The 56,115-nt window shown below is 67.2% G+C and carries 59 protein-coding genes (2 of these 59 running past the window's edge); 22 read left to right on the plus strand and 37 right to left on the minus strand.

Features of this window, described 5'->3' with window-relative positions; translation table 11 throughout:
* The 9 genes from EWE75_RS07025 to EWE75_RS07070 form a co-directional block, all read right to left on the minus strand.
* Positions 1-854: the 5' portion of an alpha/beta hydrolase gene (locus EWE75_RS07025; RefSeq protein ID WP_231708257.1), read on the minus strand. The gene continues 184 nt to the left of window position 1, outside the view; the window shows 854 of its 1,038 coding nt (coding positions 1-854); it begins with the start codon at positions 852-854; its stop codon lies off the left edge, out of view.
* Between the two features lie 85 nt (positions 855-939).
* On the minus strand, positions 940-2,148 hold the full coding sequence (locus tag EWE75_RS07030) for a family 1 glycosylhydrolase (RefSeq protein ID WP_206364714.1): 1,209 nt from the start codon (positions 2,146-2,148) through the stop codon (positions 940-942).
* Positions 2,145-3,437 carry a family 1 glycosylhydrolase gene (locus EWE75_RS07035; RefSeq protein WP_165388284.1) on the minus strand — a complete coding sequence of 431 codons (1,293 nt, stop codon included), beginning with the start codon at positions 3,435-3,437 and terminating at the stop codon, positions 2,145-2,147. The genes EWE75_RS07030 and EWE75_RS07035 overlap by 4 nt, the downstream gene beginning before the upstream one ends.
* Positions 3,438-3,447: 10 nt before the next feature.
* Positions 3,448-4,782: an alpha/beta hydrolase family protein gene (locus EWE75_RS07040; RefSeq protein WP_130155956.1), complete on the minus strand. Its 1,335-nt coding sequence runs from the start codon at positions 4,780-4,782 to the stop codon at positions 3,448-3,450.
* Positions 4,782-7,547 (minus strand): TonB-dependent receptor, encoded by a 2,766-nt coding sequence (locus EWE75_RS07045; RefSeq protein ID WP_231708258.1) that lies wholly within the window; start codon positions 7,545-7,547, stop codon positions 4,782-4,784. Before EWE75_RS07045 ends, EWE75_RS07040 begins: the two co-directional genes overlap by 1 nt.
* An 84-nt stretch (positions 7,548-7,631) precedes the next feature.
* On the minus strand, positions 7,632-8,591 hold the full coding sequence (locus tag EWE75_RS07050) for a FecR family protein (RefSeq protein WP_130155957.1): 960 nt from the start codon (positions 8,589-8,591) through the stop codon (positions 7,632-7,634).
* Positions 8,588-9,160, minus strand: coding sequence for an RNA polymerase sigma factor (locus EWE75_RS07055; protein ID WP_206364707.1), 573 nt, complete (start codon positions 9,158-9,160; stop codon positions 8,588-8,590). Before EWE75_RS07055 ends, EWE75_RS07050 begins: the two co-directional genes overlap by 4 nt.
* A 385-nt stretch (positions 9,161-9,545) precedes the next feature.
* Positions 9,546-11,315 carry a methyl-accepting chemotaxis protein gene (locus tag EWE75_RS07065; protein ID WP_130155959.1) on the minus strand — a complete coding sequence of 590 codons (1,770 nt, stop codon included), beginning with the start codon at positions 11,313-11,315 and terminating at the stop codon, positions 9,546-9,548.
* A 21-nt stretch (positions 11,316-11,336) separates the two neighbouring features.
* Positions 11,337-12,545, minus strand: a complete 1,209-nt coding sequence (locus tag EWE75_RS07070) for an OprO/OprP family phosphate-selective porin (protein WP_165388285.1) — start codon at positions 12,543-12,545, stop codon at positions 11,337-11,339.
* A gap of 784 nt (positions 12,546-13,329) precedes the next feature.
* Here EWE75_RS07070 and EWE75_RS07080 point away from each other — a divergent pair.
* From EWE75_RS07080 to EWE75_RS07095, 4 genes are all read left to right on the plus strand, one after another.
* Positions 13,330-13,821 (plus strand): hypothetical protein, encoded by a 492-nt coding sequence (locus EWE75_RS07080; protein ID WP_130155961.1) that lies wholly within the window; start codon positions 13,330-13,332, stop codon positions 13,819-13,821.
* Positions 13,822-14,000: 179 nt separating this feature from the next.
* Positions 14,001-14,573, plus strand: coding sequence for a LemA family protein (locus EWE75_RS07085; RefSeq protein WP_231708259.1), 573 nt, complete (start codon positions 14,001-14,003; stop codon positions 14,571-14,573).
* 2 nt (positions 14,574-14,575) lie between these two features.
* Complete coding sequence (locus EWE75_RS07090; RefSeq protein ID WP_130155962.1) at positions 14,576-16,513, plus strand: DUF2207 domain-containing protein; 1,938 nt, start codon at positions 14,576-14,578, stop codon at positions 16,511-16,513.
* Between the two features lie 167 nt (positions 16,514-16,680).
* The gene (locus EWE75_RS07095; RefSeq protein ID WP_130155963.1) at positions 16,681-17,244 is read left to right on the plus strand and encodes a DUF3617 domain-containing protein; all 564 of its coding nucleotides are present in this window, start codon (positions 16,681-16,683) and stop codon (positions 17,242-17,244) included.
* A gap of 7 nt (positions 17,245-17,251) precedes the next feature.
* Here the strand turns inward: EWE75_RS07095 and EWE75_RS26045 are convergent, their stop codons facing one another.
* The 13 genes from EWE75_RS26045 to EWE75_RS07155 all read right to left on the minus strand — a co-directional run bounded on the left by EWE75_RS26045 (position 17,252) and on the right by EWE75_RS07155 (position 28,073).
* Complete coding sequence (locus EWE75_RS26045) at positions 17,252-17,374, minus strand: hypothetical protein (protein WP_282432671.1); 123 nt, start codon at positions 17,372-17,374, stop codon at positions 17,252-17,254.
* 208 nt (positions 17,375-17,582) lie between these two features.
* The gene (locus EWE75_RS07100; RefSeq protein ID WP_130155964.1) at positions 17,583-18,212 is read right to left on the minus strand and encodes a hypothetical protein; all 630 of its coding nucleotides are present in this window, start codon (positions 18,210-18,212) and stop codon (positions 17,583-17,585) included.
* A complete protein-coding gene (locus EWE75_RS07105; RefSeq protein WP_130155965.1) occupies positions 18,209-18,664 on the minus strand; it encodes a hypothetical protein in 456 nt (151 codons plus the stop codon). Before EWE75_RS07105 ends, EWE75_RS07100 begins: the two co-directional genes overlap by 4 nt.
* Positions 18,661-19,989, minus strand: coding sequence for a FliI/YscN family ATPase (locus tag EWE75_RS07110; RefSeq protein WP_130155966.1), 1,329 nt, complete (start codon positions 19,987-19,989; stop codon positions 18,661-18,663). The genes EWE75_RS07105 and EWE75_RS07110 overlap by 4 nt, the downstream gene beginning before the upstream one ends.
* Positions 19,979-20,584, minus strand: a complete 606-nt coding sequence (locus EWE75_RS07115) for a FliH/SctL family protein (RefSeq protein ID WP_130155967.1) — start codon at positions 20,582-20,584, stop codon at positions 19,979-19,981. Before EWE75_RS07115 ends, EWE75_RS07110 begins: the two co-directional genes overlap by 11 nt.
* Complete coding sequence (locus EWE75_RS07120) at positions 20,581-21,063, minus strand: hypothetical protein (protein ID WP_130155968.1); 483 nt, start codon at positions 21,061-21,063, stop codon at positions 20,581-20,583. The genes EWE75_RS07115 and EWE75_RS07120 overlap by 4 nt, the downstream gene beginning before the upstream one ends.
* Positions 21,060-21,803: a type III secretion system inner membrane ring lipoprotein SctJ gene (sctJ, locus tag EWE75_RS07125; RefSeq protein WP_231708260.1), complete on the minus strand. Its 744-nt coding sequence runs from the start codon at positions 21,801-21,803 to the stop codon at positions 21,060-21,062. Before sctJ ends, EWE75_RS07120 begins: the two co-directional genes overlap by 4 nt.
* Before the next feature lie 21 nt (positions 21,804-21,824).
* A complete protein-coding gene (locus EWE75_RS07130; protein WP_130155969.1) occupies positions 21,825-22,220 on the minus strand; it encodes a hypothetical protein in 396 nt (131 codons plus the stop codon).
* Positions 22,220-22,531, minus strand: a complete 312-nt coding sequence (locus tag EWE75_RS07135; protein ID WP_130155970.1) for a hypothetical protein — start codon at positions 22,529-22,531, stop codon at positions 22,220-22,222. Before EWE75_RS07135 ends, EWE75_RS07130 begins: the two co-directional genes overlap by 1 nt.
* A gap of 22 nt (positions 22,532-22,553) precedes the next feature.
* The gene (locus EWE75_RS07140; RefSeq protein WP_130155971.1) at positions 22,554-23,675 is read right to left on the minus strand and encodes a hypothetical protein; all 1,122 of its coding nucleotides are present in this window, start codon (positions 23,673-23,675) and stop codon (positions 22,554-22,556) included.
* Positions 23,672-25,468 carry a type III secretion system outer membrane ring subunit SctC gene (gene sctC / locus EWE75_RS07145; RefSeq protein WP_130155972.1) on the minus strand — a complete coding sequence of 599 codons (1,797 nt, stop codon included), beginning with the start codon at positions 25,466-25,468 and terminating at the stop codon, positions 23,672-23,674. The genes EWE75_RS07140 and sctC overlap by 4 nt, the downstream gene beginning before the upstream one ends.
* The gene (locus EWE75_RS07150; RefSeq protein WP_130155973.1) at positions 25,465-27,438 is read right to left on the minus strand and encodes a flagellar biosynthesis protein FlhA; all 1,974 of its coding nucleotides are present in this window, start codon (positions 27,436-27,438) and stop codon (positions 25,465-25,467) included. The genes sctC and EWE75_RS07150 overlap by 4 nt, the downstream gene beginning before the upstream one ends.
* Positions 27,435-28,073 (minus strand): lytic transglycosylase domain-containing protein, encoded by a 639-nt coding sequence (locus tag EWE75_RS07155; RefSeq protein WP_165388286.1) that lies wholly within the window; start codon positions 28,071-28,073, stop codon positions 27,435-27,437. The genes EWE75_RS07150 and EWE75_RS07155 overlap by 4 nt, the downstream gene beginning before the upstream one ends.
* Before the next feature lie 631 nt (positions 28,074-28,704).
* Between EWE75_RS07155 and EWE75_RS07160 the strand changes: the two genes are divergently transcribed.
* From EWE75_RS07160 to EWE75_RS07225, 15 genes are all read left to right on the plus strand, one after another.
* Entirely contained in the window at positions 28,705-29,844 is a 1,140-nt protein-coding gene (locus EWE75_RS07160) for an EscU/YscU/HrcU family type III secretion system export apparatus switch protein (RefSeq protein ID WP_130155975.1), read from the plus strand.
* A complete protein-coding gene (locus EWE75_RS07165) occupies positions 29,841-30,149 on the plus strand; it encodes a FliO/MopB family protein (RefSeq protein ID WP_130155976.1) in 309 nt (102 codons plus the stop codon). Before EWE75_RS07160 ends, EWE75_RS07165 begins: the two co-directional genes overlap by 4 nt.
* The gene (locus tag EWE75_RS07170) at positions 30,146-30,805 is read left to right on the plus strand and encodes a hypothetical protein (protein ID WP_130155977.1); all 660 of its coding nucleotides are present in this window, start codon (positions 30,146-30,148) and stop codon (positions 30,803-30,805) included. The genes EWE75_RS07165 and EWE75_RS07170 overlap by 4 nt, the downstream gene beginning before the upstream one ends.
* On the plus strand, positions 30,805-31,071 hold the full coding sequence (locus EWE75_RS07175; protein WP_130155978.1) for a FliM/FliN family flagellar motor switch protein: 267 nt from the start codon (positions 30,805-30,807) through the stop codon (positions 31,069-31,071). Before EWE75_RS07170 ends, EWE75_RS07175 begins: the two co-directional genes overlap by 1 nt.
* Positions 31,071-31,721 carry a type III secretion system export apparatus subunit SctR gene (gene sctR, locus EWE75_RS07180; protein WP_130155979.1) on the plus strand — a complete coding sequence of 217 codons (651 nt, stop codon included), beginning with the start codon at positions 31,071-31,073 and terminating at the stop codon, positions 31,719-31,721. Before EWE75_RS07175 ends, sctR begins: the two co-directional genes overlap by 1 nt.
* 45 nt (positions 31,722-31,766) lie before the next feature.
* Positions 31,767-32,036: a type III secretion system export apparatus subunit SctS gene (gene sctS, locus EWE75_RS07185; RefSeq protein WP_130155980.1), complete on the plus strand. Its 270-nt coding sequence runs from the start codon at positions 31,767-31,769 to the stop codon at positions 32,034-32,036.
* Positions 32,033-32,821 carry a type III secretion system export apparatus subunit SctT gene (gene sctT / locus EWE75_RS07190; RefSeq protein WP_130155981.1) on the plus strand — a complete coding sequence of 263 codons (789 nt, stop codon included), beginning with the start codon at positions 32,033-32,035 and terminating at the stop codon, positions 32,819-32,821. Before sctS ends, sctT begins: the two co-directional genes overlap by 4 nt.
* Entirely contained in the window at positions 32,818-33,180 is a 363-nt protein-coding gene (locus EWE75_RS07195; protein ID WP_231708261.1) for a helix-turn-helix domain-containing protein, read from the plus strand. Before sctT ends, EWE75_RS07195 begins: the two co-directional genes overlap by 4 nt.
* 150 nt (positions 33,181-33,330) lie before the next feature.
* Entirely contained in the window at positions 33,331-33,924 is a 594-nt protein-coding gene (locus EWE75_RS07200) for a hypothetical protein (protein WP_130155982.1), read from the plus strand.
* Positions 33,925-34,027: 103 nt separating this feature from the next.
* Positions 34,028-34,771, plus strand: coding sequence for a DUF6683 family protein (locus EWE75_RS07205; RefSeq protein ID WP_130155983.1), 744 nt, complete (start codon positions 34,028-34,030; stop codon positions 34,769-34,771).
* Between the two features lie 8 nt (positions 34,772-34,779).
* Complete coding sequence (locus tag EWE75_RS07210) at positions 34,780-35,070, plus strand: hypothetical protein (RefSeq protein WP_130155984.1); 291 nt, start codon at positions 34,780-34,782, stop codon at positions 35,068-35,070.
* 105 nt (positions 35,071-35,175) lie between these two features.
* On the plus strand, positions 35,176-35,610 hold the full coding sequence (locus tag EWE75_RS24925; RefSeq protein WP_165388287.1) for a hypothetical protein: 435 nt from the start codon (positions 35,176-35,178) through the stop codon (positions 35,608-35,610).
* Positions 35,611-35,662: 52 nt separating this feature from the next.
* Positions 35,663-36,553: a DUF1521 domain-containing protein gene (locus tag EWE75_RS07215; protein ID WP_165388288.1), complete on the plus strand. Its 891-nt coding sequence runs from the start codon at positions 35,663-35,665 to the stop codon at positions 36,551-36,553.
* 27 nt (positions 36,554-36,580) lie between these two features.
* A complete protein-coding gene (locus EWE75_RS07220; protein WP_130155986.1) occupies positions 36,581-37,711 on the plus strand; it encodes a DNA/RNA non-specific endonuclease in 1,131 nt (376 codons plus the stop codon).
* Between the two features lie 8 nt (positions 37,712-37,719).
* Positions 37,720-38,130: a hypothetical protein gene (locus tag EWE75_RS07225; protein WP_130155987.1), complete on the plus strand. Its 411-nt coding sequence runs from the start codon at positions 37,720-37,722 to the stop codon at positions 38,128-38,130.
* On the opposite strand, the gene EWE75_RS07230 is transcribed toward EWE75_RS07225, so the two are convergent.
* Positions 38,103-38,732: a hypothetical protein gene (locus EWE75_RS07230; RefSeq protein ID WP_130155988.1), complete on the minus strand. Its 630-nt coding sequence runs from the start codon at positions 38,730-38,732 to the stop codon at positions 38,103-38,105. The two genes, EWE75_RS07225 and EWE75_RS07230, sit on opposite strands and share 28 nt — an antisense overlap.
* Before the next feature lie 68 nt (positions 38,733-38,800).
* A complete protein-coding gene (locus EWE75_RS07235; protein ID WP_130155989.1) occupies positions 38,801-40,000 on the minus strand; it encodes a hypothetical protein in 1,200 nt (399 codons plus the stop codon).
* 167 nt (positions 40,001-40,167) lie between these two features.
* Between EWE75_RS07235 and EWE75_RS07240 the strand changes: the two genes are divergently transcribed.
* From EWE75_RS07240 to EWE75_RS07250, 3 genes are all read left to right on the plus strand, one after another.
* A complete protein-coding gene (locus EWE75_RS07240) occupies positions 40,168-41,607 on the plus strand; it encodes a hypothetical protein (RefSeq protein ID WP_130155990.1) in 1,440 nt (479 codons plus the stop codon).
* Positions 41,604-42,032, plus strand: coding sequence for a hypothetical protein (locus tag EWE75_RS07245; protein ID WP_130155991.1), 429 nt, complete (start codon positions 41,604-41,606; stop codon positions 42,030-42,032). Before EWE75_RS07240 ends, EWE75_RS07245 begins: the two co-directional genes overlap by 4 nt.
* 292 nt (positions 42,033-42,324) lie before the next feature.
* A complete protein-coding gene (locus EWE75_RS07250; RefSeq protein WP_231708262.1) occupies positions 42,325-43,164 on the plus strand; it encodes an alpha/beta hydrolase in 840 nt (279 codons plus the stop codon).
* Between the two features lie 162 nt (positions 43,165-43,326).
* On the opposite strand, the gene EWE75_RS07255 is transcribed toward EWE75_RS07250, so the two are convergent.
* From EWE75_RS07255 to EWE75_RS07315, 13 genes are all read right to left on the minus strand, one after another.
* A complete protein-coding gene (locus EWE75_RS07255; RefSeq protein WP_130156072.1) occupies positions 43,327-44,283 on the minus strand; it encodes an alpha/beta hydrolase in 957 nt (318 codons plus the stop codon).
* Between the two features lie 78 nt (positions 44,284-44,361).
* Entirely contained in the window at positions 44,362-45,411 is a 1,050-nt protein-coding gene (locus tag EWE75_RS07260) for a DUF1176 domain-containing protein (RefSeq protein WP_165388290.1), read from the minus strand.
* Between the two features lie 84 nt (positions 45,412-45,495).
* A complete protein-coding gene (locus tag EWE75_RS07265) occupies positions 45,496-46,962 on the minus strand; it encodes an efflux transporter outer membrane subunit (protein ID WP_165388291.1) in 1,467 nt (488 codons plus the stop codon).
* Positions 46,962-48,554, minus strand: coding sequence for an MDR family MFS transporter (locus tag EWE75_RS07270; RefSeq protein ID WP_130155993.1), 1,593 nt, complete (start codon positions 48,552-48,554; stop codon positions 46,962-46,964). Before EWE75_RS07270 ends, EWE75_RS07265 begins: the two co-directional genes overlap by 1 nt.
* On the minus strand, positions 48,547-49,719 hold the full coding sequence (locus EWE75_RS07275; protein ID WP_130155994.1) for an HlyD family secretion protein: 1,173 nt from the start codon (positions 49,717-49,719) through the stop codon (positions 48,547-48,549). The genes EWE75_RS07270 and EWE75_RS07275 overlap by 8 nt, the downstream gene beginning before the upstream one ends.
* 119 nt (positions 49,720-49,838) lie before the next feature.
* Positions 49,839-50,405: a TetR/AcrR family transcriptional regulator gene (locus EWE75_RS07280; protein ID WP_130155995.1), complete on the minus strand. Its 567-nt coding sequence runs from the start codon at positions 50,403-50,405 to the stop codon at positions 49,839-49,841.
* Between the two features lie 92 nt (positions 50,406-50,497).
* Entirely contained in the window at positions 50,498-50,686 is a 189-nt protein-coding gene (locus EWE75_RS07285) for a hypothetical protein (RefSeq protein ID WP_130155996.1), read from the minus strand.
* Between the two features lie 45 nt (positions 50,687-50,731).
* A complete protein-coding gene (gene fghA / locus EWE75_RS07290) occupies positions 50,732-51,562 on the minus strand; it encodes an S-formylglutathione hydrolase (protein WP_130155997.1) in 831 nt (276 codons plus the stop codon).
* A gap of 5 nt (positions 51,563-51,567) precedes the next feature.
* On the minus strand, positions 51,568-51,945 hold the full coding sequence (locus EWE75_RS07295; protein ID WP_130155998.1) for a VOC family protein: 378 nt from the start codon (positions 51,943-51,945) through the stop codon (positions 51,568-51,570).
* Positions 51,946-51,967: 22 nt separating this feature from the next.
* On the minus strand, positions 51,968-53,080 hold the full coding sequence (locus EWE75_RS07300) for an S-(hydroxymethyl)glutathione dehydrogenase/class III alcohol dehydrogenase (protein ID WP_130155999.1): 1,113 nt from the start codon (positions 53,078-53,080) through the stop codon (positions 51,968-51,970).
* A gap of 48 nt (positions 53,081-53,128) precedes the next feature.
* Positions 53,129-53,818: a pentapeptide repeat-containing protein gene (locus EWE75_RS07305; protein WP_130156000.1), complete on the minus strand. Its 690-nt coding sequence runs from the start codon at positions 53,816-53,818 to the stop codon at positions 53,129-53,131.
* On the minus strand, positions 53,815-55,914 hold the full coding sequence (locus EWE75_RS07310) for a family 20 glycosylhydrolase (RefSeq protein WP_130156001.1): 2,100 nt from the start codon (positions 55,912-55,914) through the stop codon (positions 53,815-53,817). The genes EWE75_RS07305 and EWE75_RS07310 overlap by 4 nt, the downstream gene beginning before the upstream one ends.
* Positions 55,915-55,971: 57 nt before the next feature.
* Positions 55,972-56,115: the end of a GntR family transcriptional regulator gene (locus EWE75_RS07315; protein WP_130156002.1), read on the minus strand. 213 nt of this gene lie beyond the right edge of the window; 144 of the gene's 357 nt are visible here — the last part of the coding sequence; its start codon lies beyond the right edge, outside the window — the gene reads right to left on this strand; the stop codon is at positions 55,972-55,974.

A 56,115-nucleotide genomic window follows, 5' to 3' on the forward strand; every position in this document is an offset into this window, starting at 1 on the left:
AAATCGCGGCCGCCGGCGAGCAGCAGCGTCGGCGGCATGGCCTTGGTCTGCGCATCGGACGACAAGGGATAGGCGATCGGATCGTTCGCCGGCACGCCCTCCATATAGCTGACCGGCAACGTCGCGGGCAGAACCGGGATCGCGGGTGGTGCGTCGCCGGCGAGCGCGGGCGCGAGATACGGGCTGTCACCGCTGTACGCAGCGCCGGTGCCGCAGAAGGTGCCGATCGCGCCGGGCCGGGGCAGCCCCTGCTTGCCGATCCACGCGGTCGCCTGCGCGGTGATGATCCCGCCCGCCGAACAGCCGTAGATGCCGATATTCTCCGGGCGATAGCGTTTGAGGAGTTCGCGATAGACTGCGGTCACGTCCTCCGACGCGGCGGGATAATGATGTTCGGGCGCGAGCCGATAATCGACCGTGACGACGCGGACGCGCATCGTTGCGGCGATCGGAATCGCCTCGACCAGCGCGCCGCTGCCAGCGCCCCACAGGAATGCGCCGCCGTGAACGTTGATGAGCACCCGGGCGGCATTGCCCGGCGCGACTCCGCCCTCGGGCTCGACAGTGTCCACCCCTACCCCGCTCAGGATTTCGTGGCGGATGCTGGTGCGGAAGCGCCGCTGCATTTCGGCGAGGCGATCATCGTTCCATTTGCCGTAGAAAGCACGCTGCCTGGCGATGTCCCCTTTAACGGTATCGGGCGCGGTCGCCGCGTCCATGCGCGCCAGCACCCGACGCGCCGCATCGCTGAGCTGGTTGGACGGCGGCAGGGTGAAACCCGCCACCTGTTGCACCGGACCTTGCGCCATCGCCGGCCCGGTGAGCAGGGCGAGCGGGATCAGCCAGCGGATCATTGTGTCGTCTCCAGAGATACGTGTGCGGGCCACGCCATCGGCCCTCCATCGCGGTTCGCATGCCGCACGCGCCCGCGCGCTCCGATCATCGCCGTGCCGCCACGATATCGGCATAGACACGCGCGCTCGGCTTGACCGTCCGACGGAACGTCCGTCGATCGACCGCGTGCAACCCGAACTGCTGCGTGTAGCCGCGCCGCCACTCGAAATTGTCGAGCAGCGACCAGTGGCAATAGCCTAGTACCGGGACGCCCTGCCCGCGTACCGTATCCAGCGATGCGATCGCGGCAGGGATGAAGCGAGCGCGTTGCGCATCGTCGGCAGCGGCAACGCCGTTCTCGGTCACAAGCACCGGGCGTCCGGTTGCGGCGGAGGCATATGCAACGGCTGCACCCAGCGATTGCGGGCGGTATTCGTCGCCCGACTGGGTTCGCTCGGCGGTGTCCGGCGGCGGCGCGACGCCATCCGGGCCGAGCACCATCCGACCATAATTCTGCACGCCAACGAAATCGTCGTCGCGCGCTACGGCAAGGAAAGGATGTTCCGCGTGATCCCGGTACGCCGCCACGGCGCGCGCATCGCCCGTCGTCTCGGGTATGGCGAGACTCATGCCGACGAGGCTGGCCGGCGCCACGGCCTTCCACGCCGCACGCGCAGCACGGTGCCCGGCGAGCAGGCGCGGCAGATCGTCCCCGCGCGAATAGACCCAGACGGCGAACCGATCCGATCCGCAGGCGCGCGCCGCACCCGACATCATCGCGTCGAGTGATCGCCGTGCCGGATCGGCGATCGGCGTCGCGATCCATCTGCCCATCAAGGGGAGATTGGGTTCGTTGAACGTGACGACATGGTCGACAAATTCGCCCATCCGAGCGGCTACCCGCCCGGCGAAACGCGCGAACTGCCTGGGCGCGTTGTCATTGCCCCACCCGCCTGCCGCGGAAAACCAACGTGGCGAGGTGAAGTGGCTGAGCGTCAGAACGGGTGCGATCCCCTGCGCACGACATGCTGCGGCGATCCGTGCATAATGGTCCAGCCATGCCGCGCTGAACTGTCCCTCGGCAGGCTCGATCCGCGACCATTCGACCGAGAAACGGTACGCGTTGAGGCCGAGAGCGCTGACCAGCGCAACGTCCTCACGCCAGCGGTTTAGGCTGTCGCACGCATCGCCCGACGGCGCCACGAACGACGTGCCCGACACCTGCTCCAGCAGCCAGATGTCGGCGTTGATATTGTTGCCCTCCACCTGATGCCCGGCAGTCGCCGCACCCCACAGGAACGTGCCATCGTTCACCGGCCGGTGCCGCCAGCCTGCGCGATCTGGCCGAGCACATGCGCGCTGGGTTTCACCGTCCGCCTGAAAGTGACGCGATCGACCGCGACCAGCCCGTACCGAGGCTTGTAGCCGCTCAGCCATTCGAAATTGTCGAGCAGCGACCAGTGGATATAGCCCAACACCGGCACGCCGTCGCGCCGGGCGGCCTCGACCGCCGCGATGGCGGCGGGAATGAACCGTGCGCGTTCGGCATCGTCGGTCGCGTCGATCCCGTTTTCGGTCACGAGGATCGGCTTGCCGGTCGCCCGATGCGCGTAGCGGATCGATCCGCCGATCGCGTCGGGCTCATACGGTTTGCCGTTCGGGCGGCGCGGGGTGGCGGCGGGCGCATCGGCCGGGCCATTGCGGCCGATATAGGTCCGCTCATAGGTTTGCACCCCGACGAAATCGTCGTCGCGTCCCGCCTCGAAGAAAGGTTCGTAATAGGCGCGGCGCTTGGCCGCGAGCAGGGCGTCGCCACCGACGCTCATATCGTCCGAGATCGCGAGGCTCATGCCCACCGGCAGATCACCCCGCACCGCCTTGATCGCCTCGCGTCCCAACCGGTGTGCGCGTAGCACGCCCGGGATCATCGGGGTCGGGTCACCGGCATTCAGCACCGAGAAACGATCTGAGCCGGACGCCTTTGCCGCGGCGGCGATCATCGCCTGGGTCGCCGCCAGCGCCTTGGCATCAGGCCGAAAGCGCGACCACGACCCGTTGATCGAGAGGTTGGGTTCGTTGAAGGTGAGCGCATGGCTGATCCCGCGCGCCATCGCGCGCGCCACCCGATCGCAAAAGCGTGCGTAGAGGACCGGGGCGTCCCCAGCCTCCCAGCCGCCACGCGCGGCGAACCAGCGCGGCGTGGTGAAATGGTTGAAGGTGACGATGGGGGCGAGGCCCGACGCGCGGCAGCGGTCGACGATCCGCGCATAATGATCGAGATACGCCTGGCTGAACTGTCCCTCGACCGGCTCGATCCGCGCCCATTCGACCGAGAAGCGATAGGCGTTGAGGCCCAGCGCCTTGACGATCGCGACATCCTCGTCCCAGCGATGCAGGCTGTCGCAGGCATCGCCCGATGGTTCGGCGAACAGCGTCGGCTTCATCTGCTCAAGCAGCCAGATATCGGCGTTGACGTTGTTGCCCTCGACCTGATGCCCTGCCGTCGCCACGCCCCATAGAAACGCGTCGCGGCGGCTGCGCGCCAGCGACGGAGTCGCCATCGCGCCCGCGCCGAGCGCCAGCACCTGTCGGCGGTCGATCACGCCCGGCATCTCAATACGCTCCCGTGGCGGGTTTGCGGCCGCTCTCGACCCAGCCGTGCAGCGTGTCCCACAGCACCGCCGCCTGACGCGGCGTGAAACCGCAATGCGCCCAGCCCTTGAGGCCGGTGCCCGGAATGTCCTTTTGCAGCGATGGCGCCCAGAGCTGGAACAGATGCGCCTGGTTGCCTGCGGCCTTTACGCGCGCGCGCAGCAACGTCGCCTGTTCGGCGAAGACGAGACCGTCGTGACGATTGTGGACCGCAACCAGCGGCGTCCCGAACCGACCGGTCGATTGATGCCATCGGACCGCGAAAGCGCGTGCCGGTGCGTCGGAAGCGACACGCTGGATGCCGGCGTTCAACGCGGCCTTCTCGGTCGCGCTCAGCAGTGGACTGTCATAGACCCTGCCGACATTGCCGTACACCACGCCGCCGAAGCTCGCGCGCATGTCCTCCATGCTGACCATCGCGGTCATGATCGGAAAAATGAAGCTGGCGGGATCGGCATCCGCCTTCGCGACCGAGGCGATGTGGGCGACCATCCGCGCCTCGGGTCCGTTGGGGTCGGCGCGCGCGGCTTTGAACAGCTCGGCGATCACGCCGCTCATCCGCTTCAACTGCCAGAACAGCCAGGGCGTCCGCGCGAAGCCCAGGCCCGCCGGTGGTGTCGGCGACACGCCGTTGACGGCGATATCGTGGTTGCCGGGCAGTGCGTATTTCGTGCCCCGCGTGTAGAAAGTATAAGCGGCGCGCAGGTCGACGAGGGCGCCGACCTCGCTGTCCCAGTCCCCCGTCACTCCGCACGCGCTCATCGCTCCGGCGAAAGCGCCCGGATGCTGCTCGATCAGCGCCATGACGATATTGCCGCCCATCGAGGCGCCGCCGAGATAGAAACGGCGTGCGCCGATCCGTTCGAACCAGCCGCGCAGTCGCAGTGTGTTGGCGACGCCGCTCTTCACCGCCATCGCCGGCTTGTCATACGCGCTCTGCCCGACCGCGAAGCCCTGTCGATAGGCGGCGGTCAGGAACCCGCCTGAAGGATCTTTCGCGACCGGATCGGCAGGGACCGACACCGGCGTGCCGGGGATCGAATAGCCGTTGGCGAACAGCACCGCCTGCCCGTTCCACCGGGCGGGGACGGCGATCCCAAAGGCGCGGCCAGCGAGCGTGCCCGCGACGCTCATCCCGCCGTCGGCGCGACCGTTGGCATCGATCGCGGCGGCGCCGGCCCTGCTCATCCGATCGACCAAATGCTGCTGCACCGGCGTGATCGCACGCCGTTCGGGCGACGATCCGCACGACGCAAGCAGGACCGCGACGAGCGCGGTTGAAAATGCCCGCAGCATCAGAAGCGATACCGCAGCGACAGGCCATATTGCGCTGGCTCGCCGTAGATCGAGTTGCTGAACCCCGAATTGTTGTAGCCGGTGTTGGCGGTGATCCGATACGGCGTATCGAGGACATTGGTGCCGTAGATCGCAAGATCGAGCGGCGCGCCGCGCACCTGATTCCACTCCAGCCGCAGGTTGAGCAGCCCGTAGGGCGCGATCGTGTCGAACGGCTGCGCATCGGCCGCGACGCGCTGGCGGGACTGCCACGAATAGGTCGCGCGGATCGCCATATCACCTTCTGCGGCGGGGATCGGCAATGCGAGGCGGCCGTCGAGGCTGAACTTGTGCCGGGCGACGAAGGTGAACGGCGTGCTCGATAGATTACGCGACGGCTGCGCCGCAGTCAGCGCCGAGGGGATCGCCGGGATCGGGATGGTGACGTAGTCAAGGAATTTAGCGTCGTTGTACGAATAGGTGCCGCTGATCGTCAGCGGCTTGAACGGCACGATGAGTCCTTCGAATTCCAGACCGATGACCCGCGCCCTCTTGGCATTGGCGAGGATGTCCGACCCGGCGATTGCGGCGCGCTGGATCACCTGCACGTCGTTGAACCAGGTGTAGAAGGCCGCGAGGTTGGTCCGTGCCTTGACCCCGCCGATCGTCCAGTCGCGCTTCAACCCGACCTCGGCATCGGTCACGCGCTCGGGCTTGACGGGCGCGAGCGGGTAGTCGCTGCCCAGAAACAACGTGACGATGGGATTGTTCGCGCCAGACTTATAGCCACGCCGTGAAACCGCATAGACGAGCGTCTGCGGATCAGCCTGCCAGTCGAGCCCCAGGTGCCAGGTCGGCCCGTCGCTCTCGCCGCTGAAGGCCGGCTTCGTGCAGTTCGGATATTTCCGGGTCGGAAAGCCGCCCGCCGCCACCGCAAGGAAGGCATCGTAGACGCAGAGGTTGGCGTTGAGGCCGATCACCTGTGCCGCCTGCGCCTGCGAGACGAATCCAAGCGCGGCGAGACGATTGAAGACCTGGTAGCTCTGCGCGTCCTGATAACTCTGGATGTCGCCGTCGAACGTGTCCCACGTCCAGCGGAAACCGGCGGTCGCGGTCAGCGTCGGCGCGATCTTATACTGTGCCTGCGCGTAGAGCGCCTTGCTGCGGCCGCGCACCGATGCATCGGGCTGGATGTTGAGGGCGGGCAACAACGGGCCGTTCACGCCGAGCAGCGTTTGCGCGAACCCGGGTAAAACGATCGGCCCGCCACCCAGAATGCCGGCCTGCAAGGGATTGACGGTCAGGAATGTCAGCGGCGACGGGCTTTTCTCATCAAGATAAAAGCCCCCGCCCTGCAGGCTGAAACGCCCATCGTCGTAGCGCGCCTGCAATTCCTCGGTGATCGTCCGCAGATTGTTGTTGTAGCCGCCGGGAAAGGCGCCGAGCAGGTCCGCAATCGGCAGCGGCGTGGAGTCGCGATCGGTCGCGCTGGTCGAGCGGGTGCGGCCATAGCTGAAAACATTCTTGATCGTCAGTTCGGGCGTCGGGCTCCAGGTCGTATTGTTGAGCACGAGCAGGTTCTTCGCCTTCTCGAACGTGTTGACGCCGCTCGACGTCTGGCGGACCCCGTGCGCCTGTCGCTGCGCCAGATACGGCTGGAGCAGCGCGGCATAAGGACTGCCTGGACGCACCGCGAGCAGGATGCTGCCGCCACCGTGCTCATCGACGTCGACGTAATTCACTGCGGTGTAGCTGTTGATCGTGTCGGTCGGGTTGAACTGGACGCCGAGCCGAAGCGAAAAATTGTTGCGGTTGAGATAGTCGCGCCCGGTGAGGACGTCTCGGACATAGCCGTCGCGCTTGTCGAACTGGCCCGCGACGCGGATCGCGAGCAGGTTGTCGATGATCGGCAGGTTGAGCGCGCCCTGCGCGCTGCGGCGGCGCAGGTTGCCAAGCGTCCCTTCGACATAGCCTTCGACGGTGTTCATCTTGGGCCGCACCGGTTCGAGCAGCACCGCGCCACCCGTGGTATTGCGTCCGAACAACGTGCCCTGCGGGCCTTTCAGCACTTGCAGCGAAGCAAGGTCGTAGAAACTGCCCGGCCCGCTCGCCGAGGACGGTACTTCGGCGAAATAGCCGACGACGCCGGGGCCGCTGCCGGTGCCAGCACCGCCGCCGCCACCCATGCCGCGGATCGTATAGGTTTCCTGGTTGCGCGCGACGTTGCCGAGCACGGTCAACGAGGGCGTGAAATTCTGCAGGTCCGTCGCGGTGTTGATGCCTTTCTCGCGTATCGTGTTCTGCGTGAACGCGGTCAGCGAGACCGGGACTTTCTGGGCGCGCTCTTCCGTGCGGCGCGCGGTGACGATGATGTCCTGAAGATCGCTCGTCTCCTGCGGCGCGGTCGAGTCCGGCTCGGCCGCAGCCGGTACATCCTGCATCGCTGTACTGGAGAAGGCGGCAGGACGGGTGATGGCTACCGCGCCCGATGAATCGCGGTGCATCCTGAGGCCAGAGCCCGAAAGGATGCGATCGAGCGCCTGGATATCGCCCAGCCGGCCACGCACGCCCGGCGAGCGCAAGGCCCGCACGTCGTCAGTGCGATAGAGGATTTGCTGGTTCGACTGGCGCGCCCACGCGTCGAGCGCGGATTTCATGCTGCCGGCGCCGATGTCATAGGCGCGAAGCGATGTGGCGCTGCGCGTTTCGGCTTGAGCCGCAGCCGGCATCGCACCGACGATCGCGCTGGTCGCCATAAAGATCATCAGCGTATGAGATGTACGCATATCCCCCCCTTTGTGTTTATCCTGCCGGCCTCTTCGTGCCGCCGCTGTTTCAGACGAATGGCTCGTCGGAAGTCGTAACGCGCTTCAGGATTTTATCGTGACGCCGTCGGAATCGTTTGCAACGCGCAGGCCGAAGGCGTCGTGCAGCAGCCGCGTGAACGCATCGATGTTGGTCGCCTCGAACGAGCCGCCGATCCGCAGCCGCGCGACCTGCGCGTCGCCCAGCCGGATCTGGCGCCGGTTATAGCGATTGAACTCGTGCGCCGCCTGTTCCAGCGTCACCTGATCGAACGTCAGCACGCCGCGCCGCCACGCCAGCGCGTCCTGCACGCGCTGTTCGGATCGGTCCGCGAGCAGCATCGACTGGCCGCGCGCGATTGCGACATCGCCGGCGGTGATGATCGCGGCGCGTCCGGCGGTGGCGGGGTCCGAAGCCTCGACCCGAACCCGTCCCTCGACGACCGCGACCGTGACCGTGTCGCCATCGCGGCGGACCGAGAATTTGGTGCCCAGCACTGTGACCTTCCGTCCGCCCGCGAAGACGACGAAGGGATGGCGCTTGTCATGCGCAACCTCGAAATAGGCTTCGCCGCGATCGAGCCAGACTTGCCGCTGTCCACTGGTGAAGGCGGCGCGCAGCGTGCTCGCGGTATTGACCGTAACCGCGCTGCCATCCGCCAGTGCAACCTGACGGTGGACGCCGACTGCGGTCGCGACGCGGATGGCGGGTGCGTCGACCTCGTTCGCGGTGAAATGCCAAAGTGCCAGCACAGCCATGCAGACCATCACCAGCGACGCGGCGAGCGCCCAGATCGGGGCCTTGGTCCAATGCGGCGCGGGCGCGATCGGCACACCACCGCGTGTCGCGGCGAGGCGATCCGCCGCGCCCCAGCCCGCTTCCAGCCGCCAGAATGCGGCTTTGTGCGCGACGCTATCGTCCAGCCAGCCTTCGAGCGCACGCGCATCTTCGGCGGACCAGCCGGGCTGCTCGCGCGCCACGAGCCAATGCGCCGCTTGCTGTTCGATATCCCGCGCCGGGCTCATCGCTCGGCTTTCTGCGTGACGCCAGTCGCGTCCGTCGATCGGTTGATGCGAGCCTCACCGCCGAGCATGAAGTTGGTGAGCGCCCGCAGCCCCAACGTAAGCTGCCGTTCGATCGTGTGATGGCTGACCCCCATCCGGTCTGCCGTTTCGCGAATACTCAGCCCCTCGACCTTGCGCAGGCGGACGACTTCGCGGCAGCGTGGCGGCAATTGTTCCAGCCCCAGCATCGCGCGGCGGAGTTCGTCGCGCGCCGTCATGTGACGATCCTCGGCGGACAGGTCCATGTCGTAGCCCACCATATCGATGTCGGCGATCTGTTCGAATGAGACGATCTTGGCACGTCGCGCCCGGTCGATCAGCACGTTTCGCGCAATCGTGAAGACATAGCCGCGCGTCGAGCGGAGGCCATTGGGCTGCGCGCCGGTAAGCGCACGCTCATAGACCTCCTGCCGCAGGTCCAGCACGTCCGCCCCGTCGCGGCAATGGCGCGTGATGAACCGCACGAGATCGCGCTCGAGCGGCAGAACCTCCCGAATGAACCATTGCTTGATCGCGGCATCGTCCGTCATTGGTTACCTAGACGTCTGGGACCGACGAAACCGTAACAGGAGTTCGCGCGATATCTATCCGGGTGCATTGCCGGAAAACGGCGGAGCGCCAAAGCGCGTAGAGGTGACTCCGGCCGGTACGGAACCTCATATCCCTTTCTGCACCGACTGCGCCAGTTGCCCTGACCATCCTTCCGGCATTCCAGACCTGGCGCGCGGTGGCGGTTGGTTCGGTTTCAGGCATCTCCATCATCATTCTCCGATGGCCAGAGTGGCCGCCGGCAGAACGCTTGAGGCCTGATGAGCAGGAATGCCCCGAACCACCTGTCGACAGATCAGAACGTCGTCCACGCATCCGCGCCAAGCCGGCTCGCCATGGCAGGTGCCGGCTTGGCGCGGCGGAAGCTCACCGGCCCGACCGCCTTGCTGGTAGCAGGCCCGGTCGTCCACCACCCTCGCCGCCGATGGCGAAGCGCTCTGCCTGGCCGGCCAGCGTCACGACTTCCGAATTCAGCGTCCGGGCGGCCGCCGAGGTTTCCTCCACCATTGCTGCATTTTGCTGGGTCGCGGCATCCATCGCGCCGATCGCGGCGGAGATCTGCGTGACCGCCGTGGCCTGGGCCTGATTGTCTGCCGCCATGCTGCTGAGCAGCGCATGAACTTCGCCGACGTCTCCGCTGATATTAGCCAGCGCTCCATCGACACGCTCGACCATGCCAACAGCCGCGCTGATATCGGTTTGCGTTGCGGTTAGCTGGTCGCGGGCGCGGCCGGCTTCTTCCTCGGCACGCATAGCCAGCGCGGAGACGAGGTCGGCGACCACCGCGAAGCCGCGGCCCGCCTCACCGGCGCGTCCGGCTTCAACGGCGGCGTTCATCGCCAGAACCCGGGTCTGGAAGGCGATCTTGTCGAGTCCCTCGATCACGCTGTCGATGCCCTTGGCGCTCTCCGACACGCGGTTCATCGCCTGCATCGCTTCGTCGGCGATGGTGCGGCCGCCCGACACGGTCGAGATCGCGCCGTCAGCCCGAGTCAGCGTACTGCCGGAGGCGATTGCGGTCGCGTTCAGCCGTTGGTCCATCTGGGCGATGGCAGCCGAGGTTTCTTCCAGGCTTGCGGCGTTCGCTTCGGTCCGTCGTGCGAGATCCTCGCTCGCCTGGGCGATTTCAGACGAGCCCGTCTTGATCGCTGCGGCGGATTCGATCACCGATCCGATCAGCTCGCGCAGATTGGCGATCGCCTCGTTGAAGTTCTGGCGCAGCGCGACATAGGCTGGCGGAAATTCGGCGGCGATCGTCGCCGTCAGGTCGCCGCGCGACACCCGGTCGAGATTCTGCGAAATCGTCTCGGTGACGAAGTTCTGATCTTGTAGCGCCTTGGCCGCTTCGCCCTCCGCGATCTGCTTCTGCCGCGCATTTTCGCGGAACACCAGCACGGCCTTCGCCATCAGGCCCACTTCGTCGACGCGGTCTACCGCCGGCACGTCCACCTGGATGTCGCCATTCGCAAGCCGGGTCATCACGCCCGTCATCCCGACCAGCGGTCGAACGATCGCGCCGGCCAGCAGCCATGCCATCGTACCGGCGATCAGCACCGCGCCGAGGGCGCCGACGATCACGGCGATCATCGCGCCGTTCTTGGCCGCCATCATCGCGGCCCGCTGATCGGCCATCACTTCCTGCTGGCGCTGCTGAATATGCCCGCAGATATCCCGCACCTTCGGCAACTGCTTGCGGCCGGAAATCTCCTGCGCCTTGTTCCGCGTGGCGGGGTTGCGGGCGAGCGTGATCAGTTCGGCAAAGCGGCGGTTGTTGAGGTCTTGTACTTCGCTCCGCAGGTCGCGCAGCCGCTGCTGCTGGTCGGGCAGCGGATTGCCGGTCTCGAAGCTCTTCGCCGCCGTCTCAAACGCCGCGATATTGGCCTTATACTCATCGAGCAGTTCATCGCGACCGAGCATCGCAAAGCCACGCAGTGCGTTTTCCTGCTGGATGATGGCGCCCAGCATGGCCTCGCCCTCCTGCGCCATCTTGATGCTGTTGGCGTTGGATTCGGAAATCGTCGCGAGCGTACTCAGCGACCAGTAAGTGTAGGCGCCGGAGACGATCACGACGATGATGACCGCCGCGAATGCGGCGACCAGCTTGCCTGAGAGCTTCAGGCGATTGACAATAGACATGGGTGGATCCTCCAGCGATCTTCAAAGGACGAATTGGACGCGCAGCACGAAGGTCGTGCCGTGGTCGGTGTCGGGGCCGGTGCCGGGGCCGGTCATCCGCTGGTCCGGCGCCATGCGCCACGCGCTGACGTTACCCATCAGGCGCATTTGGCTGCTCAGATACCAGTTGACGCCGCCGGTCACGCTTGAGCCGGTGTTGCGGAACCCCGGCATGGTGAACCGGATGCCCTCATATCGGGCGGTGAGTTCCACCTGCCCCGATCCGCCCTGAAACACCGTGCGGTGGACGATCGGCCGGCCGAAGCCGCCGGTGGCGGCCGCATAGGGTGGCGCGTCGCCGGTCAGGAACCAACCGGCCGAAAGGCTTTTGGCGGTGATGTGCGGTTCCACGCGCGGCAGGTCGATCACCCGCCGGCCGACTTCACCCATCACCCAGACCGAGCCAAGCACGCCGCCCGCTTCCACGCCCGCGCCCCGGTCGCCGGTCGCGCCGATCAACGGCAGCGACGGCAGCACCGTGCGCAGGTTTAGGCCGTGGGCGACATTGGTGTCGGCGCCCAGCGTGCGAGTGCCGCCGGTGAATTTCTCGTCGAACGTCCACGCGCCGACATGCAGGATCGCGCCTTCGCGCTTCACCGGGTTCCAGTGCGCGCGAGCGAGAAGGGTGCGGTTGCCCGTCTGCGGGTGGTTCGCGTCGATATCGTTGCCCGTCACAGCGAACGAGGCATGCCAGCGATTGCCGATTAGCCGGCTCTGCGCCCCGAAGCCGAAGCCGCCACGGTCGGGCGCGATCGCGCTGGCGACGAAATTGGGTTCGGCGAACGGCAATGCCTCCCCGCCGGAACTGCCTTCGACGCTGCGGTCATTCTGGAGATTGCCGGCCAGCATGTCCACGCCGATTCCGGCAACCGTGCCGCGCCAGCCGACATACGCCCAGAGCACATCGGCGGAGCCAGAGGCGAACTCGGTCTCGAGCTGATAGACGAGGTGGTTGGCGACAGTTCCGGCAAAGCCAAGATGGGCCGCGCGAACGCCGCGGTCGCTGCGATTGCGGGTGGCCTCACGCGCGCCGCTGGTGGTTTCGGCATCGACGATTAGCTGCGCCAGCGGCCGGAAGGTCGTGCCGCCAGGGGAAAAAACCAGGGCCGGCGAGCCGTTCCGCCATTCCAGGCGCGTGCCCGGCGCTGTGGCGGGCGTCTGCTTCGGGGCGACGGGAGAATTATCGCTCACTTCGTCGACAGGCGCCACCGTAGCAGCGGCATCGAGAGTGTGCGAAGACGTCGCGGGTGGAGACGGTATGGGAGTGTTCAACAGCAGCGACGCGCAGAACCAGCTCGGAAACGCCATGAGAGGGTCCTCGGGCGGCGATCGCGCACCATGCCCAATCCGCTGCAACACCCGAGATATTTATAGAAACGATTATTTCGCGAGCGGCGGCAATGACTGCAAATTTAAATAACTGTGCTGGTTCTGGCGGTGCGACCTTGATCAGAGCCGGCGCCAGGATGAAACCTAGATCGAAGTTCGGGGCCAGTGGACCTAGCTGCTTTTGCAACAGAGCCACGCGCGGCGCACATTCACATTGAAAGCACGCTCACGGCCTCCTTGCGAACCCAGCCTGTTCGACACAGCGATGCCAGTCCGGGGCTGAGGCCAGCCGCCGGGACTGGACATGGACGATCGGGCGTTCCGAAGCGCACTCCGAACCAACCCGCTCGCTCTTCGCAAACGTACACAGCCGACCCGCGGCTCAACCTGCCCACGCGCCTCGCCGGTGTCACCGGTTGGGAAGTAACCTGCGCGGTATGCACGCCGATCCGACCGAATCTGCATTTGCGCGGTGTCGGTGCAACCGGCGCGCTCGCCATGAGAACAAGACCGACAAAGAGCATCGCAACCTCCAACGAGGCGTCTACATGCTGTACCTCAAGCCCGCTATAGCTCCTTCAACTCTCAGGGAAGACGACCGATGGCTATCTCGACGCGTCGCTTGTTTGGTCGAAGGAATAGCCCGTTGCCGAACCACCGCGTCATCGTCGCCACAGGGTTCAGGGTCATCGGTTTGGCTACGGCACTCGCATCGTCATTGCTGGCAATCACGATGGGTATCGCAGCCTGCATGGCCGCGCCATCCGCCGGCCAGCATAGGCCGGACTACCTCAGCGTGACGCAGTATGGGCTCGTCGGCCTGCTCGCGAATGCGGCGAGCGGTGCAGGCGAAATCATGTCGCTGCTCAATGGTGTGGCCGTCGCGATTTTCGGGCTGATCGCGGTGCTGGCCCTGATCGCCGCATCGTTCGGCGTGCTTTTATACGCTGTCGGGCGGGGCTTGCGCGCATCTGCGCCATGGGCGCGATTCATCGCGGCCGCCATTATGGTGGTCCTGCTGCTGAACAGCCTCCCCGCCTTGTACGTTTTGCAAGGGGGAGCCCGTCTCGCCGGCGCCGTCGCCCCGATCCTGTCTCTTTACGTGCTCTGGGTCCTCAGCGCGCGATATGCGGATTGAAAATCTCTGCGCGGCTGCGGAGCATCACCCGCGAGACCATGCCACAGCGGCGGGAGGCAAACCCTTGCGTGCGGCGAAGCCGGTCGCGTCCAACCAGCGGCTGTGGACATCCGAGGCTGGAGCGTTATCCCCAACGAGTACAGCCGGTTGGCGTCGGCGCGATCTTTGCGGGAGCGAACGTGACATATACTGCTTTGTGGCCGGCACTCGCGCTCGTAGCGCTGGCCGGCCTCTTCTTCATCCTGATCTACAACCGGCTGGTGCGCGCCCGCGCGCTCGTGCGCGAGGGATGGAGCGGCATTACCGTGCAATTGCGGCGCCGTGCCGATCTCGTACCCAATCTGGTCGCCACGGTTCGGGGCTATGCCGCGCATGAACGCGATCTGCTCGACGCCGTCACGGCCCGTCGGTCGGACGCGGTGAAAGCCGCCCTCCCGGAGGATGCCGCCCGTGCCGATGCGGCGCTGGGCGGCATGCTCGGCCGGCTGATGGCGGTGGTCGAGGCCTATCCCGAGCTGAAGGCCGATACCAATTTCCGCGCGCTTCAGACCGAGCTGTCCGCGATCGAGACCGAACTACAAAGCGCCCGGCGCTATTACAACGCGACCGTGCGCGATCTGAACACGCGTGTCGCGTCCTTCCCCGATCTGCTCGTCGCCGGTCCACTCGGTTTTCGCGAGGAACAGTATTTCGAGGATGCGGACCCCGCTATCGCCAGCGCCCCGCCGGTCCGTTTCGACAGCGTGCGCTGAGCGTGCGGACCCTGCCAACGCTGATCGCAGCGCTCGCGCTGCTGGTCGCGATGCCCGCGCGCGCCGAGGAGCGGATCACCGATTTCCTCAGCGACGTCACGGTGCGCGCGGATGGCGCGCTGGACGTGGTCGAAACGATCCACATCGTCTCCGAGGGGGATGAGATCAAACGTGGAATCCAGCGCGATTTCCCCACTCGCTATCGCGGTCCGGGGGGCCGGCTGGTTGCCGTCGGCTTCCGGGTGGTGGACGTGGCGCGCGACGGCCGCCCCGAACCCTATACGCTCCTCGGCATGGACAATGGCGAGCGGGTGCGGATCGGCCACGCGGATACGCTGCTGACGCCCGGTCAGCATGTCTATCGCATCCACTATCGCACGACCCGCCAACTCAGTTTCTATTCCGATGTCGACGAGCTTTACTGGAACGCCACCGGCAATGGCTGGACCTTCCCGATCGAGCGCGCAGAGGCAAGGATCACGCTGCCGAAGCCAGTGACGTTCGGGAAGCGGGCGCTGTATACCGGCAAACAGGGCTCAACCGCCACTGACGCGCAAGTGGTGGAAGAACGGCCGGGCCGGATCGTCTTTCGCACCACACGGCGGCTTGAGGCGATGGAGGGGTTCACCGTGGCTGCCGCCTGGCCCAAGGGCGTCGTCGCCGCGCCCGACGCGCTGGACAAGCTCGGCTGGTGGCTGAGCGATTGGGGCGCGATGCTGCTCGCCACCATCGGCGTGATCGCCATGCTCGCTTACTGGGCGCATGCCTTGTGGCGGGCGCGGCGCCGCTCCGGTTCTCGTCCGCTCGTGCCGCTGTTCTCGCCGCCCGACGGCCTGTCTGCGGCTGCGGTGCGCTATGTCTGGCGCAAGGATTTCGACGATCGCACCTTTTCCGCAGCGGTGGTCGATACCGCGGTGCGCGTGCGGCTACGGATCGTGGACGATGACGCCGGGCAGCGGCTCGAGCAGGTGGACGGCGGCGCCGATCTTCCCCCGGCGGAAGAGAAAATGGCCCGGCGGCTGTTCAAATCGCGCAAGTCGGTGGTGCTGACGCAGGCCAACCACGCCGTACTGACCGCCGCGCGCCGCAGCCTGGCAGAGGAACTCGAGGCGCAGTACGGCGAAGGCCACACCTTTACCGAGGAACCCCGCAAACGCTTGCTGGGACGGATTCTCATCGTCGGCCTGATGCTGGCGGTGGCGGTTACGGCGTTGCTGGATAGTCCACGGATTTCGCCCTGGACCCTCGCCGGGCTCGTCGGCGGCATGGTCATCGGCCGCGTTCTGCTCATGCTGCTGGCCCGCCAGCGCCGCCGGAGGCTGCGCAAGGGCGTGAAGACCCTGAACTGGATCGTCACCGGGGTGATCTCACTGGCAACGGTTCTGCTGGGCTGCACGCTCATCTTCCTGGGCTTTGTCAGCGGCAACCCCCTCCCCCTGCTCGTTCCGTTGCTCGCCATCCCCTTCCTGTTGGTGACCCGCGCGTTGCTGGTGGTGCCCACCCCGGCCGGATGGGTGCTGCGCGACGGCATTCGCGGCTTTCGCCATTATCTTGCCGTGGCGGAGGAGGACCGGCTGGACACGCTCAACCCGCCGGAAAAGACCGCAGCGCTGTTCGAACGCTATCTGCCCTATGCCATGGCGCTGGAGGTGGAGAATCGCTGGGCGAAACGCTTCGCCGACATCATGGCCACGGCCGGCATGGACGGCCAGCCCAACGCCACCGGCGACTGGTATGTCGGGAACAACCCGCGACCCTGGTCGGATTCCAGCGCCTTCGCGGTCGCGACGGGCAGCGCGCTGACCTCCACCATCGCTTCGGCCGCGACGTCGCCCAGCACCTCCAGCAGCAGTTCCAGTAGCAGCAGCAGTTCCAGCGGCTCGTCCGGCGACGGGTCCTCCGGCGGCGGCGGCGGTGGCGGCGGTGGATCGGGATGGTAGCGCGCGCACATACGCGGCACTGAAAAAGGGTTCCGCCAGCTTCCGACACGCTCTTTTCATCCGGCCGAACGAAAAAAATCTGTGCCGGTCGGGAGCCTCACGGCGCCTCCCGACGTTACGAAGAGGAAACGACCCGAGTTCGTCGTTTTGCACTGGGAGAGATATGTATGAAGCGTCTGACGATCATCCTGCCCGCCATCGCGATGCTGGCGGCCTGCGACTCGAAGCCGACCGTCAAGGCTGAGAATGCCTCCGTCGCGGACGTCGCGGCGGCTACCAAAAATGCGGTCAAGCTCGAACCCGGCAAGTGGGAGACGACGGTCGCGATTCTGTCGGTCGAGGGTCCAGGCCTTCCCCCGGCGATGGTGACGGCGATGAAGCAGCAGATGAAGGCGCAGAAGGTCGAGACCTGCCTCACGCCCGAACAGGCCGAAAAGCCGCCGCAGGACATGCTCGGTGCGGCCAAGAACTGCACGTATGAAAAGTTTGAGATGGGCGGCGGCAAGATGAGCGGGACGTTGGTGTGCAAGGGTACGCCCGGCATGCCGGCGGGTGAGATGCGGGCATCCATGTCGGGCAACTTCGCCAGCACCAGCTATGACGTTACGAGCGAATCGACGATGGCCATGCCGGCGATGCCCGGCGGTCCGGCGGGCGGCGGCAAGGTGACCACCAAGACCCAGGTCACCGGCAAGCGCGTTGGCGCCTGCGACGCGCCGAAGGCAAGCTGAGACAGCTTCAACCGAGATGGCACACCGCCCGCTCCCACAGCGGGCGGTGATGCTCGACCGTGTCGGGTAGCGGGAAACCGCGCGCGATCTCGGTATCGGGGATGCCTTCCGCAGCAAATGCTGTCTGCAAGGGACCATCCCATGCCGAGCTATTCACGCCTGTTCCGGGCGACGCCGCCGTTCACTCTGGCGGCATTGGGGTACTCCGAACGCGGGCGCGCACTAACGGAACGACGGCGGAGAGATGCCCTTCTCTGCCCAACGCGCCAAGGATACGTCGCGCGCCATTTTCAGCGTGTCGCAGGGCTTATCGATACATAGGCTTGCGGCGGCACGCGCTACCCGAACGAGCCGTCGGTTCGCACTGACATCGCAGCGACGGTGACGCCGCGTGCGGCGAGGCGGCGACGCAATTCGTCGGTGGCGGCGGTGCCGTGCGACTGGTCCCGGCTCAGGTTGATGTCCACCGAAAGCGCGCCCACCGGATTTTGCACGACCAGCACGTCGCGGACGGGTGTCCGCGCATCGTGGAAGGTGAGCTGCGTCTCGCTGGTGCCCGGGGGCGGTAGCGCGAGCCGGTCGGCGACGCTCGCCTCCACGTTCGGCTGTGCAGGTGCGCCGGCCGATGGCGTGGCGTCTGCCCGTGGTGCGGCTGCGGTCTTGACCATGCCGGGCGATGCCAGCGCAGCGTTGCTCTCCTCGCGAGTGTGTCGCGGGACCGGCAGCGGGAACGATGCGATCGCATCCCCGGGCACGACCGTCGATTGGAGTTTGCGTGCCGACCGTGGCGGCGTCGCGGTGGCCGGCAGGGCTTCGGCGGGTGGCTGCGCTGCGCCGGCGTGCTGCTCCGCTGCCTGCCGGCCGAGACTCTCACCGAAGCGCTTAGCCGCCGCCTCGCCGCCGGACGAAGCGGCCGTGGTGCTGCGTGGCGCGGCAAGCGGCGGTAATGCAGCGGTCGCCGTGCTCACGCCCACGCCATGTCTCCAGCAACCGCGTGGCCATCGGCGAGACGGCGCTCGACCGACCGCCGGTGTTTGATGACCACCTCACGCAAGCGCGCGCTGAGCGCCTCCAGCCGCAGCTCGGCGCGGCGCAAGTGCTGGCGGATCGCAGCGGCGCGGTCGGTCGCCTCGGTGATCGCGCGTTCGGCATGGCCGATCGCGTCGGTCGCTTCACGAACGCGCTGCTCGCACGAACCGCAATATTCGGCGACATGCGCGTCGGCGGGCGCGCCGAGCCGATCGGCGAATGCGCGCTCGCGCTGCGCCCGCGCGGCCGCGGCGGCGCGTTGGGCCTCGGTTCGGGCTGCCTCGGCGGCTGCGACCGCAGCCGCAGCAAGCGCCGCTTCGCGCGCGCGGCGGTCCACGTCGCGGCGGCGCAACCGCAGCAAGGTTTTGAGTTTGTCGATCTGGCCGCTCATGGCTCGAATCCTCTCAGCATGATCTGTGTCTTGACCAGCTCGCAGCGGTCGTGCGTGCGCTGGCGCAGGAACTCGTCGAGCGCGGCCTGCATCGCCAGCGCGCGATCCGCGAGCGCATCCTGGCCGGGCTTGTAGTCGCCGACCTGGACGATCAGCTCGATCTCGTCGAGCTTGGCGAGCAGCGCGCGCAAGCCCGTCGCGGCGCGCTGTTGCTCGGACGAGACCAGTTGCGTCGTCAGACGGCTTTGGCTGGCCAGCACGTCGATCGCCGGATAATGGCCCCGCGCCGCCAGCTTGCGCGACAGGATGATGTGCCCGTCGAGCAGCGAGCGCACCTCCTCGCCGACCGGATCATCCTCCTCGTCTTCGAGCAGCACGGTGTAGATGCCGGTGATCGCGCCGGCGGCATCGGTCCCGGCGCGCTCGAACAGGCGCGGCAACTCCGCGAACACCGAAGGCGGAAAGCCGCGCCGCACCGGCGGCTCGCCGGCGGACAGGCCGATTTCGCGCAAGGCGCGCGAGAAGCGCGTCACCGAGTCCATCAGCAACAGCACATGCTTGCCGTCGCGGCGGAACCCCTCGGCGATGGCGGTGGCAGCATGCGCGGCGCGCACGCGTTCCAGCGCGGGCCGGTCGGACGTGGCGACGATCACCACCGACCGCGCGAGGCCGGTCGCGCCGAGATTGTCCTCAATGAACTCGCGCACCTCGCGACCGCGTTCGCCGATCAGCGCGATAACGATCGCGTCGGCCTCGGTCTGGCGCGCGAGCGTGCCGAGCAGGGTCGATTTGCCGCCGCCGGCGGCGGCAAACACGCCGATGCGCTGGCCGCGTCCGATCGGCAGCACGCCGTCGATCGCACGCACCCCGGTTTCAATCTGGCGATCGATCCGCGCACGCTGCATCGGGTTGGGCGCATCGGCATAGAGCGGCTGAGTCGATTCCCCGCGCACCGCCGGCGCGGCATCGAGTGGTTGCAACCGCGCATCGAGCACGCGCCCGAGCAAGCTTTCCGCGACCGGCACGCTATCTTCACCGAGCCGCACCACCACCTCGGTCTCGACCGACAGCCCGCGCAAATCGCCGAGCGGCGCGAGGATGGTCTCACCCTGGTGGATGCCGACCACCTCGGCGAGCAAGGCGGGCTGGTCGGCACGGTCGAGCAATGCACACGTCTGACCAATCCGCGCGGTGATGCCGCTCACCCGGATCGCGGTGCCGATCGCACCTTTAACCCGCCCGCGCTGCTCGAAGGCGGGCGCGGCGTCGAGCCGGTCGAACAACTGGCTCAGCCGCGTTTCGGGACCAGCCCCGTCAAGCGACATCGGCCAGCTCCCAGCGTTCAGCGAGCGCGGCGATCTGCACATCGAGATCGGCGATGATACGCCCATCGGCGCCGCTGACACGGCATTGGTGGATTTCGAGCGCAGGGTCGGCGATGACGTGAACCTCGCCTTCGCCATGATGATCGGCGAGCGCCGCAAGCACCGGCTGCTGGAGCGTCGGCGGCACTTCGACCGTGATCACGCCGCCCGGCGTGACCGCAGCGACCGCGCGGCGCGCGATGCCGGTCATCACCACCTCGTCGCCGATGGCGCCCAGCATCTGGCGTACTGCGGCGAGCGCGAGCGCGGCCAACGCGTTTTCGCTTTCACGAGCGTCGCGCGCGGCCTGCGCGGCCAGTTCGGCGATGGCAGCGGCGAAGGCGGCGCGGCCTTCGGCGAAGCCCTCGGCACGGCCGCGCTCGACCGCCGCCTGCGTTTCGATCGCGATACGCGCAGCGCTATCGGCGCCATAATCGTGGATCGCGGTGAGCAGGTCGCGCGCCTCGGCGATGGCACCCGCGTCGGCGGCGCGGATCACGGGCCGGTCGGTCGCGATCAGCGCCGCGCCGTCATTGTGGAGCAGGTAGAAGGTCATGCAGTCTCCTCCGCGATCCGCTCGGCCGCACGCACGAACGCGTCGCCCTGCGGCAGATCGGTGGCGGAGCGGCCAAGCCGCTGGGCCAGCGCGCGCGGCAGCGCCTGTTCGGCGAGCATGCGACCCGTGGCGCTCAGCGCGGGCGGCGCGGCGAGCCGTCGGTCGCCACCGGGCGCGAGCGCAAGCACGCGTTCGAGCGCATCTTCGCCAACGATCGCGGCATAGTCGCGCAGCCGCTCGCCATCGATCTCCTCGGCGAGCCGGTCGCGCCCGGCGACCAGCGCGGCGAGCGCGAATATCCGGCCGCACTCGACTTCGCCCAGCGCGGGCCAGCGCGGCCAGACGGCGAGATCGGCGAACGTCGGCGGCGTGCGCGCCGCCTCACCGATCAGCGCCACGCCACGCCGCGCGCGCGGATCGAGCCGCCGTGCGAGCGCCGCGCTCGCCGCCAGCCGAGAACGGGCATGCGTGCCGTTCATTCGGCCGGCACCGGCAAGGTCGTGGCGCGCCGCCGCCGCGGCCAGAACAGCGCCGCCGCCGCCGCGACCAAGGCCGCCGCGATCAGCACCACCCGCGCCAGCGGCGTATCGAACGTCTCCACCGAGATCGCCGGCGCAGGCGCGGCGATCTGGCTCGGCACCATCACCACCGAGACCTTGTCGTAGCTCAGCCCTTCGATGCTATTGGTGACGAGCGATTTGATCGCGCCGGTCTGGCTGCGCACGTCGAAGCCCGGCTGGTATTTGATGAACACCGCCGCCGATGAAGGCTTCATCGTCTCAGACAGCGGATCGGGCTGCGGGATGGCGAGGTGGACGCGCGCCTCGACCACGCCGTCGATCTCGCTGACGGTGTGGCTCAGTTCCTGTGACAGCCCGTAGATAAGCCGCGCGCGCTCCTCGACCGGCGAGGAGACGAAGCCCTTCTTCTCGAAAATCGTGCCGAGCGTCGCGAAGTCGTCACGCGGCAGCCCGTTCGAGCGCAGCACCTGCACCGCGCGGGAGAATTGATCGGGCGCAACCGCGATGCTCCAGTTGCCGTCGGCGCCGGTCGTCTTGCTGGCGTCGACATCGGCGGAACGGAGCACGGCGATCATCTCGTTCGCCTCCGCCTCCTTCAATTTGCCGTACACTTCCTGCTTGCCGCACGCCGAAAGCAGCAACAGCGGCAACAGGGCGAACGCCATCCAGCGGCGGTAAGCAGCAAATGCCTTCGTCATCGTCTTCCTCTCCCTTCCCGCTCAGCCCTGCTGGCGGAAAAGCTGCTGGATGCCGTCCGAACTGCGGTTGGCGATGCTCGACGAAAGCTGCGCGTGGAACGCGAATTCCTGGCAGCGCATGGTCAGTTGCACGATCTCGCCAGGGGTCAGCTTGCCGTCGGACTGCTCTGCGCCGCGCGCGTAGTCGGCGATGCCCTTTGCCTCGCCGTCGACCTTGTCGAGCGTGTCGAGCATCCCCTTCACCGCTGGCGGTACATCGTGACTGGCGGCTACCGCCTGCGGTGCGGTGGCCTGGTGCATCGCGCTTTCGAACTGCACCTGCGTGCCCAGTTGCGGCGCCTGCGGCATGGCAGGGCCGAGATCGGTGACGCGCGGCGGCGGTGCGGCGACGCTCGCCGCGATCGCTTCGACGCTCATCAGGATTTCCGCGCCATCGTCTCGAGCGACTTGGAGACGCTCTCGATCGAACTGTGCGAGCTTTCCGACAGGAAGCTCATCTTCATCGATTCGGCGGTCAGCTTGGTGATCTCGGAGGGATTGTCCCCGCCGTCGCTGATTCCGCCCGATTGCTGCTCGATCACCGCCGCCTGCTTGTCGAGCGCCTGGCCCCAGGCGTTGGCGAACGCCTCGAACCAGTTGTTCGAGGACTCGTCGGTCTTGGCGAAGCTACGGCCGGTCGCGGGTGCGGCGGCGAGGTTCGACAGGTTGATTCCGGTGTTGATGGTCATGGCACTTCTCCTTGGAATTGCGTCAGAGACGGATGTCCTCGAAACGGCCGTCCTTTTCGAAGCGGACGCGGCCCTCCGCGATCGCGACGAGTTTGTGGCCGGTCGGCAACGTCGCGCCGGGGAACCAGCGCGAGCCGTCGGCGGTGGCGATGTAGCCGGGGTCTTCCACCACGGTCGCGAGGCCCGCGCCGCTACGCGCGAAATAGCTTTGCAGCGGATTGTCGCCGAGCGCATCGTCGGTGCGGAACGCGACGCGCTGGAGCCCCGGCACGTCGTTCGAGAGCAGCTTGCGTAACTGGTCCTGCCGATCGGCGGGCATATAGGCGGCGGTGATGACGATGCCGCCAACCCCCGCCGGTGCGGCCTTGGCCTGCACACCTTGCGCCTGCAAAACGTCTGCAGCCGCAGTCGCCAGCGCTGCCGAAGAGGTCACGTCGAGCACCACCGGCACGTCGCGCCTCGCGACCAGCGTGCGCAGCCGCGCGAGATCCCCGTCACGCGCGACCGCGCCGTGGACGATCAGCCCGCCAACCGGATCGGCGCCGACCTTGAGGCCGTGAAAGCCGCCCTGCTCGAGCGTTTCCGCGAGCGCCTCGGGCGAGTGTGCGCGGTCTGCAATCAACGCGCCGACCGGCTGCACCGCCGCGGTCAGCAGAACCGCCGAGACGGCACCGAGCGCGAGCCGCCGCACGCCGAAGCGATCCACCACCCGCGCCGCCTCCGCGCGGGCGTTGGCGAGCAGCCGGTCGCCGAGGCGCGGCACCGGCAGCGGCGCGACCGGCGCGGCGCAGCGCCCTTCACCCATGCGCTCCGCCTCCGCCCAGCGCGGCGATCCGGCGGCGCCGTGCGCGACCAGGAATTCGCCGAAGCGGAACGGCAGATACGCGGGCAGCATCGCTTCCTCGCCCACCTCCAGCGGCCGACCGAGCAACTCGATGCGCCCGGACACGACATGCACCACCGCCGCATCCGCCTCGACGCGCAATTCGACGCACGCATCGCGCGTCCCCGCGCCACGCAGCACCACGTCACTCGCCAGGGCATGGCCGATGCGCAGCCGCGCGCCCGGGGTCAGCGCATATTCCTTGCCGGCGAGCCGGCCACCGACGATGCGCAGCACCGCGTCACGGGATACGAGAGTCATGGCTTTGCTCCGGGCGCGAGGGGCGTCGTGGTGGTGGAAACGCTGGTGGCGGGCGCGAGGTCGTCGAGCCGCACGACGCGCGGCGTGATGAGGAACAGACGCTCGATCCGCGACGAGGATTTCGAGCGCGTCTTGAACAGATTGCCCAGCACCGGAATGTCGCCGATGATCGGGATCTTGCTTTCGGCATCGTATTTCGCGTTGACGGTCAGCCCGCCGAGCAAGAGGCTCTCGCCCTCGTTGATGAGCGCCTGTGTGTTGACGCTGGCGTTCTCCACGACCGGAATGCGATCGACCCGGTTGTCGAGGATCGTGCCGTCCTGCACCGCCACCACCATGCGGATGCGAGGGCTTCCGTTCTCGCTCAAAACGTGCGGGTTGACGCGCAGCACCGTGCCCGCCGTGACGTTGAACAGATCGACCTGCCGGTCGCCGGCGACGCGGACGTAGAAGGTCTGCGTGCGATCGAACACCGCCTCGACATTCGACAAGGTGACGAGTTGTGGCCGTGACACGATCCGCGCGGCACCCTTCTGTTCGAGCGCGGTGATCCGCGAAATCAGCTCGCGGTGCGCGCCGATCACGCTGGAAAGCGACAGGCCGGCGTTGGCCGCGCCGGTGTTGGCGATGTCGGTCGCCGCATTGCCGGTGCGGGTGGTGAGGTCACCCCCGAACAGCGCGTTGAAGCCCTGGCTCTGGACCCGCCAGTTGATGCCGAGCTCGCGCGCCTTGTCGATGTTGAGATCGATGATCGTCGCTTCGAGTTGGACGACCTGCGGCGCGATATCGAGCGCGCGCACCAGCCCTTCGTAAGCGGGCATATTCTCGGGCCGGTCTCGCACGATCACCGCGTTGAGCGAGGGATCGATACTGATGCGCGGCCCCGACTGGACGTAGCGGCCATTCGGGCTGTTGGGCGGGGACGCAGTGCCGGGCTGGCCCGGCGGCAGACCGAGATATTCGTCGTCATAGGGCCGCGCCTGCGAAAGCTGTCCGGCGTCCGGCTCGACCGAGTCGAGCCCGCGCCCGCCGAGCCGGGTCTGGCTCTGGCGAAGCTGGCGGCTGCCATATTGGCTGGTGATCGAGCCCGCGACCGGCTGGCCGTCGCCCATGATCCTGCTGAGCGTCGAGCCGACGCCGGGCACTTTGCTCTCGCGTCCGGCGGCGGTCAGCATCGTATCGTCGGCGCGCGCATATTTGAGATAGAAGACGCGCAATTCATAAGGCTCGACCGCGTCGAGCACGGCGGTGCGCGCCGGCGCGATCCGGTCGATCGCGCCTTGCCCGGCGCCCTGAGCAACCGGCAGCGCGGCGGCGAGTTGCTGAACCTGCTCGACGAATTTGGGCACGCCGGTAACGAGCAGCGACTCTGCGGAGGTGACGCGGACGTGATCGTTGTCGTCGCCAAGCCCCGCGCGCGCGATCGCGCCCGCCAGTTCCTGCGCCCGGCCGGCCGGCACCGCGACCGTGCGGCTCTGCACGTCGTTGGCGGCATAAACGGCGACGGTCGCGCCATCGTGATAGGCGACCAGGTTGAACGCACGCGACACGTTCGCCCACACGCTCGCCGGCGCGCCGGTGAAGCGGCCGTTGACCTTGCCGGTCAGCCCCGTACTGACCACCACCGGCAGACCGGCTGCGGCGAAGAACTGGTTGAGGAACACGCCGACATCCTGATCGCGCGCCTCGATCGCGATTGGCTTGGCGGTGAACGGAATCGGCCCCGCGAACCCCGGTGCAGTGGCAAGCAGCACACAGGCGCAGGCGGACATGGTACGAAGCGCGCGGATCATTCGGCGGCTCCAACCGTATCGGCATCCTCGATGGCGGTCGGCGTCCGATCCAGTTGGCCAGCCACGTCGAGCGGCACGTCGGTCATCAGTTCGTTGAACGCCAGCACGGGCAGTTCAAACAGATCGGCGGCGAGCAGCCGCCGCAACGGCCGACGCAGGTCATAAGCGGTGACGACCGCGCGCGCGCCGCTCTCGGCCACTTCACGGCGGATCATGTCGATCATCGTGCGGGCATGATCTGGCTCCATCGCCAGCCGCGCGACCCCGTCGAGCATGCGGATATTGTCGCGGCAGAACCGCTCGAGGGTGGTGCCGATCACCAGCACCCGAAACCGCCCGTCGGCGGTCAGGTGCGGCGGCGCGAGATAGCGCTTCAGCGCGACGCGGGTGAGATCGGCGAGCGGGATCGCGGCGCGCTCGTTCTGCCCGGCCTCGGCGATCGCCTCCAGCACATCGCGCATGTTGCGCATCGGCACTTCCTCCTCGGCGTGCAGCCGCAGGATTTCGGCGATGCGAGTGACGGGCACGGCGCGCACCACTTCCTTGACGACATCGGGGAAATCGGCGCCGATCCGGTTGAGGATGCCGGTGACTTCCTGCAGCCCGAGGAACTGCCCGATGTGGCGTCGCAACACCGCCTCGATTTCGGCGCACAGCTTCGCCTCGAAATCCTCCTGCGCGATCACGCCGCCCGCGACCGGTGCGTCGTAAAGGAACAGCGCCCATTTGCCGGGCTGGCCGGGGTTCGCCGTACTCGGCACGATCTCGGCGGCGGGAAGCGGAACGCCGAGCCGGTCCTGCGCGCGGTCCAGAACCGCCGTCACCGCGAGCGAGAGCGCCGTGACGCGCGCGCCTGTCAAACCGGGTGCTGCGACTTCGATCACCAGCGGGCGCACCGCGCGGAGCGGCGCTGGCTTGGCTTCGATCGTCGTCGGGATCGGTGCGGGGCTGCTATCGAAGCGCGCGAGCCGGGCACGGATCAGCGCATTGGAGGTCGGGTGGTTCCACGCCCCGCCCGCAAACAGGGCGGCGCTCAGGCCGATGAACACCAACGTCGGGAAACCGGGAATGATCGCGAGCAACAGACACAAGGCACCGGCGATGCCGAGCACGCGCGGTTTGCTGGCGATCTGGCGCGCGATGGTCGGGCCGAGATCGCGCTCGTCCTCCTCGTCGGTGGTGCGCGTGACGAGCAGGCCCGCCGCCATCGCGCTGAACAAGGCGGGCAATTGCGCGACGAGACCGTCGCCGATCGTCAGGATCGAATAGGTCGTGATCGCTTCGCCCGCCGGCATGCCGTGCGAGAAGATGCCGACGCCCAGCCCGCCGATCAGATTGACCAGCACGATGATGATCGAGGCGATCGCATCGCCTTTCACGAACTTCATCGCGCCATCGAGGCTGCCGTGCAGCTTGCTTTCGTTTTCCAGCGTGCGGCGGCGCGCACGCGCCTCGTCCTTGCCGATCAGGCCGGAGCGCAGATCGCTGTCGATCGACAATTGCTTGCCCGGCATCGCATCGAGGCTGAAACGCGCCGCGACCTCGGCGACGCGCTCCGCGCCCTTGGAGATCACCACGAACTGTACGATCGTGATGATGAGAAACACGACAAGCCCGACGATCAGGTTGCCGCCCGCCACCATTTCGCCGAACTGGCGGACGATATGGCCGGCCTCGGCATGGCCGAGGATCATCCGCGTCGTCGCGATCGAGATGGCCAGGCGGAACAGCGTGGTCAGCAGCAACACCGAGGGGAAGGTCGAAAAGTCGAGCGGCTTGGTGACGTAGAGCGTGCTCAGCAGCAGCAGCACGCCGACCGTCATGTTGGTGGCGATCAGCACATCGAGCACCAGCGGCGGCAGCGGCAGGATCAGCAGGCCGATGACGGCGACCAGCGCGCCGACCAGCATCAGATCGGCGGCGCGCAGGCTCGTGCGCGGCAGGCGGTGGAACAGGGCGGCGGCGCTCATCGCGCGCCCCCCGCCGTCGCCACCATCGCGGCGCGCATCGCCTGGTAGCGGCCCATCACCGTATCGACATACGCGAGCGTCTCACGGTACGGCGGCACGCGATTGCCGTAGCGCGCGACCGCGCCCTCCCCGGCATTGTACGCTCCGAGGATCAACCCGAAATCCCGCCCGTAGCGGCGTTGCAGCCGCTTGAGCAGCCGCGCGCCCGCGTCGATATTGGTGGCGGGCTCGTACAGGCCCGCTGGCCGCACGCCGAGCGTCGTGCCGGTCGCGGGCATGATCTGCATGAGACCGACCGCCTTCGCGTGTGACACCACCGCCGGGCGATAGGCCGATTCGGTGCGAATGATCGCGTGCAGGAACAGCGGGTCGATGTGATAGGCAGCGGCGGCACGTACCACCTCGCGGTCGAACGGGCGCGGCATGCCAGACCAGCGCGCGGTGGTGATCGCGCCATCGGTGGAATCGGGCGGCGGCGGCGCGGCGCGCTTGCCGCGCGGCGCCGGCTTCGCCTTCACACCGAGGATACGGACCACACCGTCATCCACGGGCACGCCATCGCGCGGCTCGCTGACGATGGCGCCCTGGCAAGCGCCGAGCGACTCGAACTCGCTCAGCGTGCGCGGGTCCGCCACGCGAAGATTCGCGGTGAGCGGACACGTCTCAAACAGATTCGTGTCTTTTTTCGGCTGCGCGAAGCAAACGGAGCTGGAAAAGGCAATCAAACCGGAAGCAGCGATACTATATGCAGCAATGCGAATGCTGTTCTTCATCACGAGGCGATCTCCGATCCAACTGAGGAACCCAGCAAAATGTCGATCCGAACCGTCTTGTCCAAGCGCCCGATGCCCGTCGCGGCGCCCTGCCTGCAGTGTAACCTGTGGTAACTTCCCTGTTACAGTATGTGTCTCGACCAAGCGGCTACCCAACCAAAGGATTGTAATGAAAGCCGTTGTCGACGGGCCGTGCAGTTTTTAACGACGAACCGAGCCAGCGCCCCGACATCCATCGCATTCCCCTTGACTGTTGCAGATATGCTACATTTTTGCGAAGAATCGTTCCGCCAACGCAATATCCGCAATATCCGCACGTCTCATCGCGTCTTGTCACATTTGTATTGACCAACGCGGCCGATCCGGCATTTTTACTTCCGTTGCTCTATCCGAATTGCCTGCCCCAAAGTCTTGAACATCACGCATTACTTGCGTGATTCGATGCCCCAAGTCGGCGCGACAGTCCTGTCGCGCCCGATCAGGGAACACATTGATGGCCGACAAGAACGACGGCGGCGACAAGACAGAAAAGCCGACCGCGAAGCGGCTGCGCGATGCGCGCAGGAAAGGCGACGTCGCCAAGTCGAAAGACTTCAGCGCCGCGCTTGGCATGATCGTCTGGCTCGCGCTGTTCGGCACCGCCGCCGGGCTGCTCGGCGGCCAGATCGCCGATTTCACCACGATGACAGTCGAGCGGGCGGTGTCGCAGCCGTTCGCGACGACCTTGCCGCTGCTCGGCTGGAGCGCGTTCGGGCTGTTGCTCGGCATCGCCGGCATGACGCTGGTGCCTGCCGCGATTGCCGGTCTCGCTGCCGAATTCTTCCAGACGGGCGTGATCCTCACCACCGAGAAGATGAAGCCGACGCTCGACAAGATGAACCCCGTCGAGGGGCTCAAGAAGATGTTCAGTATGGACAATCTCGTCGAGCTGGCGAAAACTTTGGTCAAGGCGATGCTGATCCTCGGCATCGTCGTGCTGGTGATGCGCGGCGCATTTGGCGCGCTCGGCGAATTGCTCAATGCCGCAGCCTGGTCGCCATTGCAGTCGAGCGGCCCGCAGGTCGCGGCGCAGGTGCTCGGACTCAGCCAGTCGGTGACGTTGCAACTGCTCGGATGGACGACTGGGGTGTTCCTGCTCGTCGCGTTCGCCGACCGAATCTACGCGCATCACACATTCATCAAGAAGCTCAAGATGAGCCGCCGCGACATCCGGCAGGAGCATAAGGATAGCGAGGGCGATCCCCTGCTGCGCCAGCAGCGCCGCCAGATGCACGAGGAATATGCCAACCAGAATGCGATCGGGGCAGCGGGGACGGCCAACGTGCTGCTGGTCAACCCGACCCACCTCGCGATCGCACTCGATTACGATCCCGCCGCGTGCCCGGTGCCGGTGATCGCCGCCAAGGGCGAAGGGCCACTCGCCGCAGCGATGCGCGCGCGCGCCGAGGAGGAAGGCGTGCCGATCGTGCGCAACATCGGCCTCGCCCGCACGATCTTCGCCACCGCCGACACCGGCGCGATCATCCCCGAGCCTTTGTTCGACGCGATCGCCGAGATCATTTTGTGGGCGAAGCGCGCGCGCGCCGGCGACGCACCGCTCCACCGCGAGGATGCACAGGAGTTCGGGATATGACGATTGGCGCCGTCCTCTCCAGCCTGTTCGCGGTGGTGATCGCACTTGCGGCGGTGCTCGGACTCGCCTGGGTGCTGCTGAAAGGCCTGCGTAAGTGGCAGGACCGCTTCCAGGGCGACGAGGAAGGCGGTGAGCGCCCGATCCGCTTCTTGCGCGCGATGCCGCTCGGCCAGACCGAGCGCGTCGTGATGGTCGAGGTCCGCGGCGAGACGATGCTGCTCGGCGTGACTGCGGGCGGAATCAGCCTGCTCGCGCGCTGGCCCGAGGGTGCGCCCGCCGCCATCACCACGGAGAGTCTGCGATGAAGCTCGATCGCCTGCCCCGGCTCGACCCGGCCGAAGCGCGGCTGCGCGAGACGGTGCCCGCCGCGCTGTCGGGTCGGCGCTGCACGGGCGGTACGCTCGTCGCGCATATCCCCGCCGTCCCGCCGACGGTGCGCTGGTGGTATGCCTGCGCCGAAGGTGCGGCGTTCGCCATACTCCTCGACGGCGGTCGCGACGCGCGGCTGCTGACCGACGACGGCCCCGCAGCCGCCGAAGCGCTTGAGGCGTGCGAGCCGTTGCTGCGCGAAATCGAACTCGGCCTCGGCATCGCGCTCGTCCCCGAACGGCTCGACGAGACACCGCCGCTTGCGCCGGCCATTGATGTGACGGTGCTCCACGCGGGCGCGGCGCGGCAACGTGTGTTGCTCGCGCTGCCGCCGGGCCTCGCGCTCCACCCCGCCGCACCCGAGTTCGCCCCCGAATTGCTCGGCGCGGTCGGCGTGCGCGTCGCGGTGCGGATCGCCGGCCCACGGCTCGCCCCGCACGATGCCGCCGCGCTCGCGCCGGGCGACCTAGTGCTGCTCGGCACCCCGCTCGCCGCGACGCTGCACGTCCCCGGTCAACCGCCGTTCGCCGGCCGGTTCGACCCCGCCGCCGCCCATTTCGTGCCCGCCTGCCCCCCTTTGAGGAGCCTTTGATGCAGGACACCGACCCCGCCGCCGCACCCGTCGATGCGCCGCGCGCGCCCGACATCACCTTCAACGTGCCGCTTACCATCGAGATCGAGGACAGCGTCGTCCCGCTCGATCGCCTCCAGGGTTTGCGCGAAGGCGCGGTGCTGCCGATCGGCAGCGACGGCGGCGCGATCGCGGTACGCATTCTCGCCAGCGGCCGCCCGCTCGCGCGGGGCACGCTCGTCGCGATCGGCGAGGGCTACGGCGTGCTGATCGCGGGTGACGCCTGATGGATCTCTCGCAATTCACACCCGGCTCGGCGCTCGTCGTCGTCGTGCTGCTCGCGCTCGCGCCGTTCTTCGCGGTGATGGTCACGTCTTTCACCAAGATCGTCGTGGTGCTGAGCCTGATCCGCAACGCACTCGGGCTGCAACAGGTGCCGCCGAACATGGTGCTCAACGGACTCGCCCTGATCCTGTCGCTGTACGTGATGTATCCGACAATGCAGCAGATGCAGGCGTCGGCGGGTACGACCAAGGTGCCCGCGCAGACCGACCAGTTGTTCGCCGCCGCCGACAAGGCCAAGGAACCCCTGCGCGCCTTCCTGCTCAAGCACAGCGACCCGGCCGAACGCGAGTTCTTCCTGCGCACCGAACAGCGCGTCGCGCAGAAGAACGGCACGCAGGCGGCCTCGGCGAGCGATTTCATCATCGTCATCCCCGCCTTCGTGATGAAGGAGCTGACCGTCGCCTTCCAGATCGGCTTTCTGATCTTCCTGCCGTTCCTGGTGATCGATCTCGTCATCTCGAACATCCTGCTCGCGCTCGGCATGATGATGCTGTCGCCGGTCACGATCTCGCTACCGTTCAAACTGCTGCTGTTCGTCCTGGTCGATGGCTGGGTGAAGATCAGCCACGGATTGGTGCTGAGCTATGCGTGACGTACAGCGATACGCCCGCGCGAGCGGAGATACAAGGCGTCGCGGATGACCGACTCGATCGTCAACATCACCGTCGAGGCGCTCTGGCTGGTGTTGCTGCTCTCCGCCCCGCCGATCATCGCGGCGTCGGCGGTGGGGCTGCTCGTCGCGGTGATTCAGGCGGCGACTCAGCTTCAGGAACAGACGCTGCAATATACGCTTAAATTCTTCTCGATCGTCGCGACGCTTTTCGTCACCGCCTCGCTGCTCGCGGGCAGCCTCTACCAGTTCGCCGACACGATCTTCAGCGGGTTTCCCGGCATGGTGCGCGGATGACCCCTGCCGGCGGGGCCTGGTTCGATCAGTTGCTGCTGGTGGCGGTCGCCTCCGCGCGGTTCGGCTTCGCCTTCGCTTTGGTGCCGATGTTCGCGCAGGATCTGATCCCCTCGACGGTCCGCAACTGCATCATCCTGACGCTCGGCGGCGTCGCCTTCGTCATGCAGCCGCACGTCGATCCCGCCACGCTCGGCGCGTTCGGCTGGGTGCGGCTGCTGCTCAAGGAAGCGGTGGTCGGCATCGTCATCGGTTTCTTCTTCGGCACGATGCTGTGGGCGCTGGAGGCGGCGGGCGAGATCATCGACGCCAAGATCGGCTCGACGATCGGCCAGATCGTCGAGCCGCTCGGCGGCAACCAGACGTCGCTCAACGGCGCGCTGTTGGCGCGGCTGGCGAACGTGATCTTCATGTCGGTGGGCGGGCTGTCGCTCTTCGTCGGCGCGATCATGCAGAGCTACGCGGTGTGGCCGATGGCGGCCGACTGGCCCGATCTCGACATGCACGGCCTGCTGCTGTTCGAGGGCGAGTTCGGGCGGCTGGTGATGCTGGCGATGCTGTTCGCCGCGCCGGTGCTGACCTTGCTTTACGTGATCGACGCGGGGCTCGGTTTGCTCAACCGCTTCGCGCAGCAATTGAACGTCTTCACGCTGTCGCTGTCGCTGAAAAGCTGGGCCGCGACGCTGCTGCTCATCACGCTGATCCCGGCCTTCGCGCAAGCCGTGATCGCCGAGGTGGCGAGCCGCAACGACGTCGCCCGGCAGATCGTCGGAGTGCTCGCGCGATGAACGCTCCCGCTTTGAGCATCGACACCGACGAGGAAGCGCGGCTGCGTGAGTTGATGCGGCTGCTCCGCAAGGCCGACGACCGGGCGCAGGAGGAAGAACGCAGCATCGGCGACTTCCGCATCCCGCGCTCGCGCATCCCGGAGCGCCACCTCGGCAGCATCGCCGCGCTGACCAAAGCCGAGGTCGCGGTGATGCGCTTCCTCGGCTGGGGCCGCGCCAATGCCGATATCGCGACGCTGCTCGCGATCAGCGAAAATACCGTGCGGGTGCATCTCAACAACATGTGCCGCAAGCTGGAGCTGGACGGCGTGCGCGAGTTGAACGCACTCGCCGGCCTGCTCTTCCACCCGCTGACCTAAGCGATCCGACTATGCCGCTAGTCGGATCGGTGAGGGCGGACGGCGGCGAAAGCGCGGATAAGGATCGGCGTCGGATCACCCGGCGGACGTTTCGCAAACGGCGGCAAGCCCACTCCCCCTAGGCCCGCCCCTCAATCGTTGGAGGACATGATGAGCTTTCTCGGTGGTATAACCAACGTGTTCACGAACCCGGCCAACCTCGCCATGCTGGCGACCGGCCCGACCGGCTGGGCAGCGCTGGCGGTCAAGACGCTCGCGTCGTCGATCGGCCAGCAGGTCATCCAGCAGCTCGGCCAGCAACTCGGCCTGCCGCAGTCGACCATCGATCTCGCGCAAGGCGCCTTCGCCAGCGCGATGGGCGATGAAGCCGGCGCGTTCCAGAACGTGCAGGAAGCGGTCAGCGGCTTCTCCGACGCGTTCGGTGGCAGCCCGGCGCAGGAGGGCGACCTGCAGCGCACCATCAACGATTCGATCAACGACATGGCGGTCGATCTCGGCAGGCAGGGCGAAAAGACCGCGAACCGGGGCGGTTGGCTGATGGCGATCGCCGAGGCGCTGGGCAAGCAGCTCAACGGCATGGCGCAGGACATGAACGACATGGCCGACAAGATCAGCAAGGACACGCCGGACATCACCACGAAGTTCAGCGCGCTGTCGCAGCAGTTCAGCATCCTGTTCAACGCCGCGAGCACCGCGCTCAAGTCGATCGGCGAAGGCATGTCTTCGACTGCCCGCAAGCAATAAGCGCTTCACCGCAAAAGTGTTTTCATCGCGGGGCTCCACGACGAAAGTCGCGGAGCCCCGTTTCTTTTCAGCCACGATTCCCCCGATCGTCTGGAGATTGGCCATGCGTTTTCCGCGAACCCTGCTCATTCTCGCCGCTGCCTGCGCATCGGTCCCGGCCGCCGCGCAGGATATCGGCCCGGCGCTCGACCCCGGCCTGATGGTCGGCTGGACCGCCGGCGCGGCAGTCCAGCACGATCTCGAACAGCGCGCGGCACGGGCGCCGCTGTCGATGCGCGGCCTGCTCGCCGCGCCGCGCGCGTCCGACGCTCCGCTACCACCGGCGGCCGCATTGTCGTTCCGGCCCGATCCGGCGGTGCGCAAAGCCAATTACGCGCAGTTCATCGCAAAGACGCGCGCGGTCGATCCGCAGGGTGCCAGCCAGCTCGAACATCTGCTCGCCACCACAGACGTGATGGCCGAGGCGCAGAAGTGGATGGGCCGCTATGGCATGCACACCACCGACGTCGCCGACGCGCTGGCGGTGTATCTCGCCACCGCCTGGTACACGATCCGCGCCGATACCAGCGACCCGACGCCGGGCCAGTTGCGCGGCCTGCGCAACCAACTCGCCCGTGCGATCGGCGCGACCCCCGAATTCGCCAGCGCCAGCGACGCGATGAAGCAGCAACTCAGCGAAGCGAACCTGATCCAGGCGCTGATCCTGAGCAGCGTCGCCGAGCAGGCGAAGAAGAACCCCGAGCTTCGCCCCAAGGTCGCCGAAGCGGTCGCGCAGGGCGCACGCAATTCCTATGGCTTCGATCTGCGCGGCATGGCGCTGACCGATCACGGACTGGTGCCGGCGTGAGGCGGGATATGCGAAAGCTCGCCCTGGCGCTGGCCATCGCCGTCCTGTCCACCCCGGCCTTCGCGCAGGATGTCGGCCCCGCGCTCGATCCCGGCGCGATGACCGGCTGGGCCGGGGGCGCGGCGGCGCAATACAGCCTGCGACACCGCGGCAGGCGCCGCGCACCACCGATGAGCGCCTCGGAAGCGAGCGCCCGTGCGAAATGCGCGCATCGCTACACCGTCGCCTCCAACCTCGGCATGGATCACCCGACGACCCGGCACCTGTTCCGACTCTGCCGGGCGGCGGGCTATTATTGAATCCGGTGGCGGCTAGTCGATCCGACTAGCCGCCTAATCGGATCGCGGAGCGCCTTTCTCCGTCGAATATGGTCTTATCCTCGCATCAACCGACGAGATGAGACCATGACGATCGACCCGATTTCCTCGCCCCAGATCAGCGCGCTCGGTCGCGCCGGCGATAGCGGTGGCGCAGCCGTCGCCGGGGAGAGCGCCCGGTCGATCGCGGTCGCCGTGGTCGGCCATATCGCCGGCCAGTTGCTGCTCGCCCCCGCCCGGCCCGGCAACATCGCCGAGAAGTATGGCGTGCGTGCGCTTGCCGACACGGTCGCGGCGGCGTTCCCGAACGGCAACCCAGCCGCCGTCGGCGCGCTACACCGCGCAATGGAGAGTTTCGCCGGCGCGGTCGCCGCCGACATGGCCGCCTTCGCCGACGGCCGCACGCTGGACCGGGTCGATAGTGCGATCGCGGACTTCGCGGCGCCGGAAAATGCTCACGATATCGAGGCGGTCCGCGCCGCGTTCGAACGCGCGGCGGCGGCGATCACCGACGCTCGCTAACCCACCCGCCCGCGCGCCGGAAGCGGCGGGCCAGGCAAAAGGAGATGGCATGATGACGGACCTGCTCTTCAACACCGGCCTGACGCTCCAGGCCACGCTCGCCCCGGAGACCGCGCCGAACCGCGCCGTCGAGGGTCAGGCGATCCAGCTTTCCCCCGGCGTCCTCGGCACCTTCGTCAACCCGCTCGTCGCCAATGCCTTCGCCTTCGCGGCGCTGCCGATGCTGCTCGCCCTGCGCGGCGGCACGATGCAGCAGCCCGAGCAGGCAAGCGCCGAGCCGGAATTCGAGCCGACCCCCGGCGCCGAATGGACCGCGACGATGGAAGGCCAGGGCAAGGCCGATATCGATCTCGGCGACGGCTATTCGCTGCAACTCGACGAGAATAACTCGCAGATGGTCATCAACGATGCCAACACCGGCGAGAGCACGAAGATCTGGGGCGATCCGCACGTCGAGGTGAACGGCGAGCACAAGTTCGATTTCTGGGGCACCACGACCTTCACGCTCGGCAACGGCACCAAGATCACCATCAACACCGAACAATATGCCGCCAATCCGAGCATGTACGTCGCCAACGCCGTGACGATCACCAAGGGCGATCAGGCGCTCCAGATCAACGGCCTCAGCCAGAACAAGACTGGCGATCTCTCGGTATCGCTGTCGCACAACGGCTATGCGCTCGATGCCGCGACGCGCGACGGCTATGTGCTGAACGAGAGCGCCGGCGGCTGGACCTCCGAGATCAGCGGCGCGCTGGCGACGCAGGACGATCTCGACATGACCCGGCCGGGTGGGCTCTACGGCCCGGACAGCACGATGCCGAGCGTCGGCGAGATCACCGACGCGCTTTCCGGCTTCCTGCTGTTCGGCGTGGCCTCGCTGATGATCGACGGCGCCGCCGAACGCGTGGCGCATGTCGGCGCGCGCGGCGCGATCGCCTGACCCGATTTCCAACGAACGGAGGACGTGATGAGCGTCGAAGCCACCAGCACCGCCGGCGTCGGCGGATCGTCAGCCGGCGTCAGCACGTCGGCGAACCTCGCGGCGGGGTTGCTCGCCGCCAACCGCCCCGGCGGTGCGCTCGATGCGCCGGCGCTCGCGGCGGCGGTAAAGGCGCAAACCGGCGGCGATGCCGCCAAGGGGGCGACGCTCACCGCCGCGCTCGAAGCGCAGATGACGCCGGTGGAGCGCGGCCAGTTCGCCGCCGCGCTTCAGCCGGACTCGCAGGAGGGGATCGGGTCATTCTTCGACGGCGCGGTGAAGGGCGACTTCTCCGGCAATACGAGCTGGTCCGCCACCGCCGGGCAAGTCGCGATGGGCTTCGTGCCGATCGCCGGCCAGATTGCCGACATCCGCGACACCGCGCACGCGGTCGGGCAGATCTGGAACGGCGAATCGGGCGGCTGGACCAACCTCGCCGCCTCCGCCGTCGGTTTCATTCCCGGCCTCGGTGACGCCGCCAAGGGGCTGATCCGCGGCGGCGAGAAGGTAGCCGATGCCGGCGCCGACATCGCCAAAGGCGCCGCCAGGCACACGGACGACGTGGCCGGCGCGGTCGCCAAGCACGGCGACGAGGCAGCGCAGGCCGCCGAGAAGGCGAGCGTCAAGCGCTTCTCCACCGCCGCCGAATTCAACGCGTCGGCCAATCACGCGCTGCCCAGCACGCGCTACGAATATGGCAGCTACGCCTATACCACCGATGCGAAAGGCCGCGTCAGCACCGCCGAGGGCACGATCGGACTCAGCGCCACCGGCCGCAACGACAATGCGCTGCAAAGCCAGATCGGGCACGAGGGCCGGTCGTCCGACGTCGGCTTCCACCTCATCGCCGATCGCTTCGGCGGGCAGACCAATCGCCTCAACGTGGTGCCCGGCAACGGCAAGCCGATCGGCGACGGACTCCCCAATCTCAACACCGGCGCGTACAAGCGTTTCGAGAACACCGTCGCCGAAATCGCCGCGCAACCCGGCAATAAGGTGGAGGTGAAGATCGAGGCGAAATATGATAGCGCCAACGCCAGCACACGGCCCGACGATTTCGTCGCCTCGTACCGCGTGAACGACGGCAAATGGCGCACGCAGAGCTTCGTCAACAAGTGAGGACTGCCATGGACCTGACCGACCTGCAGAACCGCATCGTGATCGAGGTCGCGCGCACCGTGCCGGTGTCCGCGTGGGAGCGGATCGTCGCCGATGTCGAGATCGCCGAGCATGACGACGGCTACCAGCTCGACGCGGTGAGCTTCGCCATCGCGCGCGACGCCGATGGCGCGCTCAGCGATCCGCAGTTCGACCTCAGTACCGACGCGCGCGCCGCGATCGTCGATCTCTACAAGCAGCGCAAGGCGGCGGGCGACGTACTGGGCGGCTTCGAATTGCAGATCGACCAGCCCGGCACCTACGCATTCCACTTCTCCTACGATCCGCCCAAGCGCCTCAACGGCATCTGGGACAAGGCGAAGGAGGAGCGGCTCGACCAGTATCTCGACCATTACCGCCGGGAAAAAGCGGGCGCCTGAGCGCGCCTGCTTTCGCTCCGGTAGGCGCTACGTCTCGGCGGCGCCACGCTGAAATCCGCCGACGCCGTCACGACAGCGCCGTCGACGTCGGCATCGACCTCATAGTCGAGCGTCGCCGGCTTGCCGGGCCGCCAGCCGATCGCGCTGGTGCGGCGCGCATTGCCGAACATTTCAGCCACCCCGGTCGGCTTGGCGTGGACGAAGCCGTGCCGTGGCCCCAGCGCGATCACGCCCTGCGCTTGCAACGCTTCGCTGAAGGACAGATCGCCCGGCACCAGCCCGTAGATCAACACCAGCAGATGCGTACGGTCGGGCGACAGGCAATCGTCGACGCCGGTGCCAAGCAGCCGCACCGCCACGTTTTCCCGCGCCAGATCCCAGCTCCACGCGAGCCGTCCGCTACGATCATAGCCGCGCAGCCGCGTGAAGGGCCGCGCCGCACCGGCATAGCCGCAACTGCCATGCGGCAGCGTGTTCCGGCTGAACGCATCCTTCTCGTTCGCGATCAGGGTAGGCCGGTCGAGCAGCCGGTCGGCCACGATCCTGCCGCCGTCGCTCGGTACGATGGTGATCGTGCTGGTCGCGCCCGGCGCGCCTGACACCACGAAACGCGTGGCCGGGCCGGGCGCCGGCGCGGCCGCCGCAAGCAACAGTGCGAGGAGGAGGCGCTTCAGCGTGACACGCGCACGAAGCTGCCCGGATCGGCACTCAGCGTCGTACCCTTGCCGGTGATATGCGCGGCGCGCTGATCGGGATCGGTCATGCGCGACACCAGACGCTGCGCCTCGTAATCGGAAACGATCTGCGGCTCATACGTCGCGCGCTGCTCGGCTGTCCACAGCATCGGATCACGTTCGACCTTGGGGTTGTCCGCGAAAAACGCGTCGAGCGCTTTGCCAAAGGTCGTCGGTACGTGTGCCGGTCGGTTGACGCTCTCGTCGAGCACCAGCGCCGCACCCTGTTCCGAGGTGACATAGGCGGAAATCGGCCGGATATAGCTCTGCCCCTTCACCGCGCTGGCCGGCACCTTGCCCAGCGCGCTGTCGAGCCTGGTGACGAAATCGCCGATCTGCTTCTCCTGGAAAGCCGCATCGCGGCCCGCTTTCTGGAGCGGCGACAGCGCGGTTGTCCAATGATCGGGTTCCCGCGCGTCCTTGATATAGGTGGAAAGATCGCTGCCGCTCATCTTGATGCCGTCGACCGTCAGCGACATCGTATAGGCGCCGTCGCCGGTGCCCTTGCCGCTATGCTCGACGCTCCAGCCCTGGTCGGTGAAAAGCGACGCATAGGCGCCGGGGTTCGATTGCGAGAATTCGAACACCTGGCGCGCAAGCTCGCCCGTACCCTGGGGGTTGATGGTCTTCTGCATCGCGCCGACCGTGACGATCTGGTTGTCATAGGACTGCACCGAATCGAGCCGCCCCTCATTATCGGCCATCCGACTGATGACGCGCTGTTCCGACGCGCTGACCGTGCCCGCCGCGACCATCCCGCCCCACGCGGCGCTTTCCGAAAGACGGTAGCTGGTGTCGGACGGTTTGCGGCCGGGGAAGGCCGGGCCGTCGCCGACCTTGGTCTTGGTCCAGACCGGGGTATCGTAATCGACTGGCTTGGGCTTCGGCTTGTCATCCACCGCCGCCGCCTGTGGTCCGGCCGCCCGCCGGTGGCCCTCGGCCAGCGCAAACACGTCGCCGTAGCGCGAACCGCGCACCAGCAAGCTGTCGAGCGAGTCGCGCTGCCCGGGATGCTCGCCGAGATAGGCGCGCAACGTGTCGAGATCGCCGCGCTGCGCGAGTACATCGAGCCGATCGGACGGCATACCGCCCGCCGTGCCGGGGGAGCGCACTCCCGTGTCGATCTCAATGCTCATCGCGCCACCTTTCACGCTGGGGATGGCGCAATGATAAGCGGCATCGTCCCGGCGCTACGATAAGCGATCCGATTAGCTCCAGCCGCCGCGCTAGTCGCATCGACTAGCGCATTCGTCCGCGAACCCGGCGATAACGGCACGGCCAAGCCCGTGAGAGGAGTCCGCGCGTGACCGATCCCGTTTCGAATGCCGTCAACACCATCACCCGGACGATGGAGACCGGCTTCCTCAACCCCGTCACCAACGGCGAGATCAAACAGGTGGTCGCGACGATCAGTTCGCTGCCGGCGGCGCAGGCCAACCAGGTGATCGACCGGTTGCAGCACGGCGGCGAGCTCGGCCGTATCGCCGGCGAGGTCGAGGACGGCAGCATCCTCGGGCTCGGCGGGCTGTCGGCGGACGAGCGCGGCCGCTTTTTCGCCGACATGGCGGGCAAGCTCGACGGCCAACACCTCGCCACGCTCAGCAATGCCTTCGCGGGAACCGACACACGCGGCGATTTCGCGGCGGTGACCCAGCTCGGCGACGCGGTGGCGACGCATGCGAGCGCGCAAGCGAAGATCGACTATATTCATGCGCTGGCGGGTGCGACCGGGGACACTGCGGCGCGGCTCGATACCGGCTTCGGCTACAGCCAGACCAGCTTCAGCGATGCCGAAGGCGCTGCGGTCGGCCAGGTGCTCGGCAGCTTGCGTGGCGCGCAGGCCGAGGCGGGGTTTCGCGCGCTCGGTTCGCATCTGCCCGACGTGCTGACCTCGGCAGTCGATGCGCAGATGACCACGACCGCCACCAGCGCGGGCGCCGCCAACACGATGACGTGGCACGCCACCCAGTTCGAGGGGATCATGCAGGCCGCCGCGAGCATGAGCGATGCCGATCTCAAGGCGCAGGTGTTCGATTCCGGCGTGCAGGCGATGCGCGCGGTGCGCGACACCAACAGTATCATCGGCGGGCTCACCGTGGTGGGCAAGGATGCCGCGCTGCATCGGATGACGGACGGGCTGACTCGGATCATCGATAGCGATACAAGCGGCGTCATGCGCGAGCTGACCTACAACCGGGCAACCGCCGACGGATCGAGCTTCTCGGCCTATGCCAAGGAGATGCTGCATGAAGGCCGCGAGGCCGAACTCGGCCGGCAGATGGGTCGCCTGCAGGTCGGCAACGGCGGCACCGAGAATCCGGTCACACGGCTCGACCAGACCGTTACCGTCGCCAACACCCATCAGGAACGGCGGCCAAACGCCGGCGCGCTCGGCTATTTCGTTGGCAGCGTCTATGCTGGCGCGCAGTCATTGTCGGGCGACGTCGCACAGCAGCGGGCTCAGGTGACGGCGATCCTGAAGTCGGCGCTGACCATCGTCGACAAGGCCAAGATCGGCGGCCCGGCGGCGGCCGCAATCGGCACCGGCGCGAGCCTCGCCAAGGAATGGGTACAGTTCGCGGTCAATGCGGCGATTTCCGACCCGACCGCCAATGCCGGCACGCGGCTGGAGAATGCGGCATTGCCGGTCGACACGCGCACCGGCGAGCTCGGCGTCGGCGATGCGGTGTCGAGCACGTTCGACGACACGCTCGCCTCGGTCCAGCGCCGGGCTCGACCGTGAGGCTGCGCGCCGCGCTGACGCTGGCGGCTGCGACCACCGCCTGCGCGCCCGCGCCGGCGCCGCCGCCGATCACCCTGCCCGCGATCCTCGTCCGGCACGACGAAGCGCCCTATGGCGACCTGGTCGATCACCGGCGCGTCGCGGCGATGATCGCGAGCCTCGATCGACTCGAACCCGCCTGGGGCAAGCTCGACGTCACCGACTATACGATCGCTCCCGCCGATGACGCGAAGCTATGGCGTGCGATCGGCGCGGGGGTTCCGGCGGGTTGGGAGCCAGTCGCGCTCGGCGTTTTTCGGCCGCGCTACGGCACGCTGCGCGCATGGCAAGCAGGCAAGCATCTGTTCGCGGTGCTGCGGGTCGATCCCGGCATCGCTTCGGATATCCCGGTGCTGGTGTTGCGTGATCGTGGAGTCAGGCAATGATCGTGCAAGGGATCAATGGCCTTTGATGCGCGGCGCTTGAGCATCAGATGTTCGATCGCAGGGCGTCCGAGGTCTGCGATCCGCCTGCGGAACGGGTATGCAGTAGTCTTGCGCTCGGGTGTAGAACGCCGGATGCTACGCCGCTTTTCCGAAGGTGTTCATAATGCGTGTCCGCATTCTGCTTTCAACTGCGTTGGCGCTGACCATCCCAGTCGATAGCCCCGCGTCATCCACAGAGAGGCCGCCGGTCACTACCTTGGGCACTTGGCGGCCAGCCTCGGGATTGGACCAAGTGCCGCTTTGGCCAGGTGATGCCCCCAACGGCACGTTCAGGCCACAACCGCCTGAGAGTGTACAAACCTACGACGATGCCGGCGTTCTCGGCGGCAAGTCGGAAGCTGTCTTGAATATCGCCGTACCGACAATGACGATCATGCCTGCCAAAGGGCGCAAAACCGGAACAGCCGTGATTGTGTTTCCCGGTGGCGGCTTTCGGAAGGTCTTCATCGGGCTCGAAGGCACGGAGATTTGCGATTGGCTGACGCGTAAAGGGGTTACGTGCATCGTCTCCAAGTATCGCGCGCCGGGCGGCAACGACTTTTGGGACGATACCTTAAACCGCCGAATCACGCCCCACATTCCTCGTGCTTTGCAGGATGCGCAGCGCACAATACGGCTAGTGCGGTCCAAAGCAGGCGAGCTTGGTATCGACCCCCATCGCATCGGCGTTCTGGGGATGTCGGCAGGCGGCTACCTTGTCGCGCAGACCAGCAACATCCTGACACCAACCTATCGTCCGATTGATGCCATCGACAAGATCAGCAGCCGACCGGATTTCGCAGTGGCGCTCTACCCGGGTCATATCTGTCGTGATGACGGCTCGTTCGACCGCAGCTTACCAGTAACAAAGGCCGCGCCCCCGACCTTTATCGCTCAGGCGTGGGACGACGCAACCGATCCGATTTGCAACAGCCTGATGTATGCGGCGGCGCTGGATAAGGCTGGCGTGTCGACCGAGGTTCACCTGTTTGCCAAGGGCGGGCACGCCTTTGCTCTACGTCACAAGGACGAGCCCGTCGGGCAATGGCCGCAGCTCGTTGAGCTTTGGCTTAAACAAATCGGCATGCTGTAACAGACGGATACAAAGACTGGTTTATCATTTTAATAACAATTGGTTGTAGGTATCTTGTCGGCTTCCGCAGGGGTCATCAGCGTTGAGGCAGAGCCACCAGCTCTCTACGGCACGTATCCCCTCTCAGGCGGCTAGCAGCCAGACACTCGCCAAATTGCCCGATCAGCCGGCCGGCTTCATCCAGTCGTGCATCGTCATCCAGCGCGCAAATTCGTCGAACCAGCCGGTGCTGGTGGTCTTCTTCGGATACATGCCGAAGCCGTGGCCGCCCTGTTCGAAGAAGTGGAACTCGACCGGGCGCTTGGCCGCGCGCCAGCTCTCGATCAGGCCGAACGTGCCGTTGCCGAACAGCGGATCGTCGGCGGCGAGCGCGACGAACAATGGCGGTGCGTCGGCTGGCACGGTGACCGGGGCGAGCGAGCCGTAGATCGTGCCGGCGAAGGCGGGCTTGGCATCGGCCTGTCCGTTGAGGGTCGTCGCCATCGTCAGCATCGCGCCGGCCGAGAAACCGATCATGCCGATCCGCGCCGGATCGACATGCCATTCCGTCGCCCGCTGGCGGATCAGCGCAAACGCCGCGCGCGCGTCGGCGAGCTGCGGCGCGAGGTTGGCCATCATCGCCGCCGCCGTCGGGCGCGGCGCGCCGCTGGTGGCGCGCTCCTGCAGCGAGCGCTGGTAGGCGGCCATATCGCCCGGTGTCTGGTTGAGCCGGTATTTCAGGACGAACGCGGCGACACCGCGCGCGGCAAGCGCGCGTGCGACGTCCCAGCCCTCGTTCTGCATCGATAGTGTGGTGAAACCGCCGCCGGGCGCGACGATGACGGCGGTGCCGCTCGCCTTCGCCGGGTCGGGCAGGAAGGGCGTGAGCGTCGCCACCGTCACGTTGCGGGCGAAGACACTGTTATACTGGCTGTGCCACGATTCCTTGGCGGCCGCACCGGGCAGCGGCCCCGTGCCGAGCTCGATCGCGTTCGGCTGGCTCGGCACCGCGATCGGCATCATCCGGTCGGTCTGCGCCTGCGCGGGCGCGGTCGCCGCCAAAGCGAGACCCAGCGCCGTCGCCACCAAGCGCAAGCCAAACGGCCCGATCGCGCGATACCGTCTTCCCGAACCGGACATGGGCCGCATCATCGATTCTCCCCTAATTTGTCGGAGTTTTGCGCCGCTCGGGAGATGCAGTCAATCGCCCGATCCGCCTCAATGCACCGAGCGAAACAGAGTCGGCCAATCCCCCGGTTCGATGCCGCCGCAGGATTGCTGAAGCTCCATATCGGTCAATTGAAACGCCGTGCCGTCCCAGATCCAGCTTGCCGACATGCCGCAATCGGCCATCCCGCGCCCTTTCGCGGCGTCGCTCAGCATGCCGGTCTTGGGATCGAACGTGCTGTCGGTGAAATAGCGCGCATCGGAATGATCGGTGCCGTTGCCGATATAGGGCGTCGGCGCGATCAGCCGGCGCGACGATCCGCCAGCGCGTTGCGCGATGAACGCCAGCGACGATCCCTGATACGCCCCCATAATGCACGGGATCAGCACCAGCGCCTGCCGGGCATCGAGCGGATAGGCCTCCGGGTCCATGCTGACATCCGCCTCGCAGTCTTCCTTGGCGAGGACGGCTTTCTGCCCGGCACGGACGGCGGCGATCAACCGCGCGTCTTCGCCCGGCGCCAGTCTGGCGGTGATCGGATGATAGGGGATTTTCGGACGCGGTGGCGGCGGCGGAACCTTCGCGGCGGGAAGCGGGCCGGGCCGCAGCAGCGCCGTCACGCCGCCCACCCGCCCCTGCCGCGCATCGATCCGCAGCATCGCCGCCGCGAACCCGTCGAGCGGGATGTCGTCCTCGGCACCCAATCGCAGCGTCGATGCGTCGCGCAAGCGCAGCACGAGGGCGCGGATGGCGGTAAGGTCGTCGCTGGCCAGCGCCGTCTCGTCGGCGTCCGTCGTCATCTCCCACACAGGCGCCGCGAGGCCGACCGGCTTGCCGTCGATCGCGATGCCGCCGCGATCGAACTTGTGGTCGGCGCGGATCGTCACGACCGGTTTCGCGGCCGGGCCGGCGTCACGCTCGATCCGTATCTCCGTGCCGTGGCTCGAATCGGCAAAGCCCTTGGCAACGCAGGCGAGCGTGTTGTCGCACGCAACGAACCACGATCCGTAGCTGTCATAGGATTGCACCGGCCCGGATTGCGAAGCCTCCGCGCGGAGCGCTGGGGCGGAGCAGAGCAACGCGGCGACGGCGGTAGCCATCCGGGCCAGAAGGCTGAGTTTCGATCGCATCCGGCCCTTATGGCACCACACGCCGCCAGTGCCACCCGTCGCGTTGGGAGACGCTCAGCCGCCGGAACGGACCGGCGCGTCCTTCGCGGGATCGCTCCAGCCGAGGCCAAGGCTCTTCTGCACGCCGATATAGGCGTTGGTGAGCTGCGCCTTGGCCTGCGCCACCGCGATCGCCGCCGACAGCCGCTGGCGCTCGATATCGAGCTGGTCGATCAGCGTGCTGGTCCCCGCCTGATAGCGCTGCGCGTTGAGCCGGGCGGATTGCGCCGCCGTCACCTCGGCACCGCGCAACTGGCCGAGCTGCTGGCGGACGTTGCCGAACAGCGAGAGGTTCTTCTCGGCGTCCTGCAACGCCTCAAGCACCGTTTCCCGATATTGCGCCCCGGCCTGATCGCGCTGCGCCTCGGCAGTGTGGATCGCGGCGCGGGTGCGGCCGAAATCGAGGAACGACCAGCTCAGCATCGGCGCGATCAGCGTGGTCAACTTGCCGGGATCGAACACGTCGCCGGGGCTGGTGCCGCCGAGCCCGAGGATGCCCATGAAGTTGATCTTGGGGTACAGCTTGGCGGTCTGCACGCCGATCGCGGCGTTGCCCGCAGCGAGCGCGCGCTCGGCCGAGCGGATGTCGGGGCGGTGTGCGATCAGCGTCGCGGGGTCACCGACCGGCACCTGCGCGGGCGGCAGCGGCACTGGCGCAAGCGCGTCGAGCTGCGGATCGAGTGCGCCCGGCGTGCGCCCAGTCAGCACCGCGAGCTGGTCCTTATACTGGTCGATCTGCGCGGCCAGCGGCACATTCTGCGCGTCGGTGTTCTGGACCTGAGTCTGCAAGCGCTGCACGTCGAGCTGCGACGCGGTGCCCGCCTGCAAACGCTGACGGGTGAGATCGAGCGCCTGCCGCTGGAGCTTGCTCGATTCGGCGTTGAGCCGCTGCCGCTCCTGCACGTCGCGCAAATTAACATAGGCTTGCGCGACCTGCGCCGACAGGCTCACCTGCGCGTCGGCGAGATCGGCGAAGCGCTGCGCCACGCCGGCACGCGCCTGCTCGATGCCGCGCCGCCCACCGCCGAACAGATCGACCTCCCACGAGGCTTGCCCGCCGAGATTGTAGAAATTGAGCGACGAAATATCGCTGCTGCTGCTGCCGCTATCGCTCGAACTGCCGCCCAGATTGGTGCCGGGCAGGCCGGCGTGCAGATAGGTTGCGTTGGCGCTGATGCTCGGCAGTTCGTTGGCACGTTTAGAGGTGAGTTGCGCCTGTGCCTCGCGGATGCGCGCCTGCGCGAGATCGATATTGGGGCTGTGCGCCAGCGCATCATCGACGAGGCCGTTGAGCGTCGCGTCGCCAAGCGCCTCCCACCAGCGCGCGAGGGCCGGCGCGGGAACGAACGTCGCGTCCTTCGCGCGCACGAAGCCGCCGCGCGCCACCGCGTCGGACGCGGCCTTGGGCGGGCCGGCATAGTTCGGGCCGACGGTGCAGGCGCCGAGCAACGCCAGCGCGACGAGGGGAGTATGTTTCAGCATCAATGCATCGCCGCGGGTTCGGAGTGCTTCGGCAGTGGCCGAAGGAAAAAGACGAGCGGCAGCACCATCAGCGCGCCGACGCCCATCATGAAGAAGATATCGTTATAGGTCATCACCAGAGCCTCGACCTGAATTTGCTGGCCGACCAGACGATAGGCCGCCGCCTGACTGCCGACGCTCCGCGCGGTCGCGGCCATGTAATCCTGCACCGCCACCGAATTGGCGTGGAGCGATTCCTCCATCCGGCGCGAATGCAGCCACACCCGCTGATCCTGGATGATCGAAATGCCCGCCAGCGCAAGGCTACCGCCCAGGTTGCGCGCCGCGTTGTACAGGCCCGACGCGTCACCGGCATCGGCCGGCGGAACCGATTGCACCGCCGCCTGGCTGAGGAACAGCATCGTCAGGATCTGGCCGACCCCGCGCAACAATTGCGAGGCGGTGAAGTCGCCGCCGGAGGACTGCGCGTTCAGGCTCGAATCGATCAGCGCGGACGTTGCCATGATGATCAGGCCCGCCGTTACCGCGATGCGGATATCGATCCGCTTGAGCAGGATCGGCACCGCCGCCATCAGCATCAGGGCGGGGATGCCCGACAGAAGGACCACCTTGCCCGATTGCAGCGAATTGTAATCGGCGATCGAGGCGAGGAACTGCGGGATCACATAAGACGTGCCGTACAGCACGATGCCGAGTACGACCCCCATCAGCGCGACCGACCCGAACTGGCGATCGAGCAGCAGGCTGAGCTTGATGACCGGCCGTCTCGCGAACACCTGGCCCGCGATCAGGCAGCCGAAGCCGACCACCGAGATCGCCGTCACCGTGCGGATCAGGCTCGAATCGAACCACAATTCGCGCTGCCCCTCTTCGAGCACGACGGTCAGCCCGCCCAGCCCCAGCGCGAGTCCGGCGATGCCGAGCCAGTCGGCGTTGGCGAACTCGGCGAGCTTGGCCTTCTGGTGCGGCAGGCCGACGAACAGCAGCACCGCGAGTATCGCGCAGATCGGCAGGTTGATGAAGAAGGCGTAATGCCAGCTCACATTCTCGGTCAGCCAACCGCCCAGCAACGGCCCCAACACCGGCCCCATGATCGCGACCACGCCAAACATCGCGATGCCGACCGGCTGTTGCGCGCGCGGCAGTCGCTGCGCGATGATGGTCTGCGCGGTCGGGATCAGCGCGCCGCCGGTGAACCCCTGCCCGACGCGACCGATGATCATCTGAGTCAGATTGGTCGACGTCCCGCAGATCAGCGAGAAGCCGGTGAACAACACCGTCGCGATCAACAGGAAGGTGCGCAGGCCGAGCATCCGCGTCAGCCATGCCGACAGCGGGATAATGACGATCTCCGCGACCAGATAGGCGGTCGCGACCCAGGTGCCTTCGGTCCCGCTCGCACCGATCTCACCCTGGATGGTGGGCAGCGCCGAGTTGACGATCGAGATGTCGAGCGTCGCCATCAGCGCGCCGAGCGTGCCCGCCGCCACCGCCAGCCACGCGCTGGCGTCGGCGCGACGGCCCTCGGCATCGGCCGGGGGCCGCGCCTTGGCTAGCCGCTGGGCCGTGGCGGCGGCGGCTGAACTAGCCACGCGGCCGCGCCTTTTCGCGCTGCTTTTCCTGATCGCGGATATGGTCGAGCTCACCCTTCGCGGCGATCGTATTGACCGTCACCGTCACCGACAGGCCGGGCACGAGCAGCCGCCGCGCCGCCGGCGTCGCCTCGATCGCGATGCGGATCGGCACGCGCTGGACGATCTTCGTGAAGTTGCCGGTCGCATTCTGCGGCGGCAGCAGCGAGAATTGCCCGCCGGTGCCCGGTGACACGCTTTCGACATGGCCATGCAATTCGGTGCCGCCGAGCGCATCGACCTCGATCGTCGCCGGCTGGCCCGCCCGCATCAGCGCGAGCTGGGTTTCCTTGAAATTGGCGGTCACGTAGATTTTGTCGAGCGGCACCAGCGACATCAGTCGCGTGCCGGCCTGCGCGAACTGGCCGAGCGTCACCGTCTTGTCGCCGACCCGCCCGTTGATCGCGGCGCGCAGGATCGTCGCACCGACATCCACGTTCGCAGCGGAAAGCTGCGCGCGCGCGCCTTGCGCCTGCGCTTCGCCCTGGCGGACCTGCGCACGGATGCTGGTGATGCGGCGTTCCTGCGCGACCAGCGCCGCCGCCTGCGCGCGCGCATCGGCGGACGATTGCTTGGCGGCGATCTGCAATTGCGCGAGTTGCTGGCGCGTCTCGGCGCCACTCGCCGCAAGCGGGGTGTAGCGCGCGACTTCGGCGGCATCGTGCGCGGCCTTGGCACGCGCGGCGGCGAGTTGGGCACGCGCCTGATCGATCGCGGCATATTGCTCGGCGATGCCGGCGCGCGCGTTCTCGGTGGTGGCGGTGGCCTGCGCGATCTGCGCCTGCGCCTGCTCGGCCTTGGCCCGGTAATCGCGCGGATCGATGCGAACGAGCGGATCGCCCGCCTTCACGTCCTGGTTGTCGATCACCAGCACCTGCTCGACATAGCCGCTCACCTTGGGCGCGACGACGACCGCGTCGGCGGCGATCGTCGCGTCGTCGGTCGATTGCAGATATTTGCCGACGGTCTGGTGATGGATGAACCAGAGGATGCCGAGCACCAGCAGCACGACCACGATCACCAGCAGAACCAGCTTGGTGACGGGGCTGAGCTTGGCCTTCTTGGCTTCGGGCTGATCCTGCGCTGGCGCGTCCTCGCGCACGGACTGATCGGAGGCGTCGCTCATCGCGCCGTCACCGCCCGAGCCTTGCGTGATGGGGGCGTTCGAACCGCCCGCCCGTCTGCATATCGCGTCATCATGAAACCCTGCATGTTTGACCAGTCAGTCATTTGAAGTCGAAAAAATCAGCCGATCATCCGCCACAAAGCGTCGAAACTCGTCTGGCGATGGGCGTCGGCATTTTCCGGGTCCTGAAGAATGAACTCGACCGTCGCCTCGGCGATCGCGCTCATGAACGCGGCGAACAGGCCATACGGTGCGGCGTGCATCGGGCCGTTTTCCCGTGCCCGCTCGATCAGCGAGGTAATCTCGCCGAAACCGCAGCGCGCGGCTTCCCGGCTCGACGTGACGACTTCCTCAGCGACGTTGAGGTGCTTGAGCGCGCGACGCTTTTCGGGATTTGCGGTCGACCAGCGCAGCAAGCCGGCCCAGACATGGGCAAGCTGTTCGCGCTGGCCTTCCCCGACCGGAAAGCCATCCACCGCGACCGCGCCGAGTTCGCTCTTTAGATCGATGTAGAGCTGGTTGAGCAAATCCGCCTTGGTCTCGAAATAGGTGAACAGTGAGCCATTGGAGACGCCTGCCGCCTTGGCGATCAGCGCGGTCGGCGCGCCGATACCCTGCGCGGCGATGATCTTCGTGGCCGCTGCCATGATCGCGTTACGCCGGTCGTCGCTTCTTGGTCTCGCCATGATCGCGACGGCTCTATAAAAGAGTGTTCAGTCAGTCAATGACAATTTTGCTGCGTTGCAGTAAAACCCCGGCGCGGCGTCCCGATCGAGTGTCAGGCGTTCGGCGTGCCCGGTGCCTTCTTGACCAAGCCGCCCGCCCATTCGATCTCGCCCGCATCGGGGGCGATCACTTTCGTGCCCTCGTCGGTCTGTTCGGGTGCGGCCGGCGCAGCGGGCGCCTGCTCATCATCGTCGGTGCCCTGCACGCCGCCGACGTCGCGTTCGATCTCATCTTCGCCCATGCTGTCCTCCTGAGAGCCTGCACAACGCGCAAGATCCGAACGGGTTCAGCCGAGACGCGCCGCGTGCCAGCGCAGATGATCGGCCATGAAGGTCGAGATGCCATAATAGCTGTGGTCGTACCCGGGCTGCATCCGCAGCGTCAGCGCGATACCGGCGTCGCGACACGCCGCCGCCAGCAGCTCCGGCCGCAATTGCTCGGCGAGAAACGGATCACTATCGCCCTGATCGACCAGCAATTCGCCGACGCGCGCGCCATCCTCGATCAGCGCGACCGCATCGTGCGCGCGCCATGCCGCCGGATCATCGCCGAGATAGCCGGCGAGTGCCTTCCGGCCCCACGGCACCTGCGAAGGCGCGACGATCGGCGCGAAGGCGGAGATGCTGCGGAAACGATCGGGATTGCGCAACCCGATCGTCAGCGCGCCGTGCCCGCCCATCGAATGGCCGGTGATCCCCTGCCGCGCCATGTCGGCTGGGAATTCCGCCGCGATCAGCGCCGGCAGGTCCTGCTCGATGTACGAACGCATGTGGAAATGCGCCGACCACGGCGTTTCGGTGGCGTCGACATAGAAGCCGGCGCCCTGCCCGAAATCATACTCCGGCACATCCGCCACCCCGTCGCCGCGCGGCGAGGTGTCGGGTGCGACGAAGATCAACCCGAGTTCGGCGCAGGCGGCGCGATACTCGCCTTTCTCGGTGACGTTGGCGTGCGTGCAGGTCAACCCCGACAGGAACCACACCACCGGCAGGCGCGTGCCCGGCGCATGATCGGGCACGAACACCGAGAAGGTCATCGCCGTACCCGTCGCCGACGACGGATGACGGTACACACCCTGCACGCCGCCGTGGCTGCGGTTCAGCGAGACGGTCTCCATACGCGTCAGGCGGACAGCCGATGCAACGCGCACAGCTTGTTGCCGTCGGGATCGCGCAGATAGGCGAGATACATGCCGCTGCCCGGACGCTCGCCGGGCGCATCCTCGATCGCCGTGCCGCCATGCTCGACGCCCGCCGTGTGCCACGCATCGGCCTGTTCGGGGCTGGCGGTGGCGAAACCGATCGTCGCGCCGTTGGCGCAGGATGCCGGCTCGCCGTTGATCGGCTTCGTCACCAGGAACGCGGCGCCGTTGTGGAAATAGACCAGCCGCCCCTTTTCGTCGAAGCTACCGGGCCGCGCGCCAACCGTGCCCAGCACCGCGTCATAAAAGACTTTCGAACGATCAAGATCGTTGCTGCCGATCATCATGTGACTGAACATTGCGTCTCTCCCCCAGCGACTCTCAATACACCACGACGGTGCGGATGCTCTCGCCTGAATGCATCAGATCGAAGCCTTTGTTAATCTCTTCCAAGCTCAGTACGTGGGTAATCATCGGGTCGATCTCGATCTTGCCGTTCATATACCAGTCGACGATCTTGGGAACGTCGGTGCGGCCCTTGGCCCCGCCGAACGCGGTGCCACGCCAGTTGCGCCCGGTGACGAGCTGGAACGGGCGCGTGCTGATCTCCTTGCCGGCTTCGGCCACGCCGATGACGATGCTGGTGCCCCAGCCGCGATGGCACGCCTCGAGCGCGGTTCGCATAACCTCGGTGTTGCCGGTGCAGTCGAACGTGTAATCCGCGCCGCCGTCGGTCAGCGCGAGGATCGCCGCGATCGTCTCGTCCCGCGATGTGCCGCGCGCGTCGATGAAGTCGGTCATGCCGAAGCGGCGGCCCCATTCCTCGCGGTCCGGGTTGATATCGACGCCGATGATCTTGTTCGCGCCCGCCAGCCGCGCGCCCTGCAGCACGTTGAGGCCGATCCCGCCCAGACCGAACACGACGATATTGTCGCCGACCTGAACCTTGGCGGTGTTCACCACCGCGCCGACGCCGGTCGTCACGCCGCAGCCAACATAGCAGGCGCTGTTGAACGGCGCGTCCTCACGGATCTTCGCCACCGCGATCTCGGGCAGCACGGTGAAGTTCGAGAAGGTCGAGCAGCCCATATAATGAAAGATCGGCTGCCCCTTGTACGAGAAGCGCGTGGTGCCGTCGGGCATCAGCCCCTTGCCTTGCGTGGCGCGGATCGCGGTGCAAAGGTTGGTCTTGCCGCTGAGGCACGATTTACACTGGCGGCATTCGGGCGTGTAGAGCGGGATGACGTGATCGCCCGGCTTCACGCTGGTGACGCCCGCGCCGACTTCGCGGACGATGCCCGCGCCCTCATGCCCGAGCACGCTCGGGAACAGCCCCTCGCTGTCGAGCCCGTCGAGCGTATAGGCATCGGTATGGCAGATGCCGGTCGCCATGATCTCGACCAGCACTTCTCCGGCCTTGGGGCCTTCCAGATCGAGCTCGACAATCTCAAGCGGCTTCTTGGCTTCGAACGCTACGGCGGCGCGGGTCTTCATACGGTTTCTCCTGCTTGCGCGCCTCTTATCGCCCTCTTTCCGGCTGCGCTACCGGACGTTGAGGCCGAGTTCACCGAGCAATTGCCCGGCCTGATCGCGCGAGATCGTCGCTCCCCGGAACAGCGCGGCGTCGATAAGCCGCAGTCCGCCGAGATCGGTGCCACGCAAGTCCGCGCCAGTGAAGCGCGAGCCGGCCATGTTGGCGTCGCGCAGGCTGCACGCCTCGAACACGGCATGGCGGAAGTCGCATTTGCGCAGGTCCGCGCGGCTAAGATCGAGCCGGGTGAGCGTCTGCTTGAGGAACGAGAAGCCCGCCAGCCGCGCGTCGATCAGCAAAGTCTCTTCGAAGCGCAGGTCGAGCGCGCGCGCATCGGTGAAGTCCGCGCCGGTCAGCTTGCAGCTCGTGAACGATGCCGAGGACAAGGTCGCGCCGCGCAGCAGCGCGTTGTTGAAATCGCTCGCCGCGAACACCGCGTCGCCCAAATCCGCGCCGGTGAAGCTCGCGAACGCACCGCGACACGATCGCCAGTGCGTTCGCTCCAGCCGCGCGCCGGAGAAATCGGCCCGCCGCAGGTCACAGCCCTCGAAGCGCCAGCCCGACAGGTCGAGCCGGCCAAGCTCCGCCTCGCCGAGATCGCAATCGATCAGCCGCACCGGCGCGGCGCCCGCCAGCGCCGCGATATCGGCGCGCGCGAGCGTCTCGCCCGTGATGGTGTGCCCGGAGAACGGATCGGTCATTGCAGCGCCACGCTTTCGACGGCGATCATCGCCGCGCGCACCTTGGCGCGCGAATCGATGTCGGTGCCGGTCAACACGAAATACAGATCGTGCGTGCCCTGCCCTGCAGGAAGCGCCGCCGACAGCGCGTGGCGATCCGCGCCCGCCGGCCAACCGCCGAGCGGCAGCGAGACAAGCAGCGGACCATCGCGCCCGTCGAGATGCACGTCGATCTCACCAGCAGCGGTGCGAGGTTTGGCGAGGCGGGCGATCGGCGCCGCATTGCCGAGCCGCATATTGAACGCCAGCTTCACCGCCGCCACGTCGAGCCGGCGCGCGGTGTCGAGATCGGCGGCGCGGTACAGCCAGCACGGATGCTGCGGCGATACACGGACCAGCGCGGTGCCGCCCTCGGCGCGCGGCGGCGCTTCCAGGATGAACGCGGTCTCGCCGGGCGTGCAGAAATCGAGATCAATGCTCGCGCGGCGCGGCCCCGGCGCGGGCGGCGTGGCGACCTCTGTGCCGGCATCGAGACCGATCAGCCGATAGCGCGCCCGCTGCACCGCCATGCGGCTCTGAAAGCCGGCCCAGTCGCGCGCTGGCGGGCTCCAGCCAACCTCGGCGATGGCGGCGGCGCGCGGCCACACCAACTGCGTCACCCAATCCTCGCGGCGCGCGCGCTCGGTCCACATCTGGCCTTGCAGGCCAAGCACATGGCGCCGCGCGTTGGGCGACAGACCTGCGGGGACCGGATCATGCTCGTAGAGCATCCGGGCAGTGATGGAATCGCTCCAGCCGGGTGGCTCGTCGGCGGTGTTCTTCTGGCGGTTGTCGAGATAGTACAGCGGCGCCTGCGCGATGACGGCGTCGTGCCCGGACGCGACCGCCTTGGCCGCACCGTCGCCGTCGTGCCACGACATGATCGCCGCCTGCGCGTCGAGGCCGGCGCCGGTCGCGCCGTCCTGAATCTCGTCCCAGCCGATCAGCCGGCGGCCATGTGCCTCCAGAAAGCGCCCCAGCCGCGCGATGAACCAGCGCTCCAGCGCCGGCGCATCCTTGAGACCGAGCGACGCCATCCGCGCTCGCGTTTCGGCGGAGGCCTGCCACTGGGTCGGGTCGACCTCGTCGCCGCCGAGGTGGATGAACCGGCCCGGAAACAGCGCCATCACTTCGCTGAGGATGTTCTCGACCGTGGTGATCGTCGCTTCGTCGGTGTTGAGCACTTCGGGCAGCAACCCCCAGTCGGACGCGACCGGCTCGGGCCCGAAGCCGCGCACGCCGAGCTTGGGATAGGCCGCGATCAGCGCGGTGCTGTGCCCGGGCAAGTCGATCTCGGGGACGATCGTGATGTGCCGCGCGGCGGCATAGGCGACCACCGCGCGGATCTGCTCCTGCGTGTAGAAGCCGCCGTAGCGCGTCACGGCCTTGCCGTCCGGCGCGATCGTGTCTGGCGCGACCGCCGCGCGCCATGCGCCGACCGAGGTGAGCCGCGGATAGCCTTTGATCTCGATCCGCCAGCCCTGATCGTCGCTCAGATGCCAATGGAAGCTGTTGAGCTTGTGGACCGCCATCCAGTCGAGGAAGCGCTCGACATAGGCGACCGACTGCATGTGCCGCGCCGAATCGAGCATCAGCCCGCGCCACGCGAAGCGCGGCTGGTCGGCGATCGTCATGGTCGCGAGATGGACGGTCCCGCCGGGCTGCTGGGTGAGCAACTGCCACAGCGTCACGCCGCCGTAATACAGCCCCGCCCCGGCGGACGCGCGGATCGTGACGCCGGTGTCGGCGACGGCGAGCGTATAGCCTTCCCCGCCGCCGGGCGCGGCGGGATCGCTGGCGAAAGCGATGTCGCCGGCGCGTCCCTCGGCGGTCTCGACAAGGACCGGGCGCAGGCGCGTCGTGGCGGCGAGCCGGTCGCGCAAAGCGGTGGCTGCGGCGCGGGCGGCGTCATCGTGCGGCGCGACGCGCAGGCGCGGTGCTGGCGGAACGTCGAACCCCCTGCCCGGCTGTTCGATCACGGAGGCGGGCAGCGGCACCAACGCGGGTGGTGCGGCGCTGGCGGCGGTCGCGCCGAATACGGCGAGGCCGCCCAGAATGATCGTGCCGGATTTGCGCATCACGTCTCTTCAACCGTATTCTTCGTCGAAAAGGAACACGATTGCGCCGGGCCGAATTCAGGCGTCGCTGCGCTCCAGCAGGTCGGCGGGGTCGAGACCGAGTAACCCGATATGGTCGCGGATGCGCGGCCAGCTTTCGGTCAGGAACAACGTCCGCTCGGCATCGCGCAGCTTTTCCGCCGCGCCCGCCAGCACGAACAT

Origin of the sequence: Sphingomonas populi (assembly GCF_004208535.1) — a bacterium.
Classification (GTDB): domain Bacteria; phylum Pseudomonadota; class Alphaproteobacteria; order Sphingomonadales; family Sphingomonadaceae; genus Sphingomonas; species Sphingomonas populi.

Excerpts from the sequence above, each read along its gene's own strand:
- EWE75_RS07160 (WP_130155975.1), top strand. The coding sequence starts at position 28,705 with ATGGCCGACAAGAACGACGGCGGCGACAAGACAGAAAAGCCGACCGCG.
- EWE75_RS07105 (WP_130155965.1), bottom strand. The coding sequence starts at position 18,664 with ATGAGCGGCCAGATCGACAAACTCAAAACCTTGCTGCGGTTGCGCCGC.
- EWE75_RS07120 (WP_130155968.1), bottom strand. The coding sequence starts at position 21,063 with ATGAACGGCACGCATGCCCGTTCTCGGCTGGCGGCGAGCGCGGCGCTC.
- EWE75_RS07115 (WP_130155967.1), bottom strand. The coding sequence starts at position 20,584 with ATGACCTTCTACCTGCTCCACAATGACGGCGCGGCGCTGATCGCGACC.
- EWE75_RS07110 (WP_130155966.1), bottom strand. The coding sequence starts at position 19,989 with ATGTCGCTTGACGGGGCTGGTCCCGAAACGCGGCTGAGCCAGTTGTTC.
- sctC (WP_130155972.1), bottom strand. The coding sequence starts at position 25,468 with ATGATCCGCGCGCTTCGTACCATGTCCGCCTGCGCCTGTGTGCTGCTT.
- EWE75_RS07280 (WP_130155995.1), bottom strand. The coding sequence starts at position 50,405 with ATGGCGAGACCAAGAAGCGACGACCGGCGTAACGCGATCATGGCAGCG.
- EWE75_RS07065 (WP_130155959.1), bottom strand. The coding sequence starts at position 11,315 with ATGTCTATTGTCAATCGCCTGAAGCTCTCAGGCAAGCTGGTCGCCGCA.
- EWE75_RS07050 (WP_130155957.1), bottom strand. The coding sequence starts at position 8,591 with ATGAGCCCGGCGCGGGATATCGAACAGCAAGCGGCGCATTGGCTCGTG.
- EWE75_RS24925 (WP_165388287.1), top strand. The coding sequence starts at position 35,176 with ATGACGATCGACCCGATTTCCTCGCCCCAGATCAGCGCGCTCGGTCGC.
- sctR (WP_130155979.1), top strand. The coding sequence starts at position 31,071 with ATGGATCTCTCGCAATTCACACCCGGCTCGGCGCTCGTCGTCGTCGTG.
- EWE75_RS07135 (WP_130155970.1), bottom strand. The coding sequence starts at position 22,531 with ATGACCATCAACACCGGAATCAACCTGTCGAACCTCGCCGCCGCACCC.
- EWE75_RS07310 (WP_130156001.1), bottom strand. The coding sequence starts at position 55,914 with ATGCGCAAATCCGGCACGATCATTCTGGGCGGCCTCGCCGTATTCGGC.
- EWE75_RS07140 (WP_130155971.1), bottom strand. The coding sequence starts at position 23,675 with ATGACTCTCGTATCCCGTGACGCGGTGCTGCGCATCGTCGGTGGCCGG.
- fghA (WP_130155997.1), bottom strand. The coding sequence starts at position 51,562 with ATGGAGACCGTCTCGCTGAACCGCAGCCACGGCGGCGTGCAGGGTGTG.
- EWE75_RS07285 (WP_130155996.1), bottom strand. The coding sequence starts at position 50,686 with ATGGGCGAAGATGAGATCGAACGCGACGTCGGCGGCGTGCAGGGCACC.
- EWE75_RS07275 (WP_130155994.1), bottom strand. The coding sequence starts at position 49,719 with ATGAGCGACGCCTCCGATCAGTCCGTGCGCGAGGACGCGCCAGCGCAG.
- EWE75_RS07210 (WP_130155984.1), top strand. The coding sequence starts at position 34,780 with ATGCGAAAGCTCGCCCTGGCGCTGGCCATCGCCGTCCTGTCCACCCCG.
- EWE75_RS07220 (WP_130155986.1), top strand. The coding sequence starts at position 36,581 with ATGAGCGTCGAAGCCACCAGCACCGCCGGCGTCGGCGGATCGTCAGCC.
- EWE75_RS07255 (WP_130156072.1), bottom strand. The coding sequence starts at position 44,283 with ATGTCCGGTTCGGGAAGACGGTATCGCGCGATCGGGCCGTTTGGCTTG.
- EWE75_RS07130 (WP_130155969.1), bottom strand. The coding sequence starts at position 22,220 with ATGAGCGTCGAAGCGATCGCGGCGAGCGTCGCCGCACCGCCGCCGCGC.
- EWE75_RS07300 (WP_130155999.1), bottom strand. The coding sequence starts at position 53,080 with ATGAAGACCCGCGCCGCCGTAGCGTTCGAAGCCAAGAAGCCGCTTGAG.
- EWE75_RS07265 (WP_165388291.1), bottom strand. The coding sequence starts at position 46,962 with ATGCTGAAACATACTCCCCTCGTCGCGCTGGCGTTGCTCGGCGCCTGC.
- sctJ (WP_231708260.1), bottom strand. The coding sequence starts at position 21,803 with ATGACGAAGGCATTTGCTGCTTACCGCCGCTGGATGGCGTTCGCCCTG.
- EWE75_RS07205 (WP_130155983.1), top strand. The coding sequence starts at position 34,028 with ATGCGTTTTCCGCGAACCCTGCTCATTCTCGCCGCTGCCTGCGCATCG.
- EWE75_RS07235 (WP_130155989.1), bottom strand. The coding sequence starts at position 40,000 with ATGAGCATTGAGATCGACACGGGAGTGCGCTCCCCCGGCACGGCGGGC.
- EWE75_RS07055 (WP_206364707.1), bottom strand. The coding sequence starts at position 9,160 with ATGACGGACGATGCCGCGATCAAGCAATGGTTCATTCGGGAGGTTCTG.
- EWE75_RS07215 (WP_165388288.1), top strand. The coding sequence starts at position 35,663 with ATGACGGACCTGCTCTTCAACACCGGCCTGACGCTCCAGGCCACGCTC.
- sctT (WP_130155981.1), top strand. The coding sequence starts at position 32,033 with ATGACCCCTGCCGGCGGGGCCTGGTTCGATCAGTTGCTGCTGGTGGCG.
- EWE75_RS07260 (WP_165388290.1), bottom strand. The coding sequence starts at position 45,411 with ATGGCTACCGCCGTCGCCGCGTTGCTCTGCTCCGCCCCAGCGCTCCGC.
- EWE75_RS07175 (WP_130155978.1), top strand. The coding sequence starts at position 30,805 with ATGCAGGACACCGACCCCGCCGCCGCACCCGTCGATGCGCCGCGCGCG.
- EWE75_RS07225 (WP_130155987.1), top strand. The coding sequence starts at position 37,720 with ATGGACCTGACCGACCTGCAGAACCGCATCGTGATCGAGGTCGCGCGC.
- EWE75_RS07150 (WP_130155973.1), bottom strand. The coding sequence starts at position 27,438 with ATGAGCGCCGCCGCCCTGTTCCACCGCCTGCCGCGCACGAGCCTGCGC.
- EWE75_RS07305 (WP_130156000.1), bottom strand. The coding sequence starts at position 53,818 with ATGACCGATCCGTTCTCCGGGCACACCATCACGGGCGAGACGCTCGCG.
- EWE75_RS07195 (WP_231708261.1), top strand. The coding sequence starts at position 32,818 with ATGAACGCTCCCGCTTTGAGCATCGACACCGACGAGGAAGCGCGGCTG.
- EWE75_RS07200 (WP_130155982.1), top strand. The coding sequence starts at position 33,331 with ATGAGCTTTCTCGGTGGTATAACCAACGTGTTCACGAACCCGGCCAAC.
- EWE75_RS07040 (WP_130155956.1), bottom strand. The coding sequence starts at position 4,782 with ATGCTGCGGGCATTTTCAACCGCGCTCGTCGCGGTCCTGCTTGCGTCG.
- EWE75_RS07095 (WP_130155963.1), top strand. The coding sequence starts at position 16,681 with ATGAAGCGTCTGACGATCATCCTGCCCGCCATCGCGATGCTGGCGGCC.
- EWE75_RS07295 (WP_130155998.1), bottom strand. The coding sequence starts at position 51,945 with ATGTTCAGTCACATGATGATCGGCAGCAACGATCTTGATCGTTCGAAA.
- EWE75_RS07045 (WP_231708258.1), bottom strand. The coding sequence starts at position 7,547 with ATGCGTACATCTCATACGCTGATGATCTTTATGGCGACCAGCGCGATC.
- sctS (WP_130155980.1), top strand. The coding sequence starts at position 31,767 with ATGACCGACTCGATCGTCAACATCACCGTCGAGGCGCTCTGGCTGGTG.
- EWE75_RS07170 (WP_130155977.1), top strand. The coding sequence starts at position 30,146 with ATGAAGCTCGATCGCCTGCCCCGGCTCGACCCGGCCGAAGCGCGGCTG.
- EWE75_RS07165 (WP_130155976.1), top strand. The coding sequence starts at position 29,841 with ATGACGATTGGCGCCGTCCTCTCCAGCCTGTTCGCGGTGGTGATCGCA.